Consider the following 57,671-nt stretch of genomic DNA (forward strand, 5'->3'; position numbering starts at 1 on the left):
CTACTTCTTTTGCATCTTCTACAGCATCTTTTACGTCTTCTGCTTTATCTGCTGCTCCATCTTTTAATTCTGCTGCTTTTTCTACTACTGCATCTTTAACATCTGCCGCTTTATCCGCTACTACACTAGCTACATTTTTTACACCGTCAAATGCATCTTCTGCTGCTTCTTTTACTTTTGAAACTACTTTTTCTGCGAATCCTTCAGCTTGTAATTTTTCGTTACCTGTTAATTTCCCTAATCCTTCTTTTACTGAACCTTTTAATTGATCAAATTTGTTTTCTAATGACATAATAGTGCCTCCTAAATATTACTTTTTATTTATCTTTTTTTACCATGTTTTTTACGCCGTCATAAGCATCTTCTACGGCATCTTTAGCATCCTCTGCAGCTTCTTTCACTTTTGAAAATAGTTTCCCCGCGAATCCCTCATTTGCTTTGTCTGATACTACTTCTTTTGTTTCTTCTACTTTGTCTGCAGTCGCTTCTTTTACATCTTCTGCTTTGTCTACTACTGCTTCCGCTTCTTCTACTTTGTCTACAGTCGCTTCTTTTACATCTTCTGCTTTGTCTACTACTGCTTCCTTAGCTTCTGTTGCTACTTCTTTCACTTCTTCTACTTTGTCTGCAGTTGCTTCTTTTACATCTTCTGCTTTTTCTACTACTGCTTCTTTAGCTTCTGTTGCTACCTCTTTTGCTTCTTCTACTTTTTCTGCAGTTGCTTCTTTTGCATCTTCTACTTTTTCTACTACTGCTTCTTTAGCTTCTGTTGCTACTTCTTTCGCTTCCTCTACTTTGTCTGCAGTCGCTTCTTTTACATCTTCTGCTTTGTCTACTACTGCTTCCTTAGCTTCCGATGCTACTTCTTTCGCTTCTTCTACTTTTTCTGCTGTGGCTTCTTTTGCTTCTTCTGCTTTTTCTACTACCGCTTCCTTAGCTTCTGTTGCTACTTCTTTTGCTTCTTCTACTTTGTCTACAGTTGCTTCTTTTACATCTGATGCTTTTTCTACTACTGCATCTTTTACATCTACAGCTTTGTTTACCACTGCATCTTTTACATCTACAGCCTTATCTACAACTACTTCAGTTGCATCTCCGACTTTCTCTTTAACTACTGAAAATCCATCACTTATACCTGCTTTAGCTGATGTAAAGGTATCAGATGCAAATTCTCCTGTTGATTCAACAACATTAGACACACGATCTTGTAAACTTACTGAATCTGCTTCATGTTGTTCTTTAGTTTTAATATCGATTACATTGACATTAACTTCTACAACCTCTAGTCCAGTCATTTTATTTATATCAGTTGTAATCACTCGTTTAATTTCCTCAAAGATTTCAGGAACATTTTTTTTATATTCTACTATGATATTTAAATCAACAGCTACTTGTTCCTTACCTACTTCAATATTAACACCTGATGTAACATTATCAGTATTAATTAATTTATCTGTTAAATTTGAGAAAAAACCTCCATCAACTGCTAGTAATCCTGAAACATTTTCTAAAGCTTGACCGATAATTTTTTTAATTACATCATTATCAAATGTCAATTCTCCTCTAGCCTCACTATTACTTGTAGTTAATTCTTTTTTTTCTACGTTATTTTCATTTGGATTAGACATATATCTTTTCTCCTAATTACAAATTTTTATATTTTGTTCTTTATATAATATCCTGTTACAATTCCTAGTACAGTGAAAATCAAAACAAAAATAGTTTTGAAAAATCCTAAGAACAGAATTAAAAAAGCTAGAAATGCTCCCAATAATCCTGATACAACAGTGTATTGATGTTTTTTTAGCCATTCCATAATTTATGTCCTCACTTTACACGACTTGTACTCTTTTTATTTGCCTTTTTCTGAATATCTGAAACAGAAATCTTAAGTTTTACAGCTTTATCTATACCGAAAAACTCAACCAATCCATCTTTTATTCCTTCTCGAATCTCATCGCTCTTCTGAATAATATTCTCTGAAGAAGCTGATTCTCCTTTTACATTAATGCGGCATTTATTTCTTCTATTATTTATTTTTACCGATGGATTATTAATTAATCCTTGCTCAATCACTAAATTTTTAACAAATCCTTCAATAGCTGAATTTGTTAGTGATAATTTACCACCTTTATCAGATAGTTTTACTTCTAAATGTTGTTTAGGATAAAATGCTATTACTAATATTGAAAGAATTATCAATGTTGATAATACTAATGCTCCCCAGAAAATATATCTAGAAAGATAAAATTCTAAGAAAGAAAATTGTTTCCAATCGAATAATTGTAAATCTAAAAATTGTGGATCTAACCCGCTAACATTATGATACTCTATCATAATAGGAACCATAACCGTTAAAGCTAATAGACAAACAATAATAGAAATTATTTTTTTTGTTTTAGACATTTTAAACCTCCTTTCAAAAATTGACTATTCATTTTAGAAAAAAATTATTTAAGATTTTTTCCCAAAGAATATTGATACTATAGTTACTACAATTGCCGCACCTAAGATAGAAGGAATTAACGCCATTCCACCTAGGCTTGGACCCCAAGCTCCAAATAATGATTGTCCTACTGATGAACCTACTAAACCTGCGATAACATTAGAAATGATACCCATGGCTCCGCCTTTTTTTGTGATTCCGCCAGCTACAAACCCTATGAAACCACCTACTATAATTGACCAAATCATAATTATTTCTCCTTTCTTTAATTATTTTATATAAATATTTATACACTAATAACAAATATTTATTATAGATATGATATATCACTTTTTATTTTAAATCAATATAACTGCTCACAAAATTTAAAAAAGTTTTATAATTTATGTTGAAACACTAATTAATCAATAATTAAAACAGCTTTCATCATAAATATATATTTGAAAAAATAAATCAAAATTTACTATAAAAATAAGATTTATATAAATTTTAAATTATTATTTTTAATATTTTAATCAATAACAAATAAAACCTATTCATATAACACAGTTTTATTGATTTTAATTTATAAATGTTTTTTAGAAATATTTGTGATTAATATAATTATTTATCAACCTTAAAAAATCTGTATAAAAAAATAGGTGGTTGGCCAAGTTTTCTTTACTTCCGCCAATCACCTATAGTACAAAAATATTGAATCTCTTCCTTCGTTACTTCAATTTATCCATATCCTAACAAAAGAATTCAATAAACATTCGTCTTATTTTAATTTTTCTTTAACGCTGTCAATAGCGCCTTCTACTGCATCTTTAGCACCTTCTGCAGCTTCTTTTACTTTAGAAACTACTTGTTCTGCTAAACCTTCACCTTCTAATGATTTATCTCCAGTTAATTTTCCTAAACCTTCTTTAACTGATCCTTTGATTTCTTCGAATTTGTTTTCTAATGACATAATTTTGCCTCCTGTATATTACCTATCAATTTTTCTATAAATCGAAATTAAATATACTTTTCTTTAAATATTTTTCATAGATATTAATTTGTTAATTTCTATACTTTATATAATATATCATTTCAAATTATTAATCAATGAAACTGCTCGCAAATTTAAAAAAGTTTTATTATTTATCATGAAACAGTTTAAAAAGCTACTAGTAACAGTATTCTCACTACATTTATACTACAATAAAAAATCTTATAACAACAGTAATTTCTATTTATTTTTTAGATATTTCTACTATAAACAGATTCCTTTATTCTTTTTAACAGTTTATTGAGGTTAAATTTATTAATCTATTTTAGATTTATTCATAGAGGATGTAGAACTTACTAAAATTATCAAATAAGAGAGACTAGGCATCCTAATCTCTCTTGAATATTATTTATTATATTTCTCTACTATTTTCTTAGCGCTAGCTAAGTTCATATGTTTTTCTTTTCTTAGTTCTTCTACGATTAATTCAATATTATCATTAGTAGCTCCAGCTAAAATCGCTAAAGATTTTGCGTGTAGTTTCATATGACCTTTTTGAATTCCATCTCCTACTAACGCTTTTAGCGCTGCTAGGTTCTGAGCTAGTCCAACAGAAACGAGTATACTCGCTAAAGTTTTCGCATCAGGATTGTTTAATAATTCTCGCGCCACTTTTACAGTAGGATTTATTCCGATAGAACCACCCACGCTTGCAACCGGCATAGGTAATGTAATTTCTCCTAAAAGCACCTTAGCCTCTTCATCACAACACCAAGTAGAAAGTCCTTGGTACTTACCGTCTTTAGCAGCGTAGCTTTGACATGCCGCTTCTATAGCTCGCCAATCATTTCCACTCGCTATTACAACACTATCGATACCATTGAAGATACCCTTGTTGTGAGTTGCTGCTCGGTAAACATCGGCTTTAGCAAATTTACTAGCCAGTTCGATTCTTTTCGCAAGATACTCTCCATTTTCTCCTAAGTTTTCAAATGGAATAGTACATTTCGCTGTAACTAGAGAGCGTGTCGCATAATTTGATAAAATCGCCATTAAAGCTACACCCTCAGTTAGTGATTCTAACGAAACTTTAAGTGCCTCTAGCATAGTATTTAGCATATTCGCCCCCATCGCCTCTAAAGTATCAACGATAAGGTAAACAACTACGAAGTCCGTCCCATCTTCTGATAGAACTTTAACCTCAATATCACGAGCACCTCCACCACGAGCTACGATAGACGGATAAGCCTCATTCGCTGTTTTTAAAAGTAAATCTTTACTTTGTAAAATACGTTCGACCGCTTCATCAGTGTTAGCTATATTATATAAAGCTACATGTCCTACCATCTTCCTATCTAGGACTTCTGTTTTAAAACCACCAGACTTCGCTACGATTTTTCCAGCATTACTACAAGCAGCAACTACCGATGGTTCTTCCGTAACGAATGGTACCACATATTCTTTATTATCAACGACAAAATTTGGTACAACACTAAAAGGTAACGAGAAAGTTCCTATTACATTCTCAACCATATTATTAGCCGTATCAAAGTCTAAAACTTCATTATTTTTTAAAACAGAAAGATACTCTTCACTTAAAATATCAGCTTGTTCAATAACCTCTAAGCGTTCATTAATATTTTTTTTATAAAATCCACTCCAAATTTTTCCCATGATTCCCTCTATTAAAATTGTTTTTTATATACTCGCTTGTGATTTTCTATTTTTTCTAAGACAAATCTACTTTCATCTTTAATATCAGAAATATCTAAGTTTCCTTCTGCATCAACCGTAGTATCTCTGAAGAACATTTTTTCGTATTCATCTATTGAAATACGTGTTCTCTTATCGAAATCGTCAAAACGATTATTTCTTAATTGATCTTTATAACCTTCTACAAGAGTTAAACTGAATACTTCCGCAACAGCTCCACTTCCATAACTGTATAAACCAATCTTATTCCCTGCTTCTAATGTGTTATTATTTTCAAGTAGTGATAATAACCCTAAGAATAGAGATCCTGTATAAATATTACCTACACGTTGGCTGTATAAAATAGACTCGTTAAAACGAGCAAGTAACTCTTCTTTCTTCTCTTCTTCAGCCTGTTCTAATAATAGAGTTAAACCTTTTAATCCTAGTTTAGGATATGGGAGGTGTAAACATACCGCTGAAAAGTCATTAAGGCTTTGTTTTGATTTTTCAATATATCTATTCCAAGTAGTTGTTAAACAATCAAGGTATTGTTCAGTAGAAAATCTTCCTTCTACAAATGCATATTGTGAATAGTTCGGACGCCAGAAGTCCATAACATCACGAGTTAAACAAACATTATCATTGTTGAACTCTAAGATTCTTGGATTACTGCTTACTAACATAGCGCAACTTCCTGCACCTTGCGTAGATTCTCCAGAAGATTTAACACCGTATTTCGCAATATCACTAGCGATAACTAGTACTTTTGATTCTGGATTATTCATAACGTGGTTTTTTGCGAAATCTAATGCCGCAGTTGCTCCGTAACATGCTTCTTTAACTTCGATAGCACGTACGAATGGTTGAATATCTAATAGACCATGAATAAATACTGAAGAAGCCTTACTTTGGTCAATACCTGACTCTGTTCCTACGATAATCATATCAATTTTTTCTAAATCTTCTTCATCTAAAATTTCATATGCAGCTTGTGCTCCAAGAGTTACTATATCTTGAGACACAGGAGGTATACTCATTTCTAGTTGTAATAAACCTTTAGTGAATTTATCAGGTTCAATTCCTCGAGCTGTCGCTAAATCACGAATATCTAAATAATAATTTGGCATCGCAAAGCCAATCTTATCAATTCCTATTTTCATTATCAAATTCCTTTCGATTAATTTCGATCATTTATCTATACAATTTTTCCAACTATATTATACTATTAAACACTTAAAAATTAAAGTCTAATAGCCAGAAACTTTCTTTTATTGTTAAAACTTTCTATACAGATACTATTGTATAAGATTTTTTGAAAATAGTCCACAGATAGCATTGAAAAACTATAAAACATGAATAAATCTATTATAAAACAGAAATTAAATTATATGTATATCAAAGAGCACATTTATGTTATAAATATTCTAAATTTCACATATAATATTTTTTTCAAGTAAATCACTAAGAAAATACCACATTTTTCTCTCTAAAATATTTTCTTTCTCCACATTACAAAATAGTTTCTTTCTAATAAAAAAATTTTTTTGTAAGCATTTTTGTTGTTTATTTTTAATATTTTTCTTATAATAATAATATATTTACAAAAACTCCGGGAGGACAATTACTATGACATTTAAATTACCTGAATTACCTTATGGATTCGATTACTTAGAACCAGTTATCGACGCTAAAACTATGGAAATTCACCACGATAAACACCACGCTGCTTACGTTAACAACTTAAACGCAGCTTTAGAAAAACACCCAGAATTCGAAGCTAACTGCATCTGTGGTCTATTAAAAAACATCGATAACGTACCTGCTGACATCCGTCAAGCTGTTATCAACAATGGTGGTGGACACCACAACCACAGCCTATTCTGGCAATCACTAACTAAAGCAGATTCTTCTGAATTCGCTGGATTAGTTAAAGAAAAAGTTGAAGCTGAACTTGGTGGATACGAAGAATTCGTTAAGAGTTTCTCAGCTGCAGCAGCTACAAGATTCGGTAGTGGTTGGGCATGGCTTGCGTTAGATAAAGAAGGTAAATTAGTTGTTACTTCTACAGCTAACCAAGACTCTCCATACTTAACAGGTCTTACTCCAATTCTTGGATTAGACGTTTGGGAGCACGCTTACTACCTAAACTACCAAAACCGTCGTCCAGACTACATTAAAGAATTCTTCCGTGTTGTAAACTGGGATTTCGTTAACGAACGCCTAGCTAAACACTTAGAAAAATTAGGTAAATAATTACATAGATAAAAAGCATCTAGGAAATCTAATTTCCTGGATGCTTTTATTCAGCAGTTTCTAAAGTAAATTTTCAATTTCAATATAATCACTTATAACCTTATTTATTTCAATCATGTGGAAACTACTCTGAAATGATTTTTTTACGTTGTAATTAAGTATGAAATGTTTAAATTAGAAATAAGACCAACTATGATAAAGCATAAATATCTTACCCTTTTATATCATAATGATATCCAATTAGGCTTAGAACGCGATGAAACCTTCAAAGTTATTAGGCGAGCTATACTAAAAGACCTAACTACTGTTTCTAAAAAAATCAATCTAAAAAGACAAGGATTGAGGATATAGAATATCCTTAACCCTTGTCTGCTTCATTTTCTTTTACAATATCTTTTTGTGAATCTTTTTCAGATAGTTTTTGATCGATATATTTATTAATAATTTCATAAAATTCCTTGGTCGCTTCACTATCTAATTTTGCCGAATTCTGAACTTGATTAACTTTCAATTTAACAGATTGAATACCGTAAGAGGCTTGTTTTTGGTGAATTTTTTCTAATTCTTCTTCTGAAATCGGATCACCAACAATTGTCAAGACCAATTCATTGTCCCTTGACTTGTAGACTTGATTGATAACCGTATGATCGGCAAACTCTTTTCCTACAAACTGTTTGACACCTTCTTTTCTCGCTTGTTCTATAGTCAGAGTAACTGCCGAATAGCTGGCTGGAACAACCAATAATACAATCAAAGATATCAAACCAATTTTCATTTTAATGCTTAGCTCTTTGAATGAAGTTAAGGGAGATTTTCTCATTAAAATTTTTGCCCCAATAATGTTGGCTAGCATTATAAAGGCACAGTTAATCAAGAAAAGATAGAGAGCTCCAAATAAAAATCGTACATTTCCATTAGCTAAACCATAGCCGGCAGTGCAGATAGGCGGCATCAGCGCTGTAGCAATGGCTACTCCTGGCACAATATTGTTTGCTTCTTTTTTCCTTGAACCGATTACACCAGCAATCCCACCGGCAATAGCAATTAGGACATCCCAAATCGTTGGAGAAGTTCGGGAAATCAATTCGCTACTTGCATAAGATAATGGAGTAATCCAGAAATATAGAGTTGATACAAGTAAACTGACCAATACTTGAGTAAGTAAAACCCCTAGAGCTTGCTTGACTAAACGAGTGTCAAAAATAGCTAAACCTAATCCCAGTCCAACAATCGGTGTCATAAGAGGTGAAATTAACATGGCTCCTATAATAACAGCTGTTGAATTCATATTTAGTCCGATAGAGGCAATAAAAATTGCACACATCAAAATCGCTATATCTCTCGATCTAACATGAAGATCATCGTATAATTTTTCACGGTATTCACGTGTTGAATAATTTCCAGGCATCTGTTTCTCCTTTTATTTAATTTATTTCTGTTTATCTATTGATGAGGATAGAGTGATTTTCTATCAAACATTACATATGTATTTAAATTTCCTTAGTTCTCACCTGTAAGTCTTCTAAAAAATATCTCTTTTTTCTAGATAAATAAAAAAGCATCTATCAGTTGATACTTTATATTATATCAAAAATTTCACAGTCTTTCACTAAGAAACCCATCAGTTTAAAAGATTTTTATATCCTTTCCAAGATAGAGAACTGACAAAATTTCAGTTTCCTTATTCTAAGAACAAAGATGCAACAGATAGATATGGTTACACTCAACATCATTCCAGCAGCAATGACACCAATAACTTTTAAGATTAAGAAGTTACAACACTTAAAAGAATCACCTATCCATCCTAATTTAATGACAATTTAAACTACATATTATATAATTAAAGGCACTCTGTTTGAATATATAACATATTCCTACATTTGTTATTAAATAATTTGAAGGAGAATTAATATTGAATAATTGGAAATTTATCGCTGGTTTCATCGGAGTATTCGCAGTATATGAAATACTTGTATTTCTGATGTGGCTAGGCTTAAAATGGATGATCTCACCTTTCGTTCCCCCTAAGGTTAAACTAGCTATTGGTATCGCACTATTTATCATTGCTAATTTTTCTATTATAGCTTATATGTTAAGATTAGGAGCACCTTGGGTAAACTACGGAAACGTTTGGTACTTTTACTTCCTAAATGGTGCTGTCATAGGTATTATCTTATTAGTTGCTAAGTTATTACTGAAAATCTTTAAATTAAATCTTTCTCAAGGAATTAGTTTAAGTATAACTACTCTATATTTATTAGGTATGACTGCTCTTGGATTATTTTGGGCATACTCACCTACTGTGATTAATAAAACTATCAAGGTAGATAAACACATTGAAAAACCTATTAAAATCGCCATGGTATCAGATCTTCATCTCGGAACATTTTTCTCAAATCCTCAACTTGAAAAACTAAACAAGATTGTTAATGAAGAGAAGCCAGATGCTGTAGTTATCGCAGGAGACCTTATGGACGATGATATGGTTATGTACAAAAAACGCAACATGCAAGAGAATCTAAGTAAGCTAAAAGCTCCACTAGGCGTTTATACTACAATGGGAAATCACGACCGTGATGCACTAGAAATAGTAAACGAAGTTAAAAAGACTGGAATAATCCCACTATTTGATGAAAGCATCACACTTAATAACGATATAACTCTAGTTGGTCGTAAAGATAAGAGTGTCAGTCGTGATAGACTTGATACTGCCGACCTTCTTAAGAGCGTTGATTTAAATAAGACTATCGTTCTTGTCGATCATCAACCTGATGCTGTCGATTATCACGCTACCTTACCTATAGATGTTCAGCTCTCTGGGCATACTCACCGCGGACAACTATGGCCGTTAAACTTTATCACAGATGTAGTCTATACTCTAGATCATGGCTACGCAAAGATTAATGGTAAACATTTCTTCACTTCTGCGGGTTATGGTTTCTGGGGACCACCATTCAAAACTTCAGCTCGTAGTGAAGTATGGATGATTACTATTGAAGGAAAATAAAATATAAAAATTACCCCAAAAGTTAGTATATTCTAACTCTTGGGGTTGAATTTTATTCATATCTTGAAATATTATTGTTTAACCTCATCTCTGATGCTGTCCCATAGTTCTTTTGCTTGCACTAAATCTAAACCATAGTGCTCTCTAATAATTTTAATATTTGCAATATCACCAACATCTGGATTAACAACTTCTTTTATATCAGTATAATCACTAGCAATTAATTCTTTTGTTTCTTCCCTACGTTTATTCAAAGCATCTTCTTTCACAGCTTCCCATAGTGCTTTTGCATCATAAAGTACTAGATCTGTATATCTATCTCTTATCATTTTAACATTGTGAATATCTCCTTTAGTAGCATCGACTACTGAAAGTACTTCTTCTCTATTACTATCTTTCACAAGTTCATTAAATTTTTCTTTACTCACTTTTTGTTTTTCTGCCCATTCTTCTTTTGACTTACTGTTTCTAGTTGAGAAGAACATAAAAATCGCTATTGCTAAAATAATAATTAATGCTATCTTCATAATTAAATTCCTTTACTTCTTTTTACAATTTCTATTAGTTTTTTCGCATCTTTTCCATTTAAAAAGTATGCTTTTCTTAATGCTGCAATGTTAAATGCATCATCTTGACTTAAGTTTATAACCTTTTCTAATTCTTTTTTATAAGCTGGACTTTGAAGTCTTTCAAATGCTTCTTTACTCTTTTCATCACGCTTTTTTATCTTATCTCTTGCGCTAGAAATCATCGCATAGACAAATATAAATCCTAGCATAATATACAATGTATTCATGTTCATCGCAATTACTTCCTTTTTTTATTCTTTATAAATATTATATAGGTTTTGTAGGCGCTTGTAAACATTTTAATTAACTTATTTATCGCTCACTCCTTCTAAAAATTGATTTTTCTACTATAATTTGTTATGATTAATTGTACTTTAGTTAAAGGATTATTGAATAATGAAATTTTTAACAAATATTAACGATGAAAAATATACTGAATTTATAAAAAATCATAAACATGGCAATATGATGCAAGCTATCGAGTGGTCTCACATTAAAAATACTTGGGGTGCTGTAAGAGTAGCTGTCGCAGATGAAAATGACAATATTGTAGCGGCTGTTCAAATTCTAACTCGTCAAGGATTATGGTATGCACCACGTGGTCCAATTCTTGATTATACTAATACTGAGCTACTTAATTTCTTTTTAACTAACCTTAAGAAATTTGCCAAAGAAAAAGGTGCTAAAATGGTTAAATTAGATATCCCTACTGCGGTAAAAGATGAGAAGTTAGCAGTGTTTAAGGATGTAGAGGTAGATAGAGAGAACAACAGTCTTATTAAAGTATTCAAGGAGAATGGCTATAAACACAAAGGTTTTAGCCTTGATATGAGCAGTACTATCCAACCGCGTTTTAACACAGTTACGAAACTTGAACAAGAAGTTCCTGATCTTTTCCCAAAAGATACACGTCGCTTAATTCGTGATGCAGAGAAAAAATTCGTTGAAGTTAGACGTTGTGGTAAAGAGAATCTTGATGACTTCCTTTTCGCCCTAGCTTGTACTGAAAAAAGAAAAAATATCTCTCTTCGTGGACGTGAGTATTTCGAAAACTTACTAGATACTTTTGGAGATAATGCTTTATTATATATTTCATATATAAATGTAGAAAAAGCTGTAAAAGAATGCCATTCTAGAAAAGAAGCTATTGAAGATGAAATTGAAGCTCTTGGAGAAAAATCACCGAAGAAAAAACGCACCCTTCTTGAGCAAGTAGCCGGAATTGAAAAGCTAATCGTTTTATTCGATAGCTTAGAGATAGAAGATAAGAGCAAGGATCAAGTTATAAGTGCCGCGATTACTATCGCTTATGGTAACCATGCAGAAATTATTTACGCTGGTATGAATGAAGATTTCGCGAAACTTCCTGCCCAGTATAAAGTCTTTTCTGATACGATGAAAAAAGCCCAGGAAATGGGTGTTAAAGAAGTTTCTATGGGTGGAATCGAAGGAGATTTAAACGACAGTCTACTTGGTTTTAAATCAAAATTCGCTCCAAATATCGTAGAATACTACGGGGAGTTCGATTTAGTAATCTCTCACATATTCAATTTAATGTACAACTACGGATTACCACTAAGAAGAAAAATATTAAAACTAATCAAAAGATAAAAAAACAAGTCTGTAAATCATTATGGTTTACAGACTGTTTGTTTATTTTAATCTATTATTTTAATGTATATAAAAAGAAAATTGTTATTATAATTTCCAAGTAATTTTGTTCATTATCCATCCAAATATAACTGCAACTGCTGCAATAATAAAGATTATATGTAATCCTTGATATGAGTGTTCTATACTGTTAATGCCATTAACTTGGCTAGCATATACTAAACCATAAATTGATGCCATAAGAGTTTGGCCTAATGTTCTTAATAATAAGCTAAAAGTAGTAGCTATATTAAGTTGTTCTTTAGGTACGACTTCTTGAAATGCTACTTGTGCTGATGGGAAAATCAAACCATGGCCAAGTCCAAGGAAAGCACCACTAATCGAAATATAGTAATAAGAAACACCTATTGGAGCAAAGGCCATCATAAATACTGAAACAGCCATCGCCATAAAACCTATATTTATAAGTTTTTCAAACGACCATTTACTTATAAATTTAGCAGAAAATCTCGTTGCTAACATAACTGCGATAGAACTAAAAATCTGTGTCCCACCTGCCATAGTTGCACTAGTTCCTAATACAACCTGCGCCCACATTGGAGCGTAAATACTATATCCGATGGCAAAAGCATAGACCAACACCATAATTAAGTTTTTCGTAATGTAAGACATATTCTTTAACAGACTGATTGGCAGAATCGGTTCTGTTTCCTTTTTTTCCCACTTCCATAGTATATAACCACTAACAATTACAAATATTGCTAGTAAACTATTCATAAATATATTAAGTTTCGGAAGATTACTAATCCAATAAAGAATAACTCCCGAAATAATAACTAATAGTCCACTTCCAATGTAATCAACTCTTGGTTTTTGTGAAATTACAGTTTCCTTATAAAAAATTTGGATTAATACTAAAGAAACTACTGAAAATGGAATAAGGCTAAAAAATATCCAAGACCACCCTAATACATCAACTACAAAACCACCAGCAATAGGACCTAAGATACTTGCCACACCATAGAAGGCTGTTACCCTTCCTAAAGCAACAGCTCTTTCTTTCGCATCAGGAAAAAGCTTAGCATATATTACAAAAGGAATAGAAATCATTCCTCCTATACCAATACCCATTAATCCTCTAGCAAATACCATCATCCAGATATTTACAGAAAATCCCCCTAGTATAGAAGCTATTGCGAAGATTAAAATTGATAATTGAAATGCTTTTTTATTACCTATTACTTCTCCAAGCTTACCCCAAAGGACAGTAGTCATGGCTATAAAAAATAATAACATAGAAGTTAACAGACCTAATTGGTTTATACCATTTAAATCTTTAATAATTTGCGGTAATGCAGTATTCAACATTGTTGTATCAAGTCCACCTATAAAATTAGCTAAAAGCAAAGCTATCATAGATAAACGTTTTTGAATTTTCGTCATTGTATTTCCTTTCAATTCTTTTCAATTTATTTTCAACATATTTATTATATACTATCTTTTCTATTTTCGGAAGATTAAGTAGCCATATAAAAATTAAAAGAGCTATACTCATTAATGATTTCATCAAAATCATACTATTGAGTCAGCTCTTTTTGTATTATATTTTTTTAACGAATTCAGATTTTAGTTTCATAGCTCCAAAACCATCAATTTTACAATCGATGTTGTGGTCTCCATCAACTAATCTGATATTTTTAACGCGAGTTCCTTGTTTTAATGTAGAAGAACTACCTTTAACTTTTAAATCTTTAATTACTGAAACTGTATCTCCATCTTGAAGTACATTTCCGTTAGCATCGCGGTAAACTTTTTCCTCTTCTGCTGCACTAGTATCTTCTGGTGACCACTCGTGAGCACACATTGGACATACTAGCATATTTCCATCTTCATAAGTATATTCACTTTTACATTCTGGACAATTAGGTAATGTCATTTGTTTCCTCCATAAAATTTCATATTTGTACAAAGGATATTATACCATAATGAGAAGCAATATCAAAATAATATCAAAAAATAATTTCTTTAAAACGTTGATATTATAACGATTTCTTCCATAATATAATCTTATATCAAAAAAAATTTTAAAAATCGTCTACTTTTGTAGGCAAAGTACTTGAAATTTTAAAAAAGTAAGAGTAAAATATGAATTAAATAGTTTTCATTTATATTTATTATACAGATATAAAAAATAAACAATAAAAATTTAAAGTAAAAGAGGAATCAAATTATGGTTAAATATGATTTATTAGTAGTAGGATTCGGTAAAGCCGGAAAAACTTTAGCAGCAACATTTGCTAAAGAAGGAAAAAAAGTAGCAGTAGTTGAAGAAAGTAGTGCAATGTATGGTGGTACTTGTATCAATATCGGATGTATCCCAACTAAAACTTTAATCGTAGCTGCTGACAACAAAAAAGATTTCGCAGAAGCTAAAGCTACAAGAGATGCTGTTGTATCTAAACTTAACGCTAAAAACTTCGCTATGTTAGACAATAGTCCAAACGTTGATGTTTACACAGCTCACGCTAAATTCGTTTCAAACAAAGTAGTAGAAATTTCTGCTAACGGAGAAACTAAACAACTTGAAGGTGAAATCGTAGTAATTAACACTGGAGCTAAAAACAATGTATTACCAATTCCAGGATTAACAACATCTAAAAATGTTTACGATAGCACTGAATTCCAAAAATTAGAAAAAGCTCCTAAAACTCTAGGAATTATCGGTGGAGGTAACATCGGATTAGAATTCGCTAACCTATACGCTCGTCTTGGAGTTAAAGTTACAGTAATCGACTTCGCTCCTGGAATCTTAGGAAGAGAAGATAAAGATATCGCTGAACTTGCTCAAGGATACTTAGAAGAGGCAGGAATCGAGTTCAAATTAGGAACTGCAACTAAAGAAATCCGCAACAACGGAGAACTTGTAGTTGTTGATACAGAAAAATACGGTCCACTAGAATTCGAAGCAGTATTACACGCAACTGGACGTCGTGCTAACACTGAAGGATTAGGATTAGAAAACACTGACATCGAATTACGTCCAAACGGAACAATCGTAGTTGACGAATTCTGTCAAACAGCTGTAGAAAATGTATTCGCAGTTGGTGATGTTAACGGTGGATTACAATTCACTTATGTATCATTAGACGACTTCAGAGTAGTTAACGGATACTTACACGGTAACAAAGAGTACACAACTGCTGACCGTAAAAACGTACCTTACTCAACATTCATCTCTCCAGCATTATCTCACGTTGGATTACACAAAGAAGAAGCTGAAGCAGCATACCCTAACGTTGCAGTAGCATCATTACCAGTTGCTAACATGCCTAGAGGAGCTGTTAACCAAGATCCACGTGGATTATTCCGTGTAACTGTAGACAAAGACACTAACTTAATTCTTGGAGCTACTTTATTCGGTAAAAACTCAGAAGAAATTATCAACCTAATTAAAATGGCAATTGATAACAAAATTCCTTACACTTACATCAGAGATCAAATCTTCACTCACCCAACAATGGCTGAAAACTTAAATGATGTATTCAAATTAATCTAATAACTGCAAAAAGCTTAAAATCTCAATAATAATTTGAGGTTTTAAGCTTTTTTTGTTTATTTCAACTGTATTTCTACTATATAAAAATATAAAATCTTCAAATAATTAAAAAAATATGTCTCAATCCCTTTACAAATCAAGGCTTTTCTTGTATAATGTACACATGTCTTTTTAAAAAATACAATAAAATAAAAAAAGGAGATCGAACAATGAGTTTATATAAAAGAATTCCATTAATAGCAAAACTTATTATCGCTGTAACATTAGGGATAGTTTTAGGAAGTACTCTACCAACATCAATCATTAGAGTTTTCGTAACATTCTCATCTATTTTCAGCTCATTCTTAGGATTCACAATCCCACTTATTATCGTAGGATTTATCGTACCAGGTATCAGCCAAGTGTCAAACAACGCTGGTAAATTACTTGGATTATCAACAGGAGTTGCTTATATTTCTACAATTATCGCAGGAACATTCGCATTCCTAACAGCTGAAGCAGTATTACCAAACATCTTAGCTAACGCTACATTACAATCATTCAAAAACCCAGAGGATTTATTATTAAAACCTTTTATCGAGTTTAAAATGACTCCAATTTTCGATGTTACTACTTCTCTTATTATCTCATTCATCTTAGGAATCGGGATTTCAGCAACTCAGTCAGAAGGACTTAAACAAGGATTCGCAGATTTCGGAGAAATTATTGAAAAATTACTTGCTACAGTAATTATTCCACTTCTTCCATTCTACATCCTAGGTGTATTCATGAACATCACAGCTTCTGGTGAAGTATTTAAGATTTTAAAAATCTTCGCTATGGTATTCGTAATTATCATTATTATGCACGTAATAATCATTATTATCCAATACTTCGTAGCTGGAACAGTTAACGGAAGAAATCCATTTAAGATGCTTGTTAACATCTTACCAGCATACATGACTGCAATCGGTACTCAATCTTCAGCTGCTACTATCCCAGTAACACTAAGAAGTACTAAGAAAATGGGTGTTGATAAAAATATCGCAAACTTCACTATTCCATTATTTGCGACTATCCACTTATCAGGAAGTACAATCACATTAACTACATGTGCATCTGCAGTATTCTGGTTACAAAACGGTGCTGCATTCCCATCAGCTGCGGTAATGATTAAATTCATCTTATTACTTGGAGTAACAATGGTAGCTGCTCCTGGGGTTCCTGGTGGAGGAGTTATGGCAGCTCTTGGATTATTACAATCAGTTCTTGGATTCAACGAAATCATGTTATCTCTAATGATCGCATTATACATCACTCAAGATAGCTTTGGAACTGCATGTAACATTTCTGGAGACGGAGCTTTATCAGCAATCGTTGATAAGTTAAACAAACTTTTCTTCAAAAAAGACGCAGAACAAAACGCATAAAAAACTATCCCACAAATATAAGTTTGTGGGATTTTTCATATTCAATTAGTTAAAGCCATCTCGCATCACAATCAAAGAACAAGTGCCGATAAAATTTAGAAATAGCTATTCTGTTCTTTATAATTTCAAAGATCCTTTTAACTATATAATATAATTATTTTCACCTACTGTTTAAATTATTCTATTATTTGGTACATTAGAAATAATATATATTAACTTGTTCTTTATAGTGGTGATAATAAAATGCGAATGCATTTTATCGAGGAAAAGAAAGACTACAGGCTTTCTTTTTAGTCGGAAAACGACTTTAGTTGGTTGAAGACGTCTCGCACCACAATCAAAAGAACAAGTGTCTATAATGCCTAATTTATTGAAAAAGCAGCTCTTTGAACTTAATCTCCGAGCCGCTTCTTTTATTCTATTTAAGTTTATATCTTAGTTTTACCGGGTTATGATCACTATATCTATACTCTTGATTTAGCGTCTCTACCCCAAGTACTTCTATATTATCACTAGCAATATATCCATCGATAATAAAGCCATAAGTACCTTCACTATCCTTCACATAAGGTTTATTATTAAGTCTCGCAGAATTTTTACTTTCATCATATACTAAGTTAAATCCTGCAGGTAACATACTCTTATCTAGATTCTCAGCACGCCATAATTCTTTTGGCACAACGTTAATCTCATCTTGTGTTAAAGTTTTTAACGACTGATTAAAATCCGCTCCAACAAGAACATAATTACCTTTCTTATACTCATAATCGATAAATTCAAGAAGTTGTTTCATCTGAGCTTTTTTACCCGAATTACCTTTATCATAAGCATCCAGGTGAGCATTAATCAACACTAAATGCTTATCACTATTTTCAACTTTTGTATAAATAACAGAGAATCCTCGTTTTAAATTAGCAAGTCTCTCTGGGAATGTGAATGGTATTGCCATTTGGAATCTTCTTGCATTCTCCACGTTGAAACTAGTCGCAGTATAAATACCACTCTTAACTTTCCCTAACGGTGGTACTGGATAAGGTACATATCTAACCTTGAAATTATACGCTAAAATACTATTTAAACCTAGTATCTCATCAAATTTAGTAACTTGGTTGATATTGTAACTACGTTTTGAATCTTCATCTATCTCTTGAATAAAATTGACATTAGCATTCTCATTTTTTACTATCTCTGTAATGTTTTTTAGATTTTCTTCAACATGAGCTTTATCTAGTGGTAGAACCATCTTTCCACCATCCATAAAGAAATCTTCATCTTTATCAAGACCAGCATATCCTATATTCCAGTTAAGAGCTGTGTACTCTGTTCCTACCTTAGCAGTTTCTGAAGTACCTTGTTTAGTTACCTTCAAACTCTCAACTCCGTTAGGACTATATTCTGTAGCCCATAAATATCCAACTAATCCTGCAAACCCTAAAATCCCCATAAGCACTAACCCTAATACTATCTTTAATATTTTTTTCATCTTTAACCTCATAAAAAATAGAAGGCACAAGGAAATCTATCTATAAATCGTGATTTTCAAGCTGCCCTCCATTAAATTTCATTGTAAATTATTTAATTACTTTTTTTGTCTCGTAGTTGTGAAACTATAATACCTACAAAGACGATAAGCATACCTATTCCTTCTCTTAGGCCTATATGCTCACCAAGAATAAGAACTCCACCTATCGCAGCTACAACTGACTCTAAACTTAATATCAACGACGCTGTATGCGGTGGAACATCTTTTTGTCCTACGATTTGTAAAGTATATCCTACTCCACTAGAAAGCACCCCTATCGCAAGTAGTGGCCAAATAACACTCATTATATCTGCAAAGACGATTGTTTCCTTGAAAGTTGCTAATCCTAAACTCATTATAGATACAACTACTAATTGAACAAGTGATAAGAACATTGAATTAACTCTAGCAGCTGAATAGTCAATAACAATAATATGAATCCCGAATAAAACCGCACTGATTAGGACGATAATATCTCCCATCTCTAACGCAAATTCTTCTTTTACCGATAAGAAATAAAAACCAATTACAGATAAAATTAATCCTATAATAAAGAATTTATTAAGCTTATTACCTAAGAATACCCCGATAAATGGTACTATACAAATGTATAACACTGTAATAAACCCAGCTTTCCCTGCTGTTGTCATCCCGATACCTATTTGCGAAATATACATTGCAAAAAATAATACTATTCCACAGATACCACCAAGTATCCAACTTTTATTTTTTGTTATTGGCTCTGCCAAAATCTTAGGATCCTGACTTCTATATAGACTTGGAATCAGAAGTGCTACAGCACCAAGAAATACTACTGCGATTACTGATCTTATACCTACAACTGTAAGAGGTCCTAAAACCTTACTCGCAATATTTTGCCAGATAAAAGCTAATCCCCAAATAATCGTAACAATTATTAACAATAACTCCGAAATAAATTTTCTCATTAATACACCTTTCCTATAAATTTTCTATGAATTTTAAAATTCTAAAAGTATTCACTATCATAGCAATAAATACATTATACTTTTATAATTTTATACGTTATTTACAAAAAATTCAACTGTTAGCATTCCATATACTGGTATTATTAAATACAACTTCTCACAGTCACTATTTCCTCGGAAATACTCTAAAATTTCTATCGATAATTAGAAAAGAGCAACTCAAAGACATCTATTTCAAACGAAATATTAATCTTCAAGTTGCTCTTAGTTATTTTAATTTAATATTTTACAATCTAAACAATTATACACGTCATAATAATCTAATAAAACGAGGTTTTATTTATGTTTTTTCTGATTAATTTCATATTCAATCACTATATATTATTTTTCAGGAGCTTCTTTTGTTAGTTCTAAATTTTCCACACTTAAACGTCCTTTTGTGAAATCTTCAACATTGAAGTGTTTTACTCTCTTGTTAACATAAGTGATTTCTGTATCCCAGCTTAGTCCAAAGAATGGTAATTCATCTGCGATTAAATCATCGAATTTGTTGTATGCTTCTTTTAATTTATTATCATCAAACATTTCATCTGATCTTTGTTCTTTGAAGGCTTCATCGATTTTGTCACTTGTATATCTGAAGTAGTTGAATTGTGACTGACGACCGAATAATTCTTGACGACTAGGGTCTGATCCGTGGTGACCTGCACCTAAGAATAAATCAATCTCTGGGTCATCTCCTAGCACTCGTTGATCCCATTCTTTTTTACCCATTAGCTTATTATCTAGTAATTTAACATCTAGACCTACTTCTTTCCATGATTTAATAAATGTGTCGGCTAGGGCTTGGTCATAGTTATTTCCACCTTGGAAGGCAAAGTTGAATACTAGTTTGTTTCCTTTATTATCTTCTCTTAATCCGTCTCCGTCTACATCTTTATAGCCAGCTTCATCTAATAGTTTTTTAGCTTTTTCTACATCTTTTTTAACAACAGTTGCTTTTTCATTTCTTAGTTTTCCTACTGTTGGTGGATATAGTGCTGATCCAGTCGGTGTGAAACGTAGACCTTTATAGATTTTCTCATTGATTTGATCACGGTCAACTGCATATAAGAAGGCTTGTCTTACATTTTTATTATTAAATTTAGTGTTTTCTAAAGGTACATTTTCTTTTTTCTCTTTATCGTATTTACCAAATTTAAATCCTACAAATGACATGAATGAAGATGGTTGTCCTAGTAACTCACCATTTTTCGCATCTTTTAATCCTTCATAAACTGTTGTGTTAATGTCAGTTAGGTAATCTATTTCACCATTTTTAAGTATTTGACTCGCTTGCGCTGGTGCTACTGCTTTGAATTCGACTTTAGGAACTTTTATCTCATCTTTTTTATAGTAGTATGGGTTAGCCTCAGCTATAACGCTCTCCCCTTGTACTTCTTTAGTTATTACATAAGGACCGTATGACAATGGACGTTTTGTTAATTCAGCTTCTCCAAATCTTGCAAAGTCAGTTACTTTTGCGATTTGTTTTGCGTTAGAGAATGCGTAAATAAATCCATCTCCCCATAACATCGAAGGTGATAACTTACTATATTTAATAACTACTGTTTTATCATCTTTCGCTTGAATACCTGAGATTGTTTTAGCTTTTCCTTCATGATAATCTTTCATACCTTCGATAAGCTCAAATGAACCGTTATATCTTACATTTTCTGTGTATTTTGGATTTCCTAGCAGTTCATAACTAGCGATTATATCTTTTGATGTAAGATCTTCACCATTATTCCATTTCACGCCATCATGAATCGTTAAGGTTGCTTCATTTTTATCTTTGTCTATGTGTAATTTTACAGGTGCATCGTTGTCATCTAACTTATATTTCAACGCATCATCTACTGGGAAAGTTTTTCCGAATACTGTTTCTGTAATAACTCCATCAGCCTTGTTAGCGTGTAGTACTGGGTGGAATAATCCAACAAATGGGCTATTTGTTAGTATTCCATATTTGAATGTAGCATCCTTAACTGTATTCCCCCCATTATCCGCAGATACTTTGAAGTCTACTTTCGCTTTAGTTTGGTTTTGGTTACCGCTATTCGAGCCTGTAGAACATCCTGCTAATAAAATTGATAATGCAAATACAGAACTGAATACTGATAATATTTTTCTTTGTTTCATAGTTAATTTTCTCCTGAATAATAGTGTTAATTTTAAGACGCTTATATATTTAACCTACTCTAAAAAGAGAAAAATGCCGCATAGTTTATTTTACTATGCGGCACTATCGAATTTTTAGTACATTGTATAATTACAAATTTCCTACCTTGCCGACATAGACACTTTTTAGAGCACGCTAAAATTGTGTCTATGTCGTTAAAACATACACACAATATTATCTACGCCATTGCCAAGATTGAATATTGAAATTTTGTTTCATGGTAGTCCTCCTAATCATTAAGTTTTTCATTTTAGTTATAATGAAAAATCTTTTGTACTTTTGTTATGTTTATTTTACTACTAATTGTATAAAAAATCAAGAGTTTTTTGAATTTTCTTTCAAATTTGAAAAATAAACGACATAGACAACCTAAGTTATCTATGTCGCATTTTAATTTTTATTATTTAGCACCTTCGTTAGCTGTTAACTCAATGTCATAAAGTTTGAATTGATTTTTCTTAGCTTTAGCTAAATCGTATGATTTAACACGTTTGTTGAAGAATGTGATACTTGTATCCCAGCTTAATGGGAAGAATGGTAATTCTTCAGCTACTTCTCCATCAAATTTGTTGTAAGCTGCTTTTAATTTAGCATCATCAAACATATCTTCTGATCCTTGAGCCTTGAAGCTGTTTTCGAATGCTTCAGTAGTGTAACGATATAAGTTTAACGGAGCTTTTTTACCTAGTAACTCTTGACGGTTAGGGTTTGTTCCAAATTGCCATGCAGCTTGGAAGATATCGATTGATGGATCATCTGCTTGTACACGTTGAGAGAAGTCTTTTGGAGACATAAGTTTTCCGTCTACTAATTTAACATCTAATCCTACTTCTTTCCAAGATTTAACGAATACGTCTGCTAATGCTTGGTCATATTCAGCACCTGTGTTACGGATTGCGAAGTTGAATGAAAGTTTGTTTCCGTTTTTGTCTTCACGTAGTCCGTCTCCATCTTTATCTTTGTATCCTGCATCATCTAATAATTTTTTAGCTTTTTCTACATCTTTTTTAGCTGCAGTTGCATTTTCGTTTACTAATTTACCTACAGCTGCTGGGTACATACCAGATCCAGTTGGAGTGAAACGTAATCCTTTGAAGATTTTTTCATTGATTTGGTCACGGTCAACTGCATATAGGAATGCTTGACGTAAGTTTTTGTCAGCTAATTTAGAGTTAGGATCAACTACGTTTTCACCTTTTTCTTTGTCGAATTTACCTAGTTTGAATCCTACATATGACATGTAACGAGAAGTATCACCTAAGAATGTTCCGTTTTTGATGTCTTTTGCTCCTTCGTAAACACTTGGAGTAACGCTATCGATTACGTCAACTTCTCCATTTTTGATTACTTGGCTAGCTTGAGCTGGAGCTACTGTTTTGAACTCGATTTTTTTAAGTTTCATCTTATCTTTATTGTAGTAGTGAGGGTTTTGTTCTGCAAGAACACTTTCTCCGTTTACTACTTTAGTGATGTAATAAGGACCATATGATAATGGTTTTTTGTTTAAGTCTGCTTCAGCAAATTTAGCGAAGTCTTTAGAAGCCTCTTCTACTTGTTTTGCATTCAAGAAGTTATCTACAGAACCTTCTCCCCATAGTAATGATGGGCGAAGTTGAGTATATTTAATTACTACAGTCTTATCATCTTTAACTTGAAGACCTGAGATAGTTTTCGCTTTACCAGCGTGGTATTCTTTCATACCTTCGATAAATTCGTATGACTCATTGTAACGAGTGTTTGTAGTGAATTTAGGGTTACCCATAAGTTCGTATGTAGCTACGATATCTTTAGAAGTTAAAGCTTCTCCATTATTCCATTTAACACCGTCATGGATAGTTAATGTAACTTCTTTTTTCTCACGATCTAAGTGGAATTTAACTGGAGCATCAGCATTATCTTGAATAGTACGACCTTCTTCATCAGCAGGGAATGTTCCACCCATAACTGCTTGGTTTACGTATTGATCTTCTGCTTTATCAGAGAATACTGGGTTCCAAAGACCTGTTAATGGCTGAGCTGATAAGATACCATATTTTAATGTAGCACCATCTACAGCTGATCCACCGTTATCAAAACTTGTTTTAAATTCTACTTTTGCTTTAGGAGCGTTTTTGCTTCCAGAATTACTTGATGTTGAACATCCAGCTAAAATTACTGAAAGAGCCATCGCTGAACTAAATACTTTTAGAAACTTATTCTTTTTCATTTTATTTCCTCCATGATATATAAAAACTTATTTTCAATTATTTATGAAATAAGTTTAACATTATTTTAAAAATAAGTCAAGTGAATTTTCAGAAAATAATAAAAAAATAACAAAATTCTTTTTTGAAATTTCTGTTCGTTTCTTTAAAAACATAAATTTAATATCAATAAACTATCTTATAAATTATTATTTATAAAACACACATATCTTTTACTTTACTTACATATCAAGGATATTCAGCATCCATAAACTAATTATTCTTTTCAAAATTTTGTCAAATTGACATATTTATTTTCTTATATAAAAAAGGACTACTCAAGTTGTTTCTTGAGTAATCCTTATAAACTTAATATAAACTTTTTAAATTATCCTTTAGCACTATCTTTATTAGTAAGCTCTAATGCATATAGTTTTTGTTCACCATAAGCGTATTTTTTAACATCGAAGTTTTTGATACGTTTATTTACCCATGTGATATCTGTACTCCAGCTAAATGGTAACCAAGCAGCCTCTTCTGCAAAGTCTTTATCGAATTTCTTGTATGCTTCTTTTCGCTTAGCATCATCTAACATTTCTTTAGAGTTGATTGTTTCTAAGTCTTTTTTAAGCACATCACTCATATATCTTTGATAGTTAACTTTAGCTTTATCACTTAGTAAACGTGCTGGGTTAGGGTTAGTACCTAAGCTCCACGCCCCTTGGAATAAATCGATAGATGGATCATCACTCGTTACACGTTGTGTCCAATCTTTTGATGACATTAGTTTTCCATCAGCTAGTTTTACATCTAGCCCAACTTCTTTCCATGATTTAATGAATGCATCAGCAAGAGTTTGATCGTAGTCTTGACCTGTATTACGGATGGCGAAGTTAAATGTTAATTTTTTACCATCTTTATCCTCTCTTAATCCATCTCCGTCAACGTCTTTAAGCCCTGCTTCATCAAGAAGTTTTTTCGCTTTTTCTACATCTTTTTTGAACTTAAATCCATCTTTATCATAATAATCTTCTGAACGTGTCGGATAAATACCTGAGTTTGTAGGCGTGAAACGCAATCCTTTGTAGATTTTTTCATTTAATTGATCCCAGTCTACCGCATAACCGAATGCTTGACGCACACGTTTATCCGCTGCTTTCGCATTAGGATTTACTTTAACTTCATTTTTCTCTTTATCCCATGTACCTAGCTTAAATCCTACATATGAAATATAGAAATCTGGTTGTCCTAGTAATGTTCCATTTGAGTAATCTTTTACCGCACTCCATACATTCGGAGTTACTTGTGACATGTAGTCAATTTCACCATTTTTAATTACAGAGCTTGCCTGAGCTGGCGCAACTACTTTGAATTGTATTTCTTTTACTTTTACATCATCTTTTTTGTAGTAGTATGGATTTTGTTTAGCAAGTACACTCTCTCCATTTACTACTTTATCTAAGTAGTATGGACCGTAAGATAATGGTTTTGTATTTAATTCCGCTTCTACAAATTTGCTGAAGTCTTTTGATGCTGCAGCTACTTGATCTTTATTAAGGAATGTTGTTATGAATCCACTTCCCCAAAGAAGAGCTGGTTTTACATCTTTATATTGAATAACTACTGTTTTATCATCTTTTTTAGTAATACCTGAGATTTTTTCAGCTTTACCTTCGTGATAGTCTTTTAATCCTTCTATTGTTTCAAATTCGCTCTTATAACGAATATTATCTTTATACTTAGGGTTAGCCATAAGTTCGTATGTTGCGATAATATCGTCCGCAACTACGTCTTGATTATTACTCCATTTTAAATCTTTACGGATAGTAAGTGTTACCTGTTTTTTATCTTTATCTAAATGGAACTTAACAGGTGCGTCTTCATCGTCTTCTTTTAATTTATATGAATGATCAAAAGCGAATGTGTGTGCCATAGTATCTTCCATTACTGCATTGTCTGTTGCTTGTAGGTGAAATACTGGGTTAAACATACCTGTTAATGGATCAGCACTTAAGATACCAACTTTTAGCACAGAATCACTTACTGCACTTCCACCGTTATCAACAGATGTTTTAAATTCTACCGCTGGTTTCCCATCTTTTGATGATTTTGATGATGTTGAACATCCTGCAAGAATGATTGATAGTGCCATTGCTGAACTGAATACTTTTAAAAATTTATTTTTCTTCATTTTTCCTCCAAATATAACTCTAGTTTGTTGATAATTAAAAATAACAAAATTTAAGACGAAGTATCCTTGCTACATTAAAGTACGATACTTCGCCTTAAATCTATGTAAAATTGTAGCTCTACATATTTAAATTATGACTTAAGGACCTTATATCCTTTAAATCCATACATTTAAAGTTATATCTATTTCTAATTAATATTTCTATAATATAAACTGTATATTCATATTCTCAAAGTTGAGAGGGCTTCAATCAAAATATTCTATGAAATTCTAATTTTCCATCCCTCTCAAAATTAATTGAAAATAAAATGAAATATAAGTTTATTAGGGGGAAATTCAACTAAGTGCCCTTAGCCAAATCTCATTCCTAAACTAAATTAATTTTTTGCTGGTGCATCAGCTGTTAACTCTAAACTGTAAACATTTTGTTCACCAGTTTTTAGTTTCGCTAAATCAAGTGTTTTAACACGTTTGTTAACCCATGTCATTTGTTGTTGCCAGCTGAACGGTAACCAAGCAGCTTCTTCTCTGAATTGTTTATCGAATTTTTGATATGCTTCTTTAAGTTTAGCATCATCAAACATGTCACTACTTCCCATTGCATCTAATGATTTTTGTAGTTCTTCAGTTGTGTAACGTTGTAAGTTAAGTGGTGAAGTTTTTCCTACTAATCCACTTGGGTCAGGGTTACTTCCTAATCCCCAAGCTCCTTGGAAGATGTCGATTCCTGGATCATCTGCTTGTACACGTTGAGACCAGTCTTTAGATGACATAAGTTTTCCATCTACTAATTTAACATCTAATCCTACTTCTTTCCAAGATTTAACGAATGTATCAGCTAATGTTTGGTCGAAATCTTGACCTACGTTACGGATAGCGAAGTTGAATGTAAGTTTTTTACCGTTTTTATCTTCTCTTAATCCGTCTCCATCTGTATCTTTAAGTCCTGCTTCATCAAGAAGTTTTTTCGCTTTTTCTACGTTCTTAGTATATTTTTCACCGTCTTTGTTGTGGAACATTTTAACGATTGGTGGATAGAATCCAGAACCAGTTGGTGTGAAACGTAATCCTTTATAGATTTTTTCATTGATTTGATCCCAGTCTACTGCATATCCAAATGCTTGACGCACTCGTTTATCTGCAGCTTTTGCGTTTGGATCTACTTCTACTTCACCTTTTTCTTTGTTGAATTTACCTAGTTTGAATCCAACATAAGAGATATAGTAATCAGATTCTCCTAAGATTGTTCCGTTCTTAGCGTCTTTAGTACCATCCCAGATACCTGTAGTTAAACTATCCATTAAGTCTACATCACCATTTTTAAGAACAGCACTTGCTTGAGCTGGTGATACTACTTTGAATTGGATTTCTGGAATTTTCACTTCAGATTTTTTGTAGTAATAAGGGTTAGCTTTCGCTAATACACTTTCCCCGTTTACTACTTTATCTAAATAATATGGTCCATAAGATAATGGTTTTTTGTTTAAGTCTGCTTCAACAAATTTAGTGAAGTCTTTTGATGCAGCTTCTACTTGAGCCTTGTTTAAGAATTCTCCGATGAATCCATTACCCCATAATAATGATGGCTTAATTTCTTTGTACTTAAGTACTACTGTCTTGTCGTCTTTTTTAACTACACCAGAGATGTTTTTAGCTTTTCCATCGTGATACTCTTTCATACCTTCGATTACTTCATATTCATCACTGTAACGAACGTTTTCTGTATACTTAGGATTCCCCATAAGCTCATAAGTCGCAACGATATCATCTGCTTTAACATCTTCTCCATTGCTCCATTTAAGATCTTTATGAATAGTTAATGTAACTTCTTTTTTGTCACGATCTACGTGGAACATAACCGGTGCTTCTTTATTATCTTGTTTTTGACGGTTTGCATCGTCAAGTGGGAACGCTCTTGCCATTGTATATTTCATTACATCATAATCTGTTGATTGTAAATAGAATATTGGGTTAAACATCCCTGTTAGTGGATCTGCAGAAGCAATACCAATTTTAAGTTGTTGGCCACTAAGTGCATTTCCACCATTGTCTACAGCTGTCTTGAACTCGACAGCAGCTTTGCTTCCTTTAGAACTGTTACTTGCGCTTGAGCATCCTGCAAGTAACATTGTGAGAGCCATAGCTGAACTAACTACCTTTAACATTTTTTTCTTTTCCATTATCTTATCCTCCATGCTGTATTGTATACAGCCTTTCTTAAATATTTATTTTTAGCAATTATATCAGAAAAAATTACACCCGTCAAGTAATTGTCAGAAAATTTTACAATGTTTTTTTAATTTTCACTGAAATAAAATTTTATATTTATTAGCAATCTAAATCTAACACATAAAATTTCTGTAATAAAACATAAAACCTTTGTTAATTTCACGGTAATAATTAAGATTTCTCTATTTTAAAAGTAATAATTCACTATCTTTTAAATTATACTTCTATAACAGCAGAATTGGATATTATTTGTAAATAATATTTTATAAATAATAAAAGCCATGTAGAAAATCTCTACATGACCTTTAAAATTATAATCTTTGTCTAGCATCTAAACTACGTCTTAATGCTCCACCGATAGAGTTGATACATAGTACGATAATTAAGATCGCAAGGGCTGCTGGCAGCCAAATGTACATTTTGTTGATAAGTACGTCTGCATCTTTTGCATAAGATAACATAGTACCGATACTTGGTGTTCCTGCTGGAAGACCGAATCCAAGGTATGTTAAACCTACCTCGATACCCATATTAGCCGCTAATGATAACGTAGCTTCTACGATAATAATAGAACTAATGTTAGGTAAGATTCCTTGTAACATGATTTTCCAATCAGGTGTTCCCATAGTTTTTGAAGCAAGTACATAATCACGACGTGATTCTGATAAAGCCTTACTACGTACTAAACGAGTTGATCCCATCCATGCGAATGCTGATAAGATCAAGATGAACAGTACTAGACCGTAATCACGTTTGATACTTACGAATACGATGATTACCATCAGTGTTGGGATGATTACCATAAAGTCTACAAAACGCATCACAATATTATCAACACGTCCACCATAGTAAGCAATAACTAACCCTACTGCAGTACCAAAACCAATAGTAATCGCTGTTACTGCTACTGCGATAAGAATAGAGTTAAGCATTCCCATCATTAGCCATCCAAAAACTGAGTGACCACCTACATCTGTACCTAATAAGAATCCATCCTCACCAGGTTTTAAGAAAATATTTAATAAATCTACATCGAAGTAAGTACTATATACTCCACTTACACGAATGTAAATATTGAAAAGTACTACGAAAATTAAGATAGCACTTAATGTAATTAAAGCTGCAAGTGCACCTTTATCTTTTTTAAATTCACGAGCTACAACTGAAAACCCAGAAGGAGTTTTAGTTATAACTTTTTCTTCTTTTGCTTTTGTCATTGTTCAACTTCCTCCTAGTCCAATTTAATACGTGGGTCTACAATCGCCATGATAATATCACTTAATGTACTACCAAGCAGTGTTAAGAATCCAGAGAATAACATTAATGTTGTAACAACACTATAGTCTCTATCTTGAATACTTTGGTAGAACAGTTGTCCCATTCCTGGGTAACCGAAGATTGTTTCTACGAAGATACCACCACTGAATAATCCAGTAATAGAGAATCCGAAGAATGCTGCGATTGGCAAAATAGAGTTTCTGAAGATGTGTCCTGAGTAAACTTTTTTAACTGGTACACCTTTAGAACGAGCTGTTTTTACATAGTCACTTTGTTTCGCATCGATAACTTCATTACGTAAATATTGAACAGTTGATACTGTTGATAATAACGCTAAACAGATACCTGGTAACACTAAGTGTTGTAGTTTGTTAATATAGTACGTGAATGTTCCTGGGTCAAGGTTAACATCTACAGATCCACTTGTTGGGAACCATCCTAAACCAAAACCAAATAATGCGATCATGAATAAGTATAATACGAATGATGGAATCGCTAGGAAGAAGAAGTTATAAAAGTTTACGAATTTATCGAATTTAGAACCGTTATAACGTCCTGCATACATCCCCATAGGAATAGCGATCGCATACATGATTACCGCTGTAAATAATGACAGGTTGAATGTATTGAAAATTCTTTCTCCAAGAAGTGTTCCTACTGACTTACCAGTAGTATAACTTAGTCCGAAATCTCCATGCATAAAGTTTTTCAGCCAAGTTAGATATTGTTGGTACCAAGGCTCATAGAATCCACTCGCTTGACGAATCGCTTCAATTTGCTCTTGAGAGATTTTTGGATTTTCTGCCAAACCACTGAATGGGTCCCCAGGCATAAGTTTAGCTAGACCAAACACTAGTACACTAAGGATGAATAACTGTGGTATCATTACTAAAAATCGTTTTAAAACTACTTTCCACATTACACTTCTCCTCCTTTCATTGCTACATAGTGTGTTTCTGTTAATTTCTTAAGTGGATATACTCTTCCATCTTTATCAAAATAATCATTATAATGTTTTTGATATTCTTCTTCTACAGCTTGTCTTATTTCTTTTACTTCTTTAGCTTTATCTAAGTTAGTACTTGGAATAGCCGCAATAAGACGTTTTGTATAAATGTGTTGTGGATTATTGTATATATCTTCACGTGTTCCGCGTTCTACGATACGACCACGGTACATGATATAAATATAGTCACACATGTGTTTAACAACTCCAAGGTCATGAGAAATGAATAGATAACTTATATTAAAGTCTTTTTGAATTTTCTTCATGAAGTTTAGAACCTGTGCTTGAACCGAAAGGTCAAGAGCCGATACTGGTTCGTCAGCTACGATTAGACGAGGATTACATGCAATCGCACGCGCAACCCCGATACGTTGACGTTGTCCACCTGAGAATTCAAATGGATATTTGTACATAGCTTCTTCACCCATACCAACGATATTTAAAAGCTCTAGTACGCGTTTTTTTGTATCTTCTTCAGATAAGTTATCAAAGTTATTAATTGGTTCTGCGATAATATCTATAATACGCTTCTTAGGATTTAAACTAGACATTGCATCTTGGAAAATCATTTGAACATCGCGATTATATTTAATCTTCTTACGAGCTGCTTTTTTAGTAACATCTTCTTCTTTATAAATAATTTGTCCATCAGTTGCTTTTTCTAAACCTAGAACAACTTTACCAACAGTAGTTTTTCCACTACCACTTTCTCCAATTAGCCCATACGTTTTCCCAGCTTCTATCTCAATATCAACACCATCTACTGCATAAACATGGTCTTTAATTGTATTGAAAAATCCACCACGAATAGGATAATGCACTTTTAGATTTTCAACTTTAAGCATTGTTTTCCTCCCCTTCAAATTCAAAGTTTCTGTAACATGTACAACGTACATGGTGTCCTTCTTCTACTTCATGTAGAGTCGGATTATGTTCGTGATGTTCATCTTTAACCCAAGGAATACGATCAGCAAAACGACATCCTTGTCTATCTAAAGTTTTTAAAGATGGAACCATCCCTTGAATAACGTAAAGTTCATCACTAGCATCTTCATCATCAAGTTGAGGAATACTACGTAATAAACTACGTGTGTAAGGGTGCTGAGGATTTTTAAAGATTTGCTCTGCAGTTCCGATTTCTACTACTTCTCCAGCATATAGTACTGCCACTCTATCAGCCATTTCAGCAACTACCCCAAGGTCATGCGTAATCAGGATAATTCCGGCTTGCATTTCTTCTTGAAGCCCTTTAACAAGGTCTAAGATTTGCGCCTGGATTGTAACATCTAGAGCTGTTGTTGGTTCATCCGCGATAAGAACACTTGGTTTACAACTCATCGCCATCGCTATCATTACACGTTGACGCATACCACCAGATAATTCGTGTGGATACTGTTTTGCACAACGTTCAGGATTTGGAATACCAACTTGTGTTAATAACTCAATAACACGTTTTTGTCTTTCTTCTGCACTTAATTCAGTATGATAAATTAGAGCCTCTTCAATTTGTTTCCCAATTCTGTGTAGTGGGTTTAATGAAGAAAGCGGATCTTGGAAAATCATCCCAATATCTTTTGTTCTAATTTTATTCATTTCATCTTCTGTTAAATCTAGTATATTTTTCCCGTTAAAAATAATTTCTCCAGTAGACTTCGTTAGATTTTCATTATGAAGACGCATAATAGTTGTCGCTAATGTAGACTTACCACAACCACTCTCTCCAACGATAGCTAATACTTCATTTCTATATAGGTCCAAACTAACTTTATCAACAGCGTTAAAGTAATCATCTTTGATTCTAAAAGCTGTCTCTAGATTTTTAATCTCTAATAGTTTTTCCATTCGCCTATCTCCTTCCAATAACATTACTCAATAAATTAATACAATTTTAAACTTTATTTCATTTATTTTCATTTTTATCTTGTTTTATTAAACATTACAACTTATTTTGTGAATAATAATTTTTTTCATAAATCATAACTTTTTAAAAAACTACATAATACTATATTATAAAATTTTTAGAAAAAAAGCAATAAAAAAATAAAAATTCAGCGCAAAAAAACTAGAATTTTCTGAATATTTACAGAAAAGGTTTTCGTTCTCACATGTAAAAATCATTTTATTTTTCCACTATTTTTATAGAAGAAAAAACTAAGGTCAACTTATAAAATCTATCACATAGATAAATTTTTTACAAGTTATCCTCAGTTTTTATTATATTTCTATTATCTTAGTCGGAACTACTGGATCAGTATCCATTATAATTATTTTATCATTACAATCGATAGTTTTATCAGCTTCTAGAACACAATCTATATCCTTGTGTTTAAGAGTCATATCAGCTGCCATACGAGCTAGTTCCTTCGTGTTGTTTTGCTCACTTAAGTGGGCTAAAAAGACATTCTTCGTATTATCTCCTACTATTTTCGTTAAATAATTTGCAGAATCTGTATTTGACAAGTGACCCATATCTGATAATATACGTTGCTTAGTAGTCCATGGATAAGGTCCACTAAGCAGAACATTCTCCTCATGATTACTCTCATAAACAATTGTATGAGAATCCTTCACATAATCAATCATCTTATCAGATACATAACCCGTATCCGTAAGAATACTAACTCTTTTTCCATCACACTCAAAAGTATAAAATTGCGGATTTATAGCATCATGACTAACTCCAAAACTATTAACTACTACATCATCAAAAATTTTACTTTCTTCTTTTTCAAAATGAAATTTTAAATCTGAGCTTATTTCACCACATTTCAACATATTTTGCCAAGTAAGGGCGTTGGCATATACCGGAATATTGTACTTTCTCGCTAATACCCCTACTCCTTTAATATGATCTATGTGCTCATGCGTTACAAAAATCGCATTTATATCTTTAATATCACGCTCTATTTGTGCTAAGTTCTCTACTACTTTTTTCCCAGTCAGTCCAGCATCTACCAAACATCTAAAATTATTATGCTCTATAAAAATACTATTTCCACTACTACTGCTGGCTAATACCGATAATTTCAAATTGCACCTCCATACTTAAATTTTACACCTTTATATTATACCACTTTTACAATGCTTTAGGTAGAAAGAACTACAATCTTGAACATTCCTAATCATCTCTTAATATATTTTAAATAAACACTCCTTTAGAATCTTGTTACAATAGGCTACTTTTGTAAATTGTCAGAAAAATTTAAAAAATTATAAAAAAAAGACTTGCATTCTAAAAAAATAATGTGTATAATAAAAACAACAAAAACGAGAAGGAGGAACTACAAATGAAACAAACAACAACTTTAAACTCTTGGCAAAACTGGCGTAGATAATGTTGTGTGTATGTTTTTATGACGTAGACGCAACTTTAGTGTACTCTAAAAAGTGTCTATGTCGGCTGTAGAAAAATCGTTTTAAATTTCGCAAAAGGGCCGTATAGAATTCTATACGGTCTTTTCTTTTTGGGGTAAAATAAAAAAATTATACAAATCTTATAAACAATTTGAAAGGAAATAAACAATTATGACAAACTTAGAAAATAACTTAAACAACTTAAAAGGATACTTTGGAGAATTTGGGGGAAGCTTCGTACCTGAAGTTGTACAAAAAGCCCTTGATGAACTAGAAGCAGCTTATGATAAATACAAAGATGACGAAGAATTTTTAGCAGAATATGCTCACTACTTAAAAGATTACTCAGGACGTGAAACTCCACTATACTACGCTGAAACTTTAACAAACCACCTTGGAGGGGCAAAAATCTACCTTAAACGTGAAGATTTAAACCACCTTGGAGCACATAAACTTAACAACGTTATTGGACAAATCTTACTTGCAAAACGTATGGGTAAAAAGAAAGTTATCGCTGAAACAGGGGCAGGTCAACACGGTGTAGCTACAGCTGCTGCCGCTGCAAAATTTGGTATGGAATGTGAAATCTACATGGGGGCTCTTGATGTAGAAAGACAAAGATTAAATGTATTTAGAATGGAAATGCTAGGGGCAAAAGTTCACGCAGCTCAAGAAGGAGAAAAAACTCTTAAAGAAGCTGTTGACGCTGCATTCAAAGCATGGATTGAAAACATCGACGATACTTTCTACGTACTAGGATCAGCAGTAGGACCTCACCCATATCCTACTATCGTAAAAGACTTCCAAAAAGTTATCAGTCAAGAAGCAAAACGTCAAATTCTAGAAAAAGAAGGACGTCTTCCTGACTTAGTAGTAGCTTGTGTAGGTGGTGGATCTAATGCAATCGGTGCTTTCGCTGAGTTCATTCCTCATGAAGAAGTAGCATTACTAGGAGTTGAAGCCGCTGGTCGTGGTCTTGATACAGATCGCCATGCAGCAACACTTACTCTAGGTACTGTTGGGGTTGTTGATGGTATGAAAACTTACGCACTATTCAACGAAGATGGTTCAGTAAAACCTGTTTACTCAATCTCTCCAGGATTAGACTACCCAGGTATCGGACCTGAACACTCATTCCTAAAAGATGAAAAACGTGCTGAATACGTAAGTGCAACTGATGATGAAGCTGTTGATGCTTTACTTCTACTAACTAGAACAGAAGGAATTATCCCAGCAATCGAAAGTTCACACGCTCTTGCAGAAGTGATCAAACGCGCTCCAAAACTAGATAAAGACAAAGTAATTATCGTTAACGTATCTGGACGTGGAGACAAAGACGTAGCCGCAATTGCAGACTACTTAGAAAATAGAAATAAATAATATAAAAACATCGCATACTAGGTTTTCTAATATGCGATGTTTCTTTTTTATTATTTTTTGAATTTCTTATGTAATTCTGTATAGAATAATAATCCTATTAACGTTAAGGCTATTCCTCCCATAGCTAATGATGTTTGCGAGATTAAAGTACTTACTAAAGTATAAACTCCACCAAGAATAGCTATTATAGGAACTATTGGGTATAAAGGTACTCTATATGGTCTTTCTAATTTTGGTTCTTTTTTACGTAGTATAATTACCGCAAGGAATGTTGCAGTATAGAAGAACCACATTACGAATACTAATAGGTCAGTTAACATATCAAAACTACCTGTTAACATCATTAAGAATGCTATTACTAAAAGTAATAATCCTGCATTTACTGGCACAGCACCTTTATTTAACTTCGTCCATACATTTTTAAATGGAATCTGTTCACTTTTTGCCATCGCATAAGGAACTCGAATCCCAGCCATTGAGAAACCGTTAATTGCTCCATACACACTAATAAGTATCCCAATCGTAATAATTTTACCGCCAATACCACCGAATAACTTAGCAGCTACTTCACTTGCTACAGTTTGATTACCTGCAACATGATCTAATGGTAAAGTCATAAGATAAGCAACATTTATAAGTACATATACAACCATAACAACCGCAAGCCCTAAGAAAATTGCTCTTGGTAAATCTTTTTTAGGATTTTTCATCTCACCTGCCATACTTCCTACGTTCGTCCAACCTTCATATGCGAACATCGCAGCAAGTAAAGCTCCACCTAGCCCACTAGCGAACGAAATATCTTTCCCCGCTTCTATAGGGAATAATTGTAATGGTTGTGAGTTAGTTTGAAATAATCCAAATGCAATAATTACTATTAATGGTATTAATTTACAAATAGTAGCTACCGTCTGAATCATTCCTCCGATTTTCCCACCTAAAAAGTTTAAAAACATTAATGATGCTGCTGCAGCAATAGCTATAGGAAGATGCCATGTTTTATCTAAATTTAATAAATTTAAAACTTGTGTAGAGAAGATAACCGCGAGAGCTGCAATCATCGCAGGGAAATAAATTACCGACTGCGCCCATCCTAATAAGAATGCTGCTGTCTTCCCATAAGTTCTTTCTATCCAAACGACCATTCCTCCAACTTCAGGAATAGATGCCGCAAGTTCCGCAACTGTAAGACCGGCACAAATTGTAATAATACCAGCAAGCACCCAAGCTAGTAGCCCTAAACTCATCGTCCCTGTAGTCTTATAAATAACAGCCGCTTTAAAAAATACACCTGCTCCTATTACTGAACCTATTACCGTCATAAAAGCCGGCATAAAGCCTATCGTTCTTTTCAGTTCACTCATTAAATAATCTCCTTATTTTACAGATTTTTTTATACCTAATTATAACCTTTTATGCACTAAAAAGAAAAAAGAAAAGACTCAAAATTTGAATCTTTTCTTCAATATTTTTCCCTACTTCCCAAATAATAATTTGAAAAAGTTTAATTTTTGACCGTATCTTAATGTCGCTAATCTATATACTCTAACACTCGCAAATGCTACAAGTAATGTAGTTACAGCTAATATACCATAAGATAATCCTAATTCTTGGATAGATACATTACTTATTGCATAACGCGTAAACATTACAAAGTATGATGTGAATGGAACATATGATAAAATCTCTGCAAGTTTAGTGTCTCCTGTTGATCCCATAATATAGTAGTTCACGAAGAATGCACCCATAAATGTTAACATCGGTAAAGTTATCGCTCCGTTGACATCTTCAATCTTACTTACTAATGAAGCGAATGCCGCGTACATGAACATAAACATCACAAATCCAGTTAAAGCAAATGCTAATCCTACACCAAGAACTTTTAAGTCCACATTTTCTATAATATGTTTGATATTATCGCTATATCTAGAACCATTGATTTTTAACCCAGCGAATAATCCACCAATAATTAAGCCCATTTGAACAAGTACCGCAACCGATAAGGCTAGTACTTTTCCTAAAATTAGGGTTCTAGGATTTACAGTAACTACTAGTAATTCCATCGCTCTATTACTTTTTTCTTTAACAACATTTGTCGCAACTACACTACCAAATTGGATTACTGTCATATAAACGATGAATGTAAGAACATAGACTACTACTACGTTTACTACTTGAGTCTGAGCGTCAGAATCTCCACTTACGTTTACAGGTACAGGTTGAGGTAAATGTGATTTCACGTTAGTTACTTTATCATAATCTAAACCATTTTGTTTATAGACTAATTTCTCTACATTTTTCCCAAAAGCTTCTTTAAAATCGCTACTACCTTTACTAAAGATAGATTGTCTAGATAAATATTCATAACTATCTTTAGTTAAGACGATACCTTCATCTAATTTTTTAGCTTTAATGTCTTTTTCTAAATCCTCTTTACTATCGTATTTTTTAGCTTCTTTTAGATCATCTAACTTAACATTTACATCTTTTACAACATATGCACTACGAGTGAAATTATCATTACTTTCACCTTTAAAAATGTTACTATTAGCAATCGATGGTACAAATGTTATACCTATAGCTATAATGAAATACAATGCCATAATAACTTTTGTCGCTTTTTTCGCGAAAAATTGTTTAAACTCAAAACTAAATACTGTACTAAAATTTTTCATAATTACTTACCTACCTGTTCTTTGAAAATATCTTCTAACGAAGGTTTATAAAGTTTAAATTCTTCTATATTAAAACTACTTCCTGCAAGTTTTGCTAATAATTCTTTTTTAGCACCCTCTTCTTTGAAATCAAGAAGCACTCCCTCTGGAACTAATGAATACTCAATACCTAGTGGTATAGATTTAAGATTAGCAAGCAGTTCATCTTTCTCAAAACCACTAACACTCAAGATCATTTTTCCGTGTCCTAATTGTTTTTTAATATAATCTAAATTACCACTTAGAGTAATTTTCCCTTTTTCTAGTATATTAATATCCTCACAGAATGTTTCCACAACTGGCATTTGGTGAGATGAGAAAATAACAAGTTTATCTTTTTTAATAAAATCTGTAATTATTTCTTTTAACTTCGATACGTTCACCGGATCAAGTCCACTGAATGGTTCGTCGAAAACAAGAATATCTGGATCATTCATTACACTTTGAATAATTTGAATTTTTTGTGCATTACCTTTAGATAATGTTTTTAATGCTTGTTTATTATCCTCTAATTCAAAGTACTCTAACCATTTTTTCGCTTCTGTTTGTGCTGCTTTCTTCTTCATACCTTTTAACATTCCGAAGTACGTAAGCTGATCTACAAGTCCAACACCATCGTACATTCCACGTTCTTCTGGAAGGTACCCAATTTTCACCTTACTGTGATCTAGAGGTTTCCCATCTAGTAAAATCTCCCCTTTATCCGGCTTGAATATGTCTAACAGAATTCTAAAACTTGTTGTCTTACCACTACCATTTCTTCCTAAATATCCATTAGCTACTCCACTTTTTGCTGTGAAGTTAACACCCTTAAGAACTTTCTTATTACCAAAACTTTTCTCTACATTTTTAAATTCTAAAATCATAGCCCTTACCTCATTTCCTAACTTTTTAAAAGTTATATCCCTTTTTTATTCATCATTATTTTTTATTTCTTTTGTTAACTTGAAATATTTCGGTAAAAACATTCCAAGCCCACTTATACAGTAACCAAATATACCACCTATTAATCCACCTATTAACATGGCTAACACATCAGGTATTCCACTATTAATTACCCATTTAATATTAGTAAAATACAATACCCCTATTATGCTTATTAAAATAAACAAAACTATAAATCTTAACAATCTGTACCTAATAAATTCTAATTCCGTCTCGGTATCAGTATATATCGGATAAGAACTCGAAGTCCCTTCAGCAAGTCTAAACAAATTATAAACTTGAAACTTATAAAGCTTCCAGCCACTTGCTTTATAATACTCTTCTATCTCTGGTGTAAAGTTTTTATCAAAGATAAACTTATATTGCTTGTCACTAATCTCAGAGACTTTCTTCATTCTAATTGCCACTATAGCCTCTTTATCGTATTCATATCCCTTAGCTGCAAGATTATTCATTTTATCCGCTACTTTATCATAGCTTATAAATACCGGAACATATTTATACTTCATAAAGTCAATCCTTTCTTCTCTTTAAAAATAAATATTTTATAAAGAACGCTATATTTACAGCACCTAGTCCTAGACCAAATCCAAAAAACATTCCTAAAATAAAATCTATTACTTCAGATGACATTAAAAATTCATTTATTGTGTGCGCCACCAAAGCTATAAGAAAGCATCCTAACATGATTTTAGCATTAAATCTTATTCTATATAGCCACATGTATTCTTCACTCAAATTATCTGTATATAGTGTAGTTGCCGTAGGTTCACCACGTAATATCTGCCAAAAAATACCGTTTCTAACTATTTCCCAACCGTTAAATTTATAGAAATCTTCACGTTCTACATCAAACTTTTTATCATATACCAGTTCGTATTTGTAGTTAATTTTTTCTCCTTTTTCTAATAAAATTAAGAACCCGAGAAACTTTTTAAAATGCCAACCCTTTGCACTATATCTTTCTAATTTTTTCATGAGTCTTTTATTCGTTAAAGCAAATGTATGCATCACCTTATAATTACTCATCACTTCCACCACCTATAAACTTCTTAGCCACATCTAGTAGAAACTGTCGAAGTTTTAAATTTTTCTCCAAAACTTCCATACCTTTTGGAGTAATATGATATTCTTTTTTCGAATTATCAATCTCTTTATCTTCAATCCAGCCAACAGAAACCATCTTACCCAAAGTCGTATACATTGTCGCAGGTCCGATAATAATTTTATTATCTGTGATTTCTGCCACCTTTTGCATTATCAAGTATCCATGGATAGGTTCTGTTAAAACTAGAAGCGTAAAAAATATACTATCCGTTAATTCGCCCGTCTCATAAGGGCTTACCTTTGCCATTTTATCCCTCCTAACTTAATTAGAGATATTCTTCATCTATATCCATTATTGATATATCCATCTTTGATATAATTATATATCCATCATTGATATAAGTCAATAGATTTTTTATTATTTTCATAAAAAATATTAGATAAAAATATCCTTCTTATTTATAACCTATATTATTTATTACAGATATCTAAAAAATGAACCTATAATGTAGTAATATAAGCTATAATATGATAGAATATTTCTATAAAAATAAATTTATTAAAATAGATTTTTTATACTCAACTAATCTATTTTCATTAACATTAAGGAGAGCGACATGACAAAATCATTAAAAAAATATCTATTGCTTATCGCAACGGTTATTCTTTCAGTTACTCTTGCTGCTTGTGGCATGGGGGCTTCTACAGAACAAATCGTTAATAAATCAGTAGAATCATCTAAAAACATAAAAAGTACAGATTTCGTAGCAACTAACAGTTCTGAAATTTTAGTTGGTGAGCAAACTCAAACAGTTGAAAATACTGTATCAGGATCATTAATTATCGATCCTCTAGCAATTAAAGCTACTACTGATGTGAAAGCTCAAGGTCAAAGCCAAACACTAGAATTATACATTAAAGATGGAACTGCTTATGCAAAATCAACAGGACAAGATGAGTGGGTTAAAAGCTCAAGCAGCAGTATTACTGCTCAATTCGAAAACCTTAAAAAAATTGCAAACTCAGAACAAATCTTAGAATTCTACAAAAAAATTGCTAAAGACTTCAAGAAAACTGAAGAAAACGGAAACTACGTTCTAACATACACAGGAAGTGGAGACCAATTTAAAGATCTTATGGTTGCTGTTGCAAACGCATCTTCTGGAAACGAAGTAAATGCTAGTGCATTCAACAACGTTGATTTCAAAAACGTTACAATCAAACTTGTTGTTACTAAAGATTACACACCTGTAACTAACGAAGTAAACATGGAGCTTGCTACTAAAAACACATCAACTCCAACAACAATGAAAATCAAACAAAACATTCAATACTCTAACGTAAACAACGTTAAAGAAATCAAACTACCTGATGAAGTAAAAAATGCTAAAGAGGTAGCTGCTGATACTCAAAAATCACAATAATAATATTACCTACTTACTCAAAAAGTAAGTAGGTTTTTTATTAATCAATTTTGTATTTCTACAATTTAAAAATTAAGGTTAAATTTTTAGATACTTTATTTTTATATTTGAGTTTATGTAAATATATCCTTTCAGTTTACAATGCTCTTTTCATCTAGTATAATAATATGTACGATTAAAATATCAGGAGGTAATTTGAACTTATAATTATAGCGCCCGAACTAAGTTCTAAAGGTTAAATTGAATTTAGTTGACGAGGAAAAAAGTTATCGAAAATTCGGCGGATGCTTTTTCGGAACCAGAGAGTTTCGTTAGATAATGTACAATGGGGTGCACTTTACTATTTCTAGGAACGAAGAGACGACGAAATAGTTAGGTGCAGCGTATGCAACAGCAACTTAGTTTTTAAGGAAGAATGACGCTAAAAACTTTAGTTGCCACTGCTGGGGTGTACCTTTGTATCTTTAGGAACACAGTGACGACGAAATATTAAAGTGTATAAAAATAAAATATTTCACAAAGTATGTTAAGTCATACCTAGACGCAGTGGTTTATTGATTTCAAAAATCGCAAAAAAGCTCTTTTGAAATCTAATAAACTGTGCGGGGGCGACTCGACAAAATCAATTTCTTCGAAATCACGATTTTTGAGTCGCTCCCACAGCGTATGCAGTAGTTAAGGAACGCAATGTTAAATTTTAAAACCCTTCAAAATCATTATCCCCTCTCTACAGGCTCATTATGTCTTCTTTTAAGGTTTACATAAACTTGATTAAGTATAATAAACTCCAAGAAGTATAATATTTTTGAGCATAGGTATAAAAACTTTATAGTACTTTCTATAGAAATAAATTAAAGAAAAAAGCGAGGAATTTTTAATATGTGTGGAATTGTAGGATTTGTTGGAGAAGCAAATGGAGTTAAATTTTTAATCGATGGACTTAGCAGCCTTGAGTATCGTGGATACGACTCAGCTGGTATTGCTGGTGTTGTTAATGGAGAAGCTAGCGTTACTAAGTCTGTAGGTCGTATTAAAAATCTAGAAGCCCTAATCCCTGAAGGACTTCACCTAGAATTAGGTATTGGTCATACACGTTGGGCTACTCACGGTGGAGTTAACACAACTAACTCTCACCCTCACCAAAGCTTCAACAAACGTTTTATTTTAGTTCACAATGGAGTTATCGAAAACTTCCAAGAACTTAAAGAAAGATTTTTCAAAGGTGTAGAACTTGTTTCTGAAACTGATACTGAAGTTATCGTTCAATTAGTACAAGTTTATAGCGACCGCGGTCTTGACACTAAAGAAGCTTTCAAAAAAGCTGTATCAAAACTTCAAGGTTCTTATGCACTTTGTTTAATCGATACAGAAGATAAAGACACATTATATGTAGCAAAAAATAAAAGCCCACTTCTTATCGGACTAGGAGAAGAAAATAAAAACTATGTTGGTAGTGATGCTTTAGCAATGATTAAGTACACTAACAACTTCTTAGAAATCAACGATGGTGAGTTTGTTATCGTAAAAAAAGATAGCGTAACTATCGAAGATAAAGAAGGTAATGTTGTAGAGCGTGAAAATTTCTCAACTAACTTAAATGCTGGAGAAATCGATAAAGGTATCCACGAGCATTACATGATTAAAGAAATTCATGAACAAGTAGGAGCTATGCGTAACATCATCTCTCACTACTTCGATGGACATGATGTTAATATTGATAGCGAAATTATCAACAACGTAAAAGATGCTGATAGATTATACATCATCGGATGTGGTACAAGTTACAACGCTGGTCTAGTAGGAAGAAACTACTTCGAAAAATGGGCTGGTATTCCTACAGAAGTACACTTAGCATCAGAATTTGCTTACAATGTACCATTATTATCTAAAAAACCGATGTTCATCTTCCTTTCTCAATCAGGAGAAACAGCTGACCTTCGTGCAGTACTTACAAAATTACGTAGTGTAAATGCAGATTACAAATTCTTAGTACTTACTAACGTTGATGCTTCAACTCTATCTCGTGAATGTGATTATACATTATTACTTCATGCAGGTGTTGAAATTGCAGTTGCATCTACTAAAGCATATACTGCTCAAATCGCAACACTAAGCATACTTGCTTACGAGGTAGCTAAACAACTTTCTAAACAACCTAAATTTGATATCGAGCAAGAATTATCAGTAATTACTTCTGCAATCGAATCAATCTTAGATGATACAAAAACTATCAAAGACTTAGCTAAAAACTTATTTACAGAGCGCAACGCATTCTATATCGGGCGTGGAATCGACTACTATAGTGCATGTGAAGCAGCTTTAAAACTTAAAGAAGTTTCTTACATCCAAACAGAAGGATTTGCCGGAGGAGAATTAAAACACGGTACAATCGCCCTTATCGAAGAAAGAACACCTGTAGTAGCTCTTATCACAAGCGCTAAACTAGACTTAAATACACGTAGTAACGTAAGTGAAGTAGCTAGCCGTGGTGCTAATACTCTAATCATTACATTAGAAAAACTAGCTCGTAAAGGTGACTATGCAATCCCTAACGTAAACGAAGATCTTGCTCCAATCGCAAGTATCGTAGTTACTCAATTATTCGCATACTACGCAGCTTACACTAAAGGACTAGATGTGGATAAACCACGTAACTTAGCTAAATCAGTAACAGTAGAATAATAATTAAAATATTATAATTGATGGGAGTAGCTCTATTAAACAGAGTTACTTCCATCAATTTTTTAAAAAGTTAAGCCTTTTCTCTTTACAACCTAGAGACTTCAGTTTATAATAAACGTATAAATAATAAATTTAATTATCTTCGGGGCAGGGTGAAATTCCCGACCGGCGGTCAAAGTCCGCGAGCGAAAGCTGATTTGGTGAAATTCCAAAACCGACAGTACAGTCTGGATGATAGAAGATATAGAATAAATAAACTTACACATGCAGTACATTACGTATGTATATTTGCTGTACTTCATTGTGTAACGCTTATTTTTCATACCTTTCAGTCCCGCTTTAAAATTTTTAAAGTGGTGTTTTTTATATCTAACGTAGATTTAGAATTCACCTTTTTAAGAATAGTATTGCGGCTATTTTATTGCCTATGAAGATAGGAAAGAGGTTTTAAATGTATAAAAAAAATGTTCACTCACTTGTTTTGAGTGGTATGCTTGCAGTTATTGCTCTACTTCTATCTTTTTTTAGTTTTGCTGTGCCATTCTTGCCACCATTTCTAAAATTTGATTTTACGTTCATTCCGCTATTCATGACGTTGTTATTATTAGGATATAAAGATGCACTTTTAGTGTCATTCTTAAAAAACTTCCTACACTTCGCTTTATTATCACATGAACCAATCGGATCAATCGCTAATATCGTAGTAGAATTCACTTTTATCAGTATCATCATTCTTTTCTATAAAAAAGGTACTGCTAAGACTATTATTGGTGGAATCTTAGGAACACTAGCAATAACAGTATTTATGTCACTACTTAACTACTTCGTATTACTTCCAGCATATGGATATATTATGAATCTAGCTGACATCGTGACTAACGTAAAAACAATCGTAACGGCTGGTATTATACCATTCAACCTACTTAAAGGTGCTTTAGTAACATTCTTATTCTTCGTTACTAAGAGTATTTACAAATCAATACCAACTAGTATTCGTAGCCGTTTTGCATAATAATATTAGATACTAATTAATTTAACCATGAAAAATCCTCCATTACATCACCTTACTGTAACGGAGGATTCCTTTTTTATAAATTTCCTAGGAAATATTTAACATAATTATTCAAGAAAATACAGGTTAATGAATCAGAAAATTTTAAAAAATCATTTTCTCCCCCTCTTGATCGCTATTTATTCAATAATTCATCCAGTTTTTCTGAGTGCGATACTTCTTCTACATTTGTATCTTTTTCATTAATAACTGTATCGATATTTAACTTCTCGTCATTATTCACTATTAGACGTGCATAAATTTTCTCTCCGACATTTCTAATACTCTCATAATCAATCTTATAATCTTTAATTTTCGCTTTTGCTGTGAATGCAAGTTTATCTTTTTCTAAAATTATTTTTTCGTAAAAACCACGTGCATCAGCAGTTTTCACGACTCTAACAATCTCTTTATATTTAGGATTATTTTTCATATAAATAACGCCACCAATCGCCGCAATAAAAGTTATCGCTCCGAATATTTTCTTTTTCATTTAACTCTTCCTCCTTTTTCTTCAACCAATTGGAGATTCTTAAACTCCCTTATTAGTAAACTTTTTAGTTAACTTTTATATTATAACTTTTTAGCTATTTTTTCAATAGTTTTTTTCAATTCTAGTTTAATATTATAGTAATATCATATTTTTGACACAGTTATAATAAAATAAAACATCGATTTAAACCTTAATTTATAGGGAATGTATTCGTAATCTGCAATATTTTTCTGTAATAGAATAATTACTAGTGTGTTTTAGTACAAAAAGTGTTATAATATAGTTGACTACATTATTTTGAGAGGTTATAAAATGAGTAAAGCTATTTTAGTAATGACATATGGAACACCTGAAGAATATACATTCGAAGGTATAGCAAAATTTTTCACAAATATCAGAAGAGGAGTGCGTCCTAATGACGAAGAGATCAATCTACTTTTAAAAAATTATCTTCGCATTGATGGCTCTCCCCTTCAAGAGATAACACTTAAAGAAGTTGAACTTTTAAGGGAATCTGTAAAAGATGAATATAAAGTATACTTTGCCAATAAATTTTCTTCACCTTATATCCCTGATATAATTTCAAAAATGGAAGATGATGGTATAGAAGAATGTATTTGTTTAATTCTTGAACCACATTATTCATTCTATTCTATTATGGGTTACGAAAGATTTATTAAGAGTAATAAAATTAAATTCAATATAATAAAATCTTGGTACAAAGAAGAGAAGTTAATTGAATTCTGGGCAGATGAAATTAAAAAAATTATTACTGAAGAAATAAAAGAAGACAGCTACAAAGTAGTTTTCTCTGCGCACAGCGTACCTGAAATAGCACTAAAATATAATGATCCATACGTAAATCAAATCTTTGATATGACAAAACTTATAGCCGATAAAATAGGTCTTGAAAAAGAAAACTATACGAATACTTGGCAAAGTGAAAGTGATATTGGGATGCCATGGATTAAGCCTGATGTTCTTGAGTACTTAAGAGGGCAAGAAGAACATCCTAAGCATTATATATTTGTTCCACTTAGCTTTATAAGCGAGCATATCGAAGTTCTTTTCGATAACGATGTCGAATGTCGAGAACTTTGTGAGGAGTTTGGAGTAGCTTATCATAGACCACCTATGCCGAACTACGATTCTCGTTTAATCGATGCTCTTGTGTCAACGATTGAAGCTAACAAAAACAATCCATTTATTTCGCATAATCCAGAGAAAACAACATTTAATGAAATGGATAAACCAAAAGGAGAAATGCCAGACTTCGTTAAAGCAATGTTAGCTAATAAAAAAGATGGTGAAAAGCCTGAAATGCCGGACTTCGTTAAAGCAATGTTAGCTAATAAAAAAGATGGTGAAAAGCCTGAAATGCCGGACTTCGTTAAGAAAATGTTAGCTAATAAAAAGGATGACGAAAAGTTAGAAATGCCAGATTTTGTTAAAAAGATGCTAGCTAATAAAGAAAATGAAAAAAATACTAAAACATCTAATTCTATTACAAAATCATTAGCTAATAAAAAAGATAAAGTTGTTTTAAAAATACTCAAATCAATCTTAACTATCCTTAATAAAAAATAAATATCAATAAGCAACAGACTCTAATGAATAATGCATTAGAGTCTTATTTTTTACATAAAAAATATAAAAAATTACTTTGATATTTAACTGAGATTTTAATTAATAAACTTATTAATTTTTTATTAAAAATTATATAATATATCATATAATTTTTAGTTTACATATTAAAATCAACGTTAATCAACATTATTATAATTTTTAAGGTTAATAAATTTTATTATATATTTTGTTTATATATGTGATTTTTTATGTTATAATAAAAGTGAAAGTTAAAGGAGGGCTGACTTTATGAAAAAAAATAAAATTACACTAGCTTTATCTAGCATATTACTTTCAGTTTCCTTAGTAGGTTGTAGTAACGGAGACGGACTTAATCGTTCTGCAAAAGACGGAAAAGAAAATGAAGTAGAAAAGGCAGCTATAAAACTAGTTAAAGCAACAAAAACAGGGGATTACAATCTAATCAGCGCAGATGAATTGAAAAAATCTATAGATAATAAAGAGGATATGATTCTAGTTGATACAATTCCTGCGGATCGATTTGAAAAAACAAAAATCAAAGGTGCTGTTAACGCTGGTCTTCCAAAAGAAATGAAGGATTTAAAACCAGAAGAAAAAGAAGCATTTTTAAAAACTCTAGGGGATAACAAAGATAAAAAAATCGTTATATACTGTGGTTTTGTAGCTTGTGAAAGAAGCCATGTTGGAGCAGTCTTAGCAAAAGAAGCTGGCTATAAAAATGTCTATAGATTTCCGGGCGGAATTGCCGCATGGTTAGATGCAGGAAATAGCATCGATAAATAACATTAAAAACTTTGCACTCGTGGATAATTATGAGGATTTACCGCGCACTTGCAATATAATTTAACATTTGTAGGTAATTATGAGGATTTACCGTACGAATACCTTAATTAGATAAATTTTTAGAAAAGTTATTTTGTAAGAGAACTTCTTCTAGTTCTGCAAACATGATCAAACATTCCTGATTTTTATCCAAATAACAATTTCGCCCAAAATAAAGAGGCAGCTAAACATAGCGGCCTCTTTATTTTTTTCTTCCAAATTTGAATATATCTTTCTTAAATAATGGCACATTATCAAAGTACTCACCTTTATATAGCGGATGACACTTTAATAGCCTCTTAATAGTTAAATATGTACCTAAGAAAAAACCAAATCTCTTATAACTTTCCAGAGCATAGCTTGAACATGTAGGAGAAAATCTACACGTCGGTCTTGTATAACGCGATATATATTTTCTATACAAGTTTATTAAAAATATGCATAATCTTGCCATAGATTCTACTCCTTTCGCTCTTTATTTTATCAACTAATGAAATTTATTTCAATTTTTTAAATCAAAAAATATACCTACTATATATGATATCGATTATCATTTATATTTCTTTCCATTAGGAAACATTGCTAAATCAACATTCTTTTTAGAGAATAATTCTCAATAACTTTTATAAGCTTATTAACTTTACATAAGAAATTCATGGTGCTATAATTTAAGCATAAATTCAAAAATAAAGGAGAGACATTAATATGACACGTACAACAGAATTAAACAAACTTGTTGCAAATTTAACAGTATTATACACAAAATTACACAGCTTCCACTGGTATGTAAAAGGACGTAGCTTTTACACACTACACGAAGTATTTGAAAACTACTATAACTACACAACTGAATCTTTAGATGAGGTTGCTGAAAGATTATTAGCAATTGGAGGTCGTCCAGTTTCTACACTTAAAGGTGCTTTAGAAATCGCAACTATCAAAGAAGCAACTGAACAAGAAACAACTTCTGAAATGGTTGCAGCTATATTCCATGACTTCGAATTACTAATCAATGATTTAACTCACCTTATGGGTGTATCTGAAGACGAAGGAGATCAAGGTACTTCTGACTTAGCATTAGGATTAAAAACTCAATTAGAAAAAAATGTTTGGATGCTAAAAGCTTACTTAGCTGATTAATACAAAAAAACTATTCGTTGCACTTATCACAACGAATAGTTTTTCTTTATTTTTAAATACCTATCTATGAGCTATGCCCTTTTCTGTTCAGTACATTTAGATTTATTGCATCTACATAGTAGTTGCTAATTTGGCCATCTTTATCACTTATTTCTACATTCCAAGTTGGTATCAACACTTGATTTTCCGTTTGTGAAATATAGGTATAATATCCTAAAGTAGTGCGAACACGACAGTTTTTAGGAATTAAGTCTTCGTGATACAGTCTATTTATCGCTTGATTAGATGGTACTAACGTTTCATTTTTATCTTTTCTTATATTTGAAACACTCGTCTGAGTAAAGTTCTTGATATCTCCATTACTCTCAACACTAAAGACTATTCTCGCATTTTTATTCGAAAACACCCTAAAACTATCTATTTGTTGTTCAAAAATAACTTCATTTTTTGATGAATTATAACTAGAAAAAATATAATTTGCACTAAGCTTCATCTTTTCTAGCAAGAATGATTCTAATTCTGCTCTATAGCTACCTTTATTTACATTTGTAATAGCATTTTCAGAACTGACTTTTAACATAGATGTTTTATCTACATTTTCAACTTCGTACTTTAGACCATTCTCTTCTTTTCGAACTTCTTTCAAATCTGAGATTGTCACATTCACATAACCAAGATTATCACGTTTTGTGGCGTTATCCTCTACTGTTATATTGTCATTTTTCATAGCACGCTCGATTATTTCTTTTTCTTGAACTATTTCTGTTTTGTTTTTCTGAACAGTGTATACATAAAATGTTAACAAGACAGCATTAAGCGCAACGAATAGGTAAATAAATAATGTCTTCATCTTACCCCAGTTCATAGTCTCTCTCCCCTGTCTATCATTTCTTTTAATTTTTTAAAGCTCATATATCTATCATTATATTTTACATACCACGCTGGTACATAACTAAAACTGTTTCTATCTTTATTATAAACTTTATCATATCCTAAAACTATATCACTTATCTCTTTAAGGTTGACTCTTTCATAAAGATAATTAATCACATATTCAGTCTTTTCAACAGAATACAGTTCCGCTTCTTTTGATGAAAGATACGTTTTTGTAAGTTTTTTCGGTGATGTTAGCTTATATATCCCACTACTATTGTCCTCAGAAATAATATCAGCAAAACCATCTTTACTAAAGGCTATAGACTCCTTATGAGCTTCTTGGAAAATAGTAATCCCATCTAAAGCAGTAGTAAGTTGATAATTCGTATCCCCTACATAACCTAACTCTAAAAAACTCATAGTATTATTTATAGCTACAGTAGCTCCAACTTCTTTTCCACCTTCATTGGATGGATTTGTATATAATAATCTATTATTTATAGATCTTAAAATTCCATAACCATCGGTCACTTCATCTTCATTACTTATTCTAAGATTATCTTTTTTCTCAAATATATCCTTAGCCAGTTTGTTTAAGTTAACATCTTCAGCACTATATTCATCTATAACATTATCTTCATCAGATTCTTTTAAATAGATAAACCTATTATTCAAACTATATTTAGCATAACTCTGTTTCTTCTCGTTAAACATAGTGTTTACTTTACCATAGATTTCTTCTTTTAAAGTAATCTGTAGATAGTTTTTATCATCTTTTTTATACAGATAAATCATATTTGGTCTATCTTTTAGTAAAACTATCGTATCAAATTCTAAACTTATATTAGAATTTTCTTCAGAGAAGAACAACGGTTTTACTAAAGCAGAATCCAGGGTCACCTGATAATTTATCAGTATTTTTTCAACATTATTCGATGTAATGTCCTCGATATTTCTATTCCTAACTCTAGATTCTGTACTTTCACTATCTGAGATTACCAATAGCAAGTCTTTCAACACTTTTTTGTCTTTAATAGCATCGACACTAGCTACCTTTGTTATAGAGTTCTGAACTATCGCTTCTTCTCTTGATCCTTCATAGTTTTTCACGACACTATCTGGAATCAAGAAATTCAAAAGACTATTTTTATTTGACTCTACTGATTTTTGAGTAGTTCTCTTAGTGAAAATCTCATAATCTGGTTGATAAGTAATAATAAGATAAGATAGTGTTAAACTCATTAGAACAAGTATTCCTAATACGACTGACTTAACAGTTTCTTTCCTTTTACTTCTCATATTATTTACCTCTATAACCATTCATCATCAATCTGTTCACAAGGTAGTGTTACAAATATTATACTTCCGTATCCTTCTCTACTTTGCGCCCAAATACGACCTTTATGGGCCTCTACAATAGTCTTAGCTAACGCTAATCCTAAACCTGTTCCTCCCATACTTCTCTGCCTACTCTTATCAACCCTATAGAACCTATTAAAGATCTTATCAATGTGCACTAATGGAATTCCTACACCTTCATCTTTAATAGAAATACTCACCCTATTATGGTGATAATTTTGTCTAACCCTTACTGTGATATTCTTACCATTTGGAGAATATTTTATCGCATTATTAACAATATTATCAAACACCTGTGTAAGTTTATCCTGATCACCTTCTACGAATATCGGGCTCTTAGGAATATGTTTTATAAAGTTTTTCTCAGGATGTGTTAGAGCAAATCTATCGGTAATCTGCTCAAGCATTTTATTTATATCAATAAACTCTTTTTCATAATGTTCTTCTTTGATATCCATCTTACCGAGTTGCATCAACTCATTTACCATTCTTATCATACGAGTAGTCTCTTTATGAATAGTATCGATAAACTGCGGAGCAAGTTCCTTATCTTCAAGCACACCCTCTTCTAGCGCTTCAATATAACTGTTCATCGTCGTTAGAGGTGTACGAAGTTCATGAGATACAGTCGATACGAATTCTCGACGTTCTTTTTCTTGACGTTCTTGATCTGTTACGTCATAAAGAACGATAATATATCCCTCTAGCTCCGTTGACATCTGAGTTAAATCTTCTTTATCTTCTTTTTCTATCTTAGAAATTTCCGCACGTAAAAGCAATTCTTCATCACTTCTTGAAGCATTTACCAGAAGACTATCTTCCGCTTCTAATATTTCCTCTATACTCTCATACTCAGTAATATTAAGAATTTTCAGCACATCTTTTCCGATGAAAATTTCATCATTACGTCCACCTAGCATATCCTCAGCACTTGTATTTATAAGGATTATTCTACCGTTATTATCCGTTGTAATAATCCCATCCATCATACTTTCGATAATCGTCGCAAGTTTCCTACGTTCAGTCTCAGTTACAGCTTGTTCTTCTTCTATCCTCTTAGAAATTTGGTTAAACACTTTTGCTAAATCTCCGATTTCGTCATCTGTATCTATACCAACTACTGTACCGTAGTTTCCTAAAGCCATCTTCTTAACTTGAGAACTCATCTTCTCTATAGAACTCGTCACCGTTTTTGATGCCACGAATCCTATAACTGTAGTGATTAATATCGATAGGATAGTTCCCACTATGAAGATTTTAGAAATACTATTTACCTCTTGATAAACACTTTCTATATCAGCCATAAGCGAGATTACACCAACAACTTCATTATCCTTTTTAACAGGACTCACATAGATCCATACACGCTTATTACTATCAGCATTATTTTGAATCTGTTTAGTACTCTCACCAGTCTTAATAACCTGACTTACAAGTGGATCAAACGACCTTTTCGCAAGATATTCATCATTTCCATTTTTTGAAGAAGTCGCTATGATTTTCGAATCTTTATCTATGACATTTACTAATAATAACTTTTGAATATTAAACTCACTAACAAGTTTAGCTATCCCACTTTTCGAATCTTTATTATTCTTTGTAGACTCCTCTTGAGTACCAGTATCATCAAGAGCTTTCGAAGTATCTTCTCCGCTACCACTAGCTTTTTCTAATTCCTCACGAACATGGTAGTTTAAGATTTTTTCTTGTTCAATAATATTTTGTTCAAATGTATTTATATTACTGTTTCTTAATTGCGTTGTAAAGAACAATCCAATAAGTTGCAATGATATTATGTTAACTAAAACATAAACTATTACGAACTTAGTTCGAATTGATGAAAAGAATCTTTTCTTAAATCTCTTCTCGAAAAAACTCATTACTCTTCACCTATAAAGTAACCAACACCACGACGTGTCATTATATATTCAGGTTGTGATGAATCATCTTCTACTTTTTCACGTAATCTTCTTACAGTCACGTCCACAGTCCTTACATCTCCAAAGTAGTCATAACCCCACACTGTTTGCAGTAAGTTTTCACGTGTTAAAACTTGTCCACGGTGTTGTGCAAGGTAATAGAAAAGATCAAATTCTCTACGTGTTAAGTCGATTTCTTCACCATTTTTCTTAATAACATAAGCTTCTGGATAAATAACGATATCCTTAATTACAAGATCTCCACCATTTTTCTCTTCAACTACTTCCTCTTGTTGCTTAGTAACACGACGTAAGTTTACCTTGACCCTTGCCATAAGTTCACGCGTTGAGAAAGGTTTAGTTACATAGTCATCCGCCCCAAACTCAAGTCCAAGAACTTTATCAATCTCACTATTTTTCGCTGTTAACATAATAATTGGAATATTTTTTTTAGCACGTACTTCTCTACACACTTCCATCCCATCTTTTTTAGGTAACATTAAATCTAATAAGATTAAATCCGGATTATCATTAAAAGCAAGTTCTACCGCTTTTTCTCCATCATTAGCGACAATTACATCGTAACCTTCTTTTTTTAAATTAAACTCTAGTATATTAGCAATCGGTTCTTCATCATCGACTACTAGTATTTTATATTCTGCCATTTTCTTCCTCCTTAGATTTATACTAAGTATTAACTAATATATTCCTAATTATATTTTTTATAAAACATTCTTTGGAGTATACTTTTTATTTTTTAACCTGTATCTTCTCATCACCGTGAGTATATACATAGTTATCAATATTATATCATTTTTTTCTATGAAGTTACAACTTTAAGCAAACGATTAACACTCTATCAGTTATGCGATAAAATACAAAATTTTATAACAAGTTATAATCCATATGAAACTATTACAATAAAAAACTCCTCGCCTGACAAAAACGTCAGACAAGGAATCTATTATAGTTCTTCTTTTTTCTTCGCAATATTATCTAATATAGCCTTGATAAAAAACTCAAAATTAACATTATAAGGATTTTTATTCAAGTTATCTATCACAGTACGACTCACTAAAAGTGCATTCAGTTGATTCTCTAATTCTTCTATGTGCTCTTCTGAAAAATTGCTTAGAATGCCTACTTCAGCTAAACTAAAATCTTTATATTCTAACGATAAAAGATCATCATCATTTTCTTTCTTCTCAAAAGAACTACCAAAAGATTTTTGGTATATGTCTAAGAAACTCTTTATACCGTGTATTCCAGCTTTTTTTACAATAATTTCATCACCCACATAGTAACCAATTGACAACAGCTCAGAAATTCTCGTAAATATATCATATTCAGAAACAACCCTCTTCACATCCCCTGTAAAGATTGCTTTTTTAATAGCCGTTTTCTTTACATTTCTAAGATATTTCTTCATACGCGTAGCGTACAATTCACCGTCTTTTTCCTTATCCATAAAAATATCTATACCTCCGATTAAATATATCGGAGCTGCATTAAAGACAATACTTTGCTGTACATCATACTCAATCGCAACACGTTGCGCGATACTTCCTCCTAGCGAATGACCTGTTAAAATAATATCATTACCATATTTTTTCTTCATGCGTGTATAAAATCTATAACACGGTGTCATATGCTCCGCTTGCCCCAAACAAATACCTACTACATCTGCATACATATCCTTCTGCCTATCAAAATAAAAATTCGTTCCCGTATAAGATAAAATATAATTCTCTTCAGCCATATTTTCAAACAATGTCCCGCTACTTCCAGTTTTCACATCATAAAAACTACTCACATAATTCAGCTCTTCTGGGAAACTCCCTACCGTTTTTTGAAGGTTGATATATTCTCTTATCATGGTTTTTGGAATCTTTATCTTATCCATCGCTTCTACATGATATACTATGAACGATGCATAACTTGCTATTTCATATAATTTTTCCATTCGCACTTCCTATCCTCATACAATATTTATTCCTCTATATTACCAATTAGTATTTTATCATAAACCATGAATTTTTTCCTATTTTTTAGTTGAGACTATACTTATAATTGGTTATTTTTTCAATTTTTTTAATTTTTATCTCTCTCGAACTTTATAATTGATTATTATTTTCAGTTATTAGTTTAAAATAGAATATTTTTTTGTTATAATAATTATATGAATTTAATTAATACGGGATTAATTTTTTAAAATATTATTCCAACATCCTAAGTAGGAGGCTTATTATGAAAATTTTACTTGCTTACTCTAGCAAAACAAAAAACACTAAAAAAGTAGCCGAAGCAATCTACGAACAGATAAAAACTTTAGGGGAAGTAGATTTACTCGACATAAAAAAACAACGAAAAAAACTAGAAAAACAATATGATTTCTATATTCTAGGTGCTTGGACAGATAAAACTAACGCCAACAAAAATATGCAACGTTTTATCGATCAACAAGAAATACATGGTAAAGATGTTGCCCTATTTCTAACTTGTGGTGTTCCTCGTGAACATTATCACGCAGATGATTCTATTAATAATTACATTGCATTTATGGAAGAGCGTAACAATAGAATTCATGAAACTTTCGTCTGTCAAGGTAAGGTTGATCCAAAGGTTATGATAGTTTTCAAAATCCTAACTTGGCGCGATCCTAACTTTATTCACAAAGTTACGCCAGATCTTGCCGATATGGTTAAAGAATCGAAAAAACACCCAGATCCGAAAGATTTAAAAGACGCTCAAAATTGTTTTAGCAATCTACTAGAACATAAAATATCACACGCATTAGCATAACTTAACACTAAAACAAAGGTAGTTATCCATTTTTAAGGATTTCTACCTTTTTTTACACAATAAATATAATATACTATTTTTAAAATTCTATTTTAAGAATTTTTTCTAAAAAACAAATTAATAGTGAACTATTTTTTTCGTTAATTAGGATAATTTATACAAATACTTAATGAAATTATTTTAAGTAATATATATCTTTTTATAAGTTTAAAGAATAATTCCCTTTTTATCAGAACACCATTATTATCATAGATTATTCGCTAATTATAAATTTTAAAAGTTATAGTTTTTATCCCTATTATATATAATATACTTTAATATTAAATATTAATAATTCACTATTACTTAAAAATATTTTGACTTTTAGTATATAAAGTTGTAGAATATCTTAAGTGATATATTATTATATCATCTAAATTAACATAATGGAATTTCGCCGACGAAATTTCTTTGGAGGAATTATGATAAAAAAAGAATTTAGTAGCCTTTTAAAGAGCAAAGGGTTAAAAGCTACCATGGCTACCGTTCTTCTAGTTCCTGTCCTATATTCAGGAACTTTCCTAAAATCCGTTTGGAATCCATATGACAACACTGGAAACATGAAAGTCGGAGTTGTTAATCTAGACCAAAAAGTAGATTTTAATGGAAAAACTCTAGAAGTCGGGAATTCGATGGTCGAAAAACTAAAAGATAACAAAAAAGTAAATTGGCAATTCGTCGATAAAGATACAGCCGATAAAGAATTACGAGAAGGAGACTACTACATGGTAGTTACAATACCACAAAACTTCTCCAAAAATGCTACATCATTATCAAACGATAACCCAGAAAAAATGAACATCGACTTTACTACTAACTTTACTAAGAGTAAAAACGGTGAAAAAATCATGGAAACTGTAGCGAGTAACTTAACGAATACCGTTAAAGATCAAGTTGTAAAAACTTATACAGCTACTCTA

51 protein-coding genes and 1 riboswitch (1 of these 52 running past the window's edge) are annotated in these 57,671 nt (G+C 32.1%); of the genes, 14 read left to right on the top strand and 37 right to left on the bottom strand.

The window, feature by feature from the left end:
• From O3884_RS04340 to O3884_RS04375, 8 genes are all read right to left on the bottom strand, one after another.
• Positions 1-292: CsbD family protein (locus tag O3884_RS04340; protein ID WP_371451943.1), on the bottom strand; the 292-nt coding region annotated here is incomplete at its 3' end.
• A gap of 25 nt (positions 293-317) precedes the next feature.
• Positions 318-1,628, bottom strand: a complete 1,311-nt coding sequence (locus O3884_RS04345) for an Asp23/Gls24 family envelope stress response protein (RefSeq protein WP_371451945.1) — start codon at positions 1,626-1,628, stop codon at positions 318-320.
• A gap of 26 nt (positions 1,629-1,654) precedes the next feature.
• Positions 1,655-1,816 carry a DUF2273 domain-containing protein gene (locus O3884_RS04350; protein ID WP_294682755.1) on the bottom strand — a complete coding sequence of 54 codons (162 nt, stop codon included), beginning with the start codon at positions 1,814-1,816 and terminating at the stop codon, positions 1,655-1,657.
• A gap of 11 nt (positions 1,817-1,827) precedes the next feature.
• The gene (amaP, locus tag O3884_RS04355) at positions 1,828-2,406 is read right to left on the bottom strand and encodes an alkaline shock response membrane anchor protein AmaP (protein WP_371451948.1); all 579 of its coding nucleotides are present in this window, start codon (positions 2,404-2,406) and stop codon (positions 1,828-1,830) included.
• Between the two features lie 48 nt (positions 2,407-2,454).
• Entirely contained in the window at positions 2,455-2,694 is a 240-nt protein-coding gene (locus tag O3884_RS04360) for a GlsB/YeaQ/YmgE family stress response membrane protein (protein ID WP_371451950.1), read from the bottom strand.
• A gap of 512 nt (positions 2,695-3,206) precedes the next feature.
• Positions 3,207-3,398: a CsbD family protein gene (locus O3884_RS04365; protein ID WP_371451951.1), complete on the bottom strand. Its 192-nt coding sequence runs from the start codon at positions 3,396-3,398 to the stop codon at positions 3,207-3,209.
• A 426-nt stretch (positions 3,399-3,824) separates the two neighbouring features.
• Positions 3,825-5,093 carry a hydroxymethylglutaryl-CoA reductase, degradative gene (locus tag O3884_RS04370; protein WP_371451953.1) on the bottom strand — a complete coding sequence of 423 codons (1,269 nt, stop codon included), beginning with the start codon at positions 5,091-5,093 and terminating at the stop codon, positions 3,825-3,827.
• Between the two features lie 11 nt (positions 5,094-5,104).
• Positions 5,105-6,274: a hydroxymethylglutaryl-CoA synthase gene (locus tag O3884_RS04375; RefSeq protein ID WP_371451955.1), complete on the bottom strand. Its 1,170-nt coding sequence runs from the start codon at positions 6,272-6,274 to the stop codon at positions 5,105-5,107.
• A gap of 466 nt (positions 6,275-6,740) precedes the next feature.
• Here O3884_RS04375 and O3884_RS04380 point away from each other — a divergent pair, with 466 nt between their 5' ends.
• A complete protein-coding gene (locus O3884_RS04380; RefSeq protein ID WP_314395779.1) occupies positions 6,741-7,367 on the top strand; it encodes a superoxide dismutase in 627 nt (208 codons plus the stop codon).
• Between the two features lie 358 nt (positions 7,368-7,725).
• Here the strand turns inward: O3884_RS04380 and O3884_RS04390 are convergent, their stop codons facing one another.
• Complete coding sequence (locus O3884_RS04390; protein WP_371451957.1) at positions 7,726-8,775, bottom strand: DUF389 domain-containing protein; 1,050 nt, start codon at positions 8,773-8,775, stop codon at positions 7,726-7,728.
• 504 nt (positions 8,776-9,279) lie between these two features.
• On the opposite strand from O3884_RS04390, the gene O3884_RS04395 reads away from it, so the two are divergent.
• Entirely contained in the window at positions 9,280-10,374 is a 1,095-nt protein-coding gene (locus O3884_RS04395) for a metallophosphoesterase (protein ID WP_371451959.1), read from the top strand.
• A gap of 71 nt (positions 10,375-10,445) precedes the next feature.
• On the opposite strand, the gene O3884_RS04400 is transcribed toward O3884_RS04395, so the two are convergent.
• Together O3884_RS04400 and O3884_RS04405 are read right to left on the bottom strand one after the other, a co-directional pair.
• On the bottom strand, positions 10,446-10,901 hold the full coding sequence (locus O3884_RS04400; protein WP_371451960.1) for a hypothetical protein: 456 nt from the start codon (positions 10,899-10,901) through the stop codon (positions 10,446-10,448).
• 2 nt (positions 10,902-10,903) lie between these two features.
• Positions 10,904-11,176 (bottom strand): hypothetical protein, encoded by a 273-nt coding sequence (locus O3884_RS04405; RefSeq protein ID WP_371451962.1) that lies wholly within the window; start codon positions 11,174-11,176, stop codon positions 10,904-10,906.
• 163 nt (positions 11,177-11,339) lie between these two features.
• Here O3884_RS04405 and O3884_RS04410 point away from each other — a divergent pair, with 163 nt between their 5' ends.
• A complete protein-coding gene (locus O3884_RS04410) occupies positions 11,340-12,554 on the top strand; it encodes a lipid II:glycine glycyltransferase FemX (RefSeq protein WP_371451965.1) in 1,215 nt (404 codons plus the stop codon).
• A gap of 87 nt (positions 12,555-12,641) precedes the next feature.
• Here the strand turns inward: O3884_RS04410 and O3884_RS04415 are convergent, their stop codons facing one another.
• Positions 12,642-13,997: an MFS transporter gene (locus O3884_RS04415; protein ID WP_371451967.1), complete on the bottom strand. Its 1,356-nt coding sequence runs from the start codon at positions 13,995-13,997 to the stop codon at positions 12,642-12,644.
• A 157-nt stretch (positions 13,998-14,154) separates the two neighbouring features.
• Complete coding sequence (locus O3884_RS04420) at positions 14,155-14,490, bottom strand: zinc ribbon domain-containing protein YjdM (protein WP_371451968.1); 336 nt, start codon at positions 14,488-14,490, stop codon at positions 14,155-14,157.
• A gap of 294 nt (positions 14,491-14,784) precedes the next feature.
• On the opposite strand from O3884_RS04420, the gene O3884_RS04425 reads away from it, so the two are divergent.
• Both O3884_RS04425 and O3884_RS04430 read left to right on the top strand, forming a co-directional pair.
• A complete protein-coding gene (locus O3884_RS04425; protein WP_271987063.1) occupies positions 14,785-16,110 on the top strand; it encodes an FAD-containing oxidoreductase in 1,326 nt (441 codons plus the stop codon).
• A gap of 209 nt (positions 16,111-16,319) precedes the next feature.
• Positions 16,320-17,519 carry a dicarboxylate/amino acid:cation symporter gene (locus O3884_RS04430; RefSeq protein WP_371451971.1) on the top strand — a complete coding sequence of 400 codons (1,200 nt, stop codon included), beginning with the start codon at positions 16,320-16,322 and terminating at the stop codon, positions 17,517-17,519.
• A gap of 418 nt (positions 17,520-17,937) precedes the next feature.
• On the opposite strand, the gene O3884_RS04435 is transcribed toward O3884_RS04430, so the two are convergent.
• The 11 genes from O3884_RS04435 to O3884_RS04485 form a co-directional block, all read right to left on the bottom strand.
• Entirely contained in the window at positions 17,938-19,002 is a 1,065-nt protein-coding gene (locus tag O3884_RS04435) for an endonuclease (protein ID WP_371451972.1), read from the bottom strand.
• A gap of 92 nt (positions 19,003-19,094) precedes the next feature.
• Positions 19,095-19,988: a DMT family transporter gene (locus O3884_RS04440; RefSeq protein ID WP_371451974.1), complete on the bottom strand. Its 894-nt coding sequence runs from the start codon at positions 19,986-19,988 to the stop codon at positions 19,095-19,097.
• Between the two features lie 381 nt (positions 19,989-20,369).
• Complete coding sequence (locus O3884_RS04445) at positions 20,370-22,169, bottom strand: ABC transporter substrate-binding protein (RefSeq protein WP_371451976.1); 1,800 nt, start codon at positions 22,167-22,169, stop codon at positions 20,370-20,372.
• A gap of 440 nt (positions 22,170-22,609) precedes the next feature.
• Positions 22,610-24,415, bottom strand: coding sequence for an ABC transporter substrate-binding protein (locus O3884_RS04450; protein ID WP_371451978.1), 1,806 nt, complete (start codon positions 24,413-24,415; stop codon positions 22,610-22,612).
• A gap of 365 nt (positions 24,416-24,780) precedes the next feature.
• Positions 24,781-26,583 (bottom strand): ABC transporter substrate-binding protein, encoded by a 1,803-nt coding sequence (locus O3884_RS04455; protein WP_294682888.1) that lies wholly within the window; start codon positions 26,581-26,583, stop codon positions 24,781-24,783.
• Between the two features lie 377 nt (positions 26,584-26,960).
• Positions 26,961-28,763, bottom strand: coding sequence for an ABC transporter substrate-binding protein (locus tag O3884_RS04460; RefSeq protein ID WP_371451979.1), 1,803 nt, complete (start codon positions 28,761-28,763; stop codon positions 26,961-26,963).
• A 360-nt stretch (positions 28,764-29,123) separates the two neighbouring features.
• Positions 29,124-30,029, bottom strand: a complete 906-nt coding sequence (locus tag O3884_RS04465) for an ABC transporter permease (protein WP_003144294.1) — start codon at positions 30,027-30,029, stop codon at positions 29,124-29,126.
• A 14-nt stretch (positions 30,030-30,043) separates the two neighbouring features.
• Positions 30,044-31,009 (bottom strand): oligopeptide ABC transporter permease, encoded by a 966-nt coding sequence (gene opp4B / locus O3884_RS04470; protein ID WP_060914624.1) that lies wholly within the window; start codon positions 31,007-31,009, stop codon positions 30,044-30,046.
• Positions 31,009-31,941 (bottom strand): ATP-binding cassette domain-containing protein, encoded by a 933-nt coding sequence (locus O3884_RS04475; RefSeq protein WP_371451982.1) that lies wholly within the window; start codon positions 31,939-31,941, stop codon positions 31,009-31,011. Before O3884_RS04475 ends, opp4B begins: the two co-directional genes overlap by 1 nt.
• Positions 31,934-32,938, bottom strand: a complete 1,005-nt coding sequence (locus O3884_RS04480) for an ABC transporter ATP-binding protein (RefSeq protein WP_371451984.1) — start codon at positions 32,936-32,938, stop codon at positions 31,934-31,936. The genes O3884_RS04475 and O3884_RS04480 overlap by 8 nt, the downstream gene beginning before the upstream one ends.
• A 372-nt stretch (positions 32,939-33,310) precedes the next feature.
• Positions 33,311-34,126, bottom strand: coding sequence for an MBL fold metallo-hydrolase (locus O3884_RS04485; protein ID WP_371451986.1), 816 nt, complete (start codon positions 34,124-34,126; stop codon positions 33,311-33,313).
• Between the two features lie 495 nt (positions 34,127-34,621).
• Here O3884_RS04485 and trpB point away from each other — a divergent pair, with 495 nt between their 5' ends.
• On the top strand, positions 34,622-35,830 hold the full coding sequence (gene trpB / locus O3884_RS04490; RefSeq protein ID WP_371451988.1) for a tryptophan synthase subunit beta: 1,209 nt from the start codon (positions 34,622-34,624) through the stop codon (positions 35,828-35,830).
• Between the two features lie 50 nt (positions 35,831-35,880).
• Here trpB and O3884_RS04495 read toward each other — a convergent pair whose 3' ends face one another.
• The 6 genes from O3884_RS04495 to O3884_RS04520 all read right to left on the bottom strand — a co-directional run bounded on the left by O3884_RS04495 (position 35,881) and on the right by O3884_RS04520 (position 40,843).
• A complete protein-coding gene (locus O3884_RS04495) occupies positions 35,881-37,194 on the bottom strand; it encodes an APC family permease (RefSeq protein ID WP_371451990.1) in 1,314 nt (437 codons plus the stop codon).
• Between the two features lie 111 nt (positions 37,195-37,305).
• Positions 37,306-38,505 carry an ABC transporter permease gene (locus O3884_RS04500; protein ID WP_371451992.1) on the bottom strand — a complete coding sequence of 400 codons (1,200 nt, stop codon included), beginning with the start codon at positions 38,503-38,505 and terminating at the stop codon, positions 37,306-37,308.
• 2 nt (positions 38,506-38,507) lie between these two features.
• On the bottom strand, positions 38,508-39,410 hold the full coding sequence (locus O3884_RS04505) for an ABC transporter ATP-binding protein (RefSeq protein ID WP_294682905.1): 903 nt from the start codon (positions 39,408-39,410) through the stop codon (positions 38,508-38,510).
• Positions 39,411-39,455: 45 nt separating this feature from the next.
• On the bottom strand, positions 39,456-39,998 hold the full coding sequence (locus tag O3884_RS04510) for a hypothetical protein (RefSeq protein ID WP_371451995.1): 543 nt from the start codon (positions 39,996-39,998) through the stop codon (positions 39,456-39,458).
• Between the two features lie 4 nt (positions 39,999-40,002).
• On the bottom strand, positions 40,003-40,518 hold the full coding sequence (locus tag O3884_RS04515) for a DUF2812 domain-containing protein (protein ID WP_371451996.1): 516 nt from the start codon (positions 40,516-40,518) through the stop codon (positions 40,003-40,005).
• Positions 40,511-40,843, bottom strand: coding sequence for a PadR family transcriptional regulator (locus O3884_RS04520; RefSeq protein ID WP_371451998.1), 333 nt, complete (start codon positions 40,841-40,843; stop codon positions 40,511-40,513). The genes O3884_RS04515 and O3884_RS04520 overlap by 8 nt, the downstream gene beginning before the upstream one ends.
• Positions 40,844-41,153: 310 nt before the next feature.
• Here O3884_RS04520 and O3884_RS04525 point away from each other — a divergent pair, with 310 nt between their 5' ends.
• The 3 genes from O3884_RS04525 to O3884_RS04535 all read left to right on the top strand — a co-directional run bounded on the left by O3884_RS04525 (position 41,154) and on the right by O3884_RS04535 (position 45,654).
• Positions 41,154-41,960 (top strand): DUF6612 family protein, encoded by an 807-nt coding sequence (locus O3884_RS04525; RefSeq protein WP_371452000.1) that lies wholly within the window; start codon positions 41,154-41,156, stop codon positions 41,958-41,960.
• Between the two features lie 879 nt (positions 41,961-42,839).
• Positions 42,840-44,642: a glutamine--fructose-6-phosphate transaminase (isomerizing) gene (gene glmS, locus O3884_RS04530; protein WP_371452002.1), complete on the top strand. Its 1,803-nt coding sequence runs from the start codon at positions 42,840-42,842 to the stop codon at positions 44,640-44,642.
• 134 nt (positions 44,643-44,776) lie between these two features.
• Positions 44,777-44,889, top strand: a riboswitch (FMN riboswitch).
• Between the two features lie 204 nt (positions 44,890-45,093).
• A complete protein-coding gene (locus O3884_RS04535) occupies positions 45,094-45,654 on the top strand; it encodes an ECF transporter S component (RefSeq protein ID WP_371452003.1) in 561 nt (186 codons plus the stop codon).
• Between the two features lie 175 nt (positions 45,655-45,829).
• Here the strand turns inward: O3884_RS04535 and O3884_RS04540 are convergent, their stop codons facing one another.
• Positions 45,830-46,186, bottom strand: a complete 357-nt coding sequence (locus O3884_RS04540; protein WP_371452004.1) for a DUF1310 family protein — start codon at positions 46,184-46,186, stop codon at positions 45,830-45,832.
• Between the two features lie 312 nt (positions 46,187-46,498).
• On the opposite strand from O3884_RS04540, the gene hemH reads away from it, so the two are divergent.
• Together hemH and O3884_RS04550 are read left to right on the top strand one after the other, a co-directional pair.
• Positions 46,499-47,773, top strand: coding sequence for a ferrochelatase (hemH, locus tag O3884_RS04545; protein WP_371452005.1), 1,275 nt, complete (start codon positions 46,499-46,501; stop codon positions 47,771-47,773).
• A 288-nt stretch (positions 47,774-48,061) separates the two neighbouring features.
• A complete protein-coding gene (locus O3884_RS04550) occupies positions 48,062-48,577 on the top strand; it encodes a rhodanese-like domain-containing protein (protein ID WP_371452007.1) in 516 nt (171 codons plus the stop codon).
• Positions 48,578-48,818: 241 nt separating this feature from the next.
• On the opposite strand, the gene yidD is transcribed toward O3884_RS04550, so the two are convergent.
• On the bottom strand, positions 48,819-49,070 hold the full coding sequence (gene yidD, locus O3884_RS04555) for a membrane protein insertion efficiency factor YidD (protein ID WP_371452009.1): 252 nt from the start codon (positions 49,068-49,070) through the stop codon (positions 48,819-48,821).
• Between the two features lie 251 nt (positions 49,071-49,321).
• Between yidD and O3884_RS04560 the strand changes: the two genes are divergently transcribed.
• Entirely contained in the window at positions 49,322-49,756 is a 435-nt protein-coding gene (locus tag O3884_RS04560; protein WP_371452011.1) for a Dps family protein, read from the top strand.
• A gap of 64 nt (positions 49,757-49,820) precedes the next feature.
• Here O3884_RS04560 and yycI read toward each other — a convergent pair whose 3' ends face one another.
• The 5 genes from yycI to O3884_RS04585 all read right to left on the bottom strand — a co-directional run bounded on the left by yycI (position 49,821) and on the right by O3884_RS04585 (position 55,873).
• The gene (gene yycI / locus O3884_RS04565; protein WP_371452013.1) at positions 49,821-50,621 is read right to left on the bottom strand and encodes a two-component system regulatory protein YycI; all 801 of its coding nucleotides are present in this window, start codon (positions 50,619-50,621) and stop codon (positions 49,821-49,823) included.
• Entirely contained in the window at positions 50,618-51,931 is a 1,314-nt protein-coding gene (gene yycH / locus O3884_RS04570) for a two-component system activity regulator YycH (protein WP_371452015.1), read from the bottom strand. Before yycH ends, yycI begins: the two co-directional genes overlap by 4 nt.
• 11 nt (positions 51,932-51,942) lie before the next feature.
• Positions 51,943-53,871, bottom strand: a complete 1,929-nt coding sequence (locus tag O3884_RS04575) for an ATP-binding protein (protein WP_371452017.1) — start codon at positions 53,869-53,871, stop codon at positions 51,943-51,945.
• Positions 53,871-54,575, bottom strand: a complete 705-nt coding sequence (gene yycF / locus O3884_RS04580; RefSeq protein WP_314092350.1) for a response regulator YycF — start codon at positions 54,573-54,575, stop codon at positions 53,871-53,873. The genes O3884_RS04575 and yycF overlap by 1 nt, the downstream gene beginning before the upstream one ends.
• A gap of 299 nt (positions 54,576-54,874) precedes the next feature.
• Positions 54,875-55,873: a Tle-like phospholipase domain-containing protein gene (locus tag O3884_RS04585; RefSeq protein WP_371452018.1), complete on the bottom strand. Its 999-nt coding sequence runs from the start codon at positions 55,871-55,873 to the stop codon at positions 54,875-54,877.
• A 284-nt stretch (positions 55,874-56,157) separates the two neighbouring features.
• Here O3884_RS04585 and O3884_RS04590 point away from each other — a divergent pair, with 284 nt between their 5' ends.
• Both O3884_RS04590 and O3884_RS04595 read left to right on the top strand, forming a co-directional pair.
• Positions 56,158-56,712, top strand: coding sequence for a flavodoxin family protein (locus O3884_RS04590; protein WP_371452020.1), 555 nt, complete (start codon positions 56,158-56,160; stop codon positions 56,710-56,712).
• A gap of 461 nt (positions 56,713-57,173) precedes the next feature.
• Positions 57,174-57,671 carry the 5' portion of a YhgE/Pip family protein gene (locus O3884_RS04595; protein WP_371452022.1) on the top strand. 3,558 nt of this gene lie beyond the right edge of the window, so 498 of the gene's 4,056 nt are visible here — the first part of the coding sequence; it begins with the start codon at positions 57,174-57,176; its stop codon lies off the right edge, out of view.

The sequence above is a fragment of the Gemella sp. 20925_1_85 genome, from assembly GCF_041433735.1.
Classification (GTDB): domain Bacteria; phylum Bacillota; class Bacilli; order Staphylococcales; family Gemellaceae; genus Gemella.

Coding starts and splice junctions, on each gene's coding strand:
- O3884_RS04415 (WP_371451967.1), bottom strand. CDS start 13,997: ATGACGAAAATTCAAAAACGTTTATCTATGATAGCTTTGCTTTTAGCT.
- O3884_RS04380 (WP_314395779.1), top strand. CDS start 6,741: ATGACATTTAAATTACCTGAATTACCTTATGGATTCGATTACTTAGAA.
- yidD (WP_371452009.1), bottom strand. CDS start 49,070: ATGGCAAGATTATGCATATTTTTAATAAACTTGTATAGAAAATATATA.
- O3884_RS04450 (WP_371451978.1), bottom strand. CDS start 24,415: ATGAAAAAGAATAAGTTTCTAAAAGTATTTAGTTCAGCGATGGCTCTT.
- O3884_RS04500 (WP_371451992.1), bottom strand. CDS start 38,505: ATGAAAAATTTTAGTACAGTATTTAGTTTTGAGTTTAAACAATTTTTC.
- O3884_RS04585 (WP_371452018.1), bottom strand. CDS start 55,873: ATGGAAAAATTATATGAAATAGCAAGTTATGCATCGTTCATAGTATAT.
- O3884_RS04540 (WP_371452004.1), bottom strand. CDS start 46,186: ATGAAAAAGAAAATATTCGGAGCGATAACTTTTATTGCGGCGATTGGT.
- O3884_RS04535 (WP_371452003.1), top strand. CDS start 45,094: ATGTATAAAAAAAATGTTCACTCACTTGTTTTGAGTGGTATGCTTGCA.
- O3884_RS04455 (WP_294682888.1), bottom strand. CDS start 26,583: ATGAAGAAAAATAAATTTTTAAAAGTATTCAGTTCAGCAATGGCACTA.
- O3884_RS04375 (WP_371451955.1), bottom strand. CDS start 6,274: ATGAAAATAGGAATTGATAAGATTGGCTTTGCGATGCCAAATTATTAT.
- O3884_RS04440 (WP_371451974.1), bottom strand. CDS start 19,988: ATGAGAAAATTTATTTCGGAGTTATTGTTAATAATTGTTACGATTATT.
- O3884_RS04370 (WP_371451953.1), bottom strand. CDS start 5,093: ATGGGAAAAATTTGGAGTGGATTTTATAAAAAAAATATTAATGAACGC.
- O3884_RS04400 (WP_371451960.1), bottom strand. CDS start 10,901: ATGAAGATAGCATTAATTATTATTTTAGCAATAGCGATTTTTATGTTC.
- glmS (WP_371452002.1), top strand. CDS start 42,840: ATGTGTGGAATTGTAGGATTTGTTGGAGAAGCAAATGGAGTTAAATTT.
- O3884_RS04495 (WP_371451990.1), bottom strand. CDS start 37,194: ATGAGTGAACTGAAAAGAACGATAGGCTTTATGCCGGCTTTTATGACG.
- O3884_RS04465 (WP_003144294.1), bottom strand. CDS start 30,029: ATGACAAAAGCAAAAGAAGAAAAAGTTATAACTAAAACTCCTTCTGGG.
- amaP (WP_371451948.1), bottom strand. CDS start 2,406: ATGTCTAAAACAAAAAAAATAATTTCTATTATTGTTTGTCTATTAGCT.
- O3884_RS04360 (WP_371451950.1), bottom strand. CDS start 2,694: ATGATTTGGTCAATTATAGTAGGTGGTTTCATAGGGTTTGTAGCTGGC.
- O3884_RS04445 (WP_371451976.1), bottom strand. CDS start 22,169: ATGAAACAAAGAAAAATATTATCAGTATTCAGTTCTGTATTTGCATTA.
- O3884_RS04510 (WP_371451995.1), bottom strand. CDS start 39,998: ATGAAGTATAAATATGTTCCGGTATTTATAAGCTATGATAAAGTAGCG.
- O3884_RS04505 (WP_294682905.1), bottom strand. CDS start 39,410: ATGATTTTAGAATTTAAAAATGTAGAGAAAAGTTTTGGTAATAAGAAA.
- hemH (WP_371452005.1), top strand. CDS start 46,499: ATGAGTAAAGCTATTTTAGTAATGACATATGGAACACCTGAAGAATAT.
- O3884_RS04345 (WP_371451945.1), bottom strand. CDS start 1,628: ATGTCTAATCCAAATGAAAATAACGTAGAAAAAAAAGAATTAACTACA.
- O3884_RS04405 (WP_371451962.1), bottom strand. CDS start 11,176: ATGAACATGAATACATTGTATATTATGCTAGGATTTATATTTGTCTAT.
- O3884_RS04430 (WP_371451971.1), top strand. CDS start 16,320: ATGAGTTTATATAAAAGAATTCCATTAATAGCAAAACTTATTATCGCT.
- trpB (WP_371451988.1), top strand. CDS start 34,622: ATGACAAACTTAGAAAATAACTTAAACAACTTAAAAGGATACTTTGGA.
- O3884_RS04460 (WP_371451979.1), bottom strand. CDS start 28,763: ATGGAAAAGAAAAAAATGTTAAAGGTAGTTAGTTCAGCTATGGCTCTC.
- O3884_RS04435 (WP_371451972.1), bottom strand. CDS start 19,002: ATGAAAAAAATATTAAAGATAGTATTAGGGTTAGTGCTTATGGGGATT.
- O3884_RS04475 (WP_371451982.1), bottom strand. CDS start 31,941: ATGCTTAAAGTTGAAAATCTAAAAGTGCATTATCCTATTCGTGGTGGA.
- O3884_RS04590 (WP_371452020.1), top strand. CDS start 56,158: ATGAAAATTTTACTTGCTTACTCTAGCAAAACAAAAAACACTAAAAAA.
- O3884_RS04350 (WP_294682755.1), bottom strand. CDS start 1,816: ATGGAATGGCTAAAAAAACATCAATACACTGTTGTATCAGGATTATTG.
- O3884_RS04420 (WP_371451968.1), bottom strand. CDS start 14,490: ATGACATTACCTAATTGTCCAGAATGTAAAAGTGAATATACTTATGAA.
- yycH (WP_371452015.1), bottom strand. CDS start 51,931: ATGAGAAGTAAAAGGAAAGAAACTGTTAAGTCAGTCGTATTAGGAATA.
- yycF (WP_314092350.1), bottom strand. CDS start 54,575: ATGGCAGAATATAAAATACTAGTAGTCGATGATGAAGAACCGATTGCT.
- O3884_RS04525 (WP_371452000.1), top strand. CDS start 41,154: ATGACAAAATCATTAAAAAAATATCTATTGCTTATCGCAACGGTTATT.
- O3884_RS04560 (WP_371452011.1), top strand. CDS start 49,322: ATGACACGTACAACAGAATTAAACAAACTTGTTGCAAATTTAACAGTA.
- opp4B (WP_060914624.1), bottom strand. CDS start 31,009: ATGTGGAAAGTAGTTTTAAAACGATTTTTAGTAATGATACCACAGTTA.
- O3884_RS04425 (WP_271987063.1), top strand. CDS start 14,785: ATGGTTAAATATGATTTATTAGTAGTAGGATTCGGTAAAGCCGGAAAA.
- O3884_RS04410 (WP_371451965.1), top strand. CDS start 11,340: ATGAAATTTTTAACAAATATTAACGATGAAAAATATACTGAATTTATA.
- O3884_RS04390 (WP_371451957.1), bottom strand. CDS start 8,775: ATGCCTGGAAATTATTCAACACGTGAATACCGTGAAAAATTATACGAT.
- O3884_RS04575 (WP_371452017.1), bottom strand. CDS start 53,871: ATGAGTTTTTTCGAGAAGAGATTTAAGAAAAGATTCTTTTCATCAATT.
- O3884_RS04550 (WP_371452007.1), top strand. CDS start 48,062: ATGAAAAAAAATAAAATTACACTAGCTTTATCTAGCATATTACTTTCA.
- O3884_RS04515 (WP_371451996.1), bottom strand. CDS start 40,518: ATGAGTAATTATAAGGTGATGCATACATTTGCTTTAACGAATAAAAGA.
- yycI (WP_371452013.1), bottom strand. CDS start 50,621: ATGAACTGGGGTAAGATGAAGACATTATTTATTTACCTATTCGTTGCG.
- O3884_RS04520 (WP_371451998.1), bottom strand. CDS start 40,843: ATGGCAAAGGTAAGCCCTTATGAGACGGGCGAATTAACGGATAGTATA.
- O3884_RS04365 (WP_371451951.1), bottom strand. CDS start 3,398: ATGTCATTAGAAAACAAATTCGAAGAAATCAAAGGATCAGTTAAAGAA.
- O3884_RS04480 (WP_371451984.1), bottom strand. CDS start 32,938: ATGGAAAAACTATTAGAGATTAAAAATCTAGAGACAGCTTTTAGAATC.